At 72.0% G+C, this 57,671-nt stretch carries 51 protein-coding genes and 2 tRNA genes (1 of these 53 only partly in view); 25 read left to right on the top strand and 28 right to left on the bottom strand.

Translation table 11 applies throughout. The annotated features are described in order from the left end of the window. The 5 genes from G8E01_RS07655 to G8E01_RS07635 form a co-directional block, all read left to right on the top strand. A protein-coding gene (locus G8E01_RS07655; protein WP_166318064.1) for a PucR family transcriptional regulator crosses the window boundary here: on the top strand, nt 1-1,227 show its 3' portion. It extends 3 nt beyond the left edge of the window; the window shows 1,227 of its 1,230 coding nt (coding positions 4-1,230); its start codon lies off the left edge, out of view; the stop codon is at nt 1,225-1,227. 90 nt (nt 1,228-1,317) lie between these two features. After that, complete coding sequence (locus G8E01_RS07650; protein ID WP_166318061.1) at nt 1,318-2,241, top strand: acyltransferase domain-containing protein; 924 nt, start codon at nt 1,318-1,320, stop codon at nt 2,239-2,241. Nucleotides 2,242-2,262: 21 nt separating this feature from the next. Further along, entirely contained in the window at nt 2,263-3,264 is a 1,002-nt protein-coding gene (locus G8E01_RS07645) for a beta-ketoacyl-ACP synthase III (RefSeq protein WP_155048484.1), read from the top strand. 81 nt (nt 3,265-3,345) lie between these two features. Then, on the top strand, nt 3,346-3,594 hold the full coding sequence (locus G8E01_RS07640) for an acyl carrier protein (protein ID WP_155048483.1): 249 nt from the start codon (nt 3,346-3,348) through the stop codon (nt 3,592-3,594). 77 nt (nt 3,595-3,671) lie between these two features. Further along, nucleotides 3,672-4,913, top strand: a complete 1,242-nt coding sequence (locus G8E01_RS07635; RefSeq protein WP_166318058.1) for a beta-ketoacyl-[acyl-carrier-protein] synthase family protein — start codon at nt 3,672-3,674, stop codon at nt 4,911-4,913. Nucleotides 4,914-4,988: 75 nt separating this feature from the next. Here G8E01_RS07635 and G8E01_RS07630 read toward each other — a convergent pair whose 3' ends face one another. The 3 genes from G8E01_RS07630 to G8E01_RS07620 form a co-directional block, all read right to left on the bottom strand. Continuing rightward, a complete protein-coding gene (locus G8E01_RS07630) occupies nt 4,989-5,486 on the bottom strand; it encodes a DUF3145 family protein (RefSeq protein WP_166318055.1) in 498 nt (165 codons plus the stop codon). Nucleotides 5,487-5,667: 181 nt separating this feature from the next. After that, nucleotides 5,668-5,742 (bottom strand) — tRNA-Ile (locus tag G8E01_RS07625). A 15-nt stretch (nt 5,743-5,757) separates the two neighbouring features. Then, nucleotides 5,758-6,756: a DMT family transporter gene (locus tag G8E01_RS07620; protein WP_166319794.1), complete on the bottom strand. Its 999-nt coding sequence runs from the start codon at nt 6,754-6,756 to the stop codon at nt 5,758-5,760. A gap of 86 nt (nt 6,757-6,842) precedes the next feature. Here G8E01_RS07620 and def point away from each other — a divergent pair, with 86 nt between their 5' ends. Further along, nucleotides 6,843-7,409: a peptide deformylase gene (gene def / locus G8E01_RS07615; RefSeq protein WP_166318052.1), complete on the top strand. Its 567-nt coding sequence runs from the start codon at nt 6,843-6,845 to the stop codon at nt 7,407-7,409. A gap of 109 nt (nt 7,410-7,518) precedes the next feature. Beyond that, entirely contained in the window at nt 7,519-8,058 is a 540-nt protein-coding gene (locus G8E01_RS07610; RefSeq protein ID WP_166318049.1) for a septum formation family protein, read from the top strand. 86 nt (nt 8,059-8,144) lie between these two features. Here the strand turns inward: G8E01_RS07610 and G8E01_RS07605 are convergent. The 5 genes from G8E01_RS07605 to dusB form a co-directional block, all read right to left on the bottom strand. Next, nucleotides 8,145-8,219, bottom strand: a tRNA-Asn gene (locus G8E01_RS07605). Between the two features lie 74 nt (nt 8,220-8,293). Then, nucleotides 8,294-9,097: an ATP-binding cassette domain-containing protein gene (locus G8E01_RS07600; RefSeq protein ID WP_166318046.1), complete on the bottom strand. Its 804-nt coding sequence runs from the start codon at nt 9,095-9,097 to the stop codon at nt 8,294-8,296. 46 nt (nt 9,098-9,143) lie between these two features. Continuing rightward, entirely contained in the window at nt 9,144-10,994 is a 1,851-nt protein-coding gene (dnaG, locus tag G8E01_RS07595; RefSeq protein ID WP_166318043.1) for a DNA primase, read from the bottom strand. Further along, complete coding sequence (locus G8E01_RS07590; protein WP_166318040.1) at nt 10,994-12,343, bottom strand: deoxyguanosinetriphosphate triphosphohydrolase; 1,350 nt, start codon at nt 12,341-12,343, stop codon at nt 10,994-10,996. The genes dnaG and G8E01_RS07590 overlap by 1 nt, the downstream gene beginning before the upstream one ends. After that, complete coding sequence (dusB, locus tag G8E01_RS07585; RefSeq protein WP_166319792.1) at nt 12,333-13,466, bottom strand: tRNA dihydrouridine synthase DusB; 1,134 nt, start codon at nt 13,464-13,466, stop codon at nt 12,333-12,335. Before dusB ends, G8E01_RS07590 begins: the two co-directional genes overlap by 11 nt. A gap of 107 nt (nt 13,467-13,573) precedes the next feature. Between dusB and G8E01_RS07580 the strand changes: the two genes are divergently transcribed. Next, nucleotides 13,574-14,071: a glutathione peroxidase gene (locus G8E01_RS07580; RefSeq protein ID WP_166318037.1), complete on the top strand. Its 498-nt coding sequence runs from the start codon at nt 13,574-13,576 to the stop codon at nt 14,069-14,071. Nucleotides 14,072-14,078: 7 nt separating this feature from the next. Here the strand turns inward: G8E01_RS07580 and G8E01_RS07575 are convergent, their stop codons facing one another. Further along, nucleotides 14,079-14,879, bottom strand: coding sequence for an isoprenyl transferase (locus G8E01_RS07575; RefSeq protein WP_166318034.1), 801 nt, complete (start codon nt 14,877-14,879; stop codon nt 14,079-14,081). Then, a complete protein-coding gene (gene recO, locus G8E01_RS07570) occupies nt 14,876-15,607 on the bottom strand; it encodes a DNA repair protein RecO (RefSeq protein ID WP_166318031.1) in 732 nt (243 codons plus the stop codon). Before recO ends, G8E01_RS07575 begins: the two co-directional genes overlap by 4 nt. A gap of 66 nt (nt 15,608-15,673) precedes the next feature. Here recO and G8E01_RS07565 point away from each other — a divergent pair, with 66 nt between their 5' ends. Continuing rightward, nucleotides 15,674-16,444, top strand: a complete 771-nt coding sequence (locus tag G8E01_RS07565; RefSeq protein ID WP_205827243.1) for a trimeric intracellular cation channel family protein — start codon at nt 15,674-15,676, stop codon at nt 16,442-16,444. A gap of 30 nt (nt 16,445-16,474) precedes the next feature. Here G8E01_RS07565 and leuA read toward each other — a convergent pair whose 3' ends face one another. The 12 genes from leuA to lepA all read right to left on the bottom strand — a co-directional run bounded on the left by leuA (nt 16,475) and on the right by lepA (nt 29,375). Next, nucleotides 16,475-18,229, bottom strand: a complete 1,755-nt coding sequence (gene leuA, locus G8E01_RS07560) for a 2-isopropylmalate synthase (protein ID WP_166318025.1) — start codon at nt 18,227-18,229, stop codon at nt 16,475-16,477. Nucleotides 18,230-18,409: 180 nt separating this feature from the next. Then, complete coding sequence (gene era / locus G8E01_RS07555) at nt 18,410-19,309, bottom strand: GTPase Era (RefSeq protein ID WP_166318022.1); 900 nt, start codon at nt 19,307-19,309, stop codon at nt 18,410-18,412. Further along, nucleotides 19,306-20,721, bottom strand: a complete 1,416-nt coding sequence (locus G8E01_RS07550; protein ID WP_166318019.1) for a hemolysin family protein — start codon at nt 20,719-20,721, stop codon at nt 19,306-19,308. The genes era and G8E01_RS07550 overlap by 4 nt, the downstream gene beginning before the upstream one ends. Next, a complete protein-coding gene (ybeY, locus tag G8E01_RS07545) occupies nt 20,718-21,185 on the bottom strand; it encodes an rRNA maturation RNase YbeY (RefSeq protein WP_166318016.1) in 468 nt (155 codons plus the stop codon). Before ybeY ends, G8E01_RS07550 begins: the two co-directional genes overlap by 4 nt. Next, complete coding sequence (locus tag G8E01_RS07540; protein ID WP_166319790.1) at nt 21,182-22,198, bottom strand: PhoH family protein; 1,017 nt, start codon at nt 22,196-22,198, stop codon at nt 21,182-21,184. The genes ybeY and G8E01_RS07540 overlap by 4 nt, the downstream gene beginning before the upstream one ends. Nucleotides 22,199-22,244: 46 nt before the next feature. Beyond that, complete coding sequence (locus tag G8E01_RS07535) at nt 22,245-22,592, bottom strand: HIT domain-containing protein (RefSeq protein WP_166318013.1); 348 nt, start codon at nt 22,590-22,592, stop codon at nt 22,245-22,247. A 28-nt stretch (nt 22,593-22,620) separates the two neighbouring features. Further along, nucleotides 22,621-23,352 (bottom strand): 16S rRNA (uracil(1498)-N(3))-methyltransferase, encoded by a 732-nt coding sequence (locus G8E01_RS07530; RefSeq protein ID WP_166318010.1) that lies wholly within the window; start codon nt 23,350-23,352, stop codon nt 22,621-22,623. 5 nt (nt 23,353-23,357) lie between these two features. Continuing rightward, nucleotides 23,358-24,467: a molecular chaperone DnaJ gene (dnaJ, locus tag G8E01_RS07525; protein ID WP_166318007.1), complete on the bottom strand. Its 1,110-nt coding sequence runs from the start codon at nt 24,465-24,467 to the stop codon at nt 23,358-23,360. A 76-nt stretch (nt 24,468-24,543) separates the two neighbouring features. Beyond that, complete coding sequence (gene hrcA, locus G8E01_RS07520) at nt 24,544-25,575, bottom strand: heat-inducible transcriptional repressor HrcA (RefSeq protein WP_166318004.1); 1,032 nt, start codon at nt 25,573-25,575, stop codon at nt 24,544-24,546. 46 nt (nt 25,576-25,621) lie between these two features. Beyond that, entirely contained in the window at nt 25,622-26,845 is a 1,224-nt protein-coding gene (gene hemW, locus G8E01_RS07515; protein WP_166318001.1) for a radical SAM family heme chaperone HemW, read from the bottom strand. Further along, the gene (locus G8E01_RS07510) at nt 26,845-27,486 is read right to left on the bottom strand and encodes a DUF1990 family protein (protein ID WP_166317998.1); all 642 of its coding nucleotides are present in this window, start codon (nt 27,484-27,486) and stop codon (nt 26,845-26,847) included. The genes hemW and G8E01_RS07510 overlap by 1 nt, the downstream gene beginning before the upstream one ends. A 38-nt stretch (nt 27,487-27,524) precedes the next feature. After that, nucleotides 27,525-29,375 carry a translation elongation factor 4 gene (gene lepA / locus G8E01_RS07505; protein ID WP_166317995.1) on the bottom strand — a complete coding sequence of 617 codons (1,851 nt, stop codon included), beginning with the start codon at nt 29,373-29,375 and terminating at the stop codon, nt 27,525-27,527. A gap of 412 nt (nt 29,376-29,787) precedes the next feature. On the opposite strand from lepA, the gene G8E01_RS07500 reads away from it, so the two are divergent. From G8E01_RS07500 to rpsT, 6 genes are all read left to right on the top strand, one after another. Then, entirely contained in the window at nt 29,788-30,759 is a 972-nt protein-coding gene (locus tag G8E01_RS07500) for an ABC transporter permease (protein WP_240921232.1), read from the top strand. A gap of 1 nt (nt 30,760) precedes the next feature. Then, nucleotides 30,761-31,699, top strand: coding sequence for an ABC transporter permease (locus G8E01_RS07495; protein ID WP_166317989.1), 939 nt, complete (start codon nt 30,761-30,763; stop codon nt 31,697-31,699). Further along, nucleotides 31,696-33,747, top strand: coding sequence for an ABC transporter ATP-binding protein (locus G8E01_RS07490; RefSeq protein WP_166317986.1), 2,052 nt, complete (start codon nt 31,696-31,698; stop codon nt 33,745-33,747). The genes G8E01_RS07495 and G8E01_RS07490 overlap by 4 nt, the downstream gene beginning before the upstream one ends. 50 nt (nt 33,748-33,797) lie before the next feature. Further along, on the top strand, nt 33,798-35,507 hold the full coding sequence (locus G8E01_RS07485; protein ID WP_166317983.1) for an ABC transporter family substrate-binding protein: 1,710 nt from the start codon (nt 33,798-33,800) through the stop codon (nt 35,505-35,507). A 71-nt stretch (nt 35,508-35,578) separates the two neighbouring features. Beyond that, complete coding sequence (locus tag G8E01_RS07480) at nt 35,579-36,331, top strand: alpha/beta fold hydrolase (RefSeq protein WP_166317980.1); 753 nt, start codon at nt 35,579-35,581, stop codon at nt 36,329-36,331. Nucleotides 36,332-36,444: 113 nt separating this feature from the next. After that, nucleotides 36,445-36,705, top strand: coding sequence for a 30S ribosomal protein S20 (gene rpsT / locus G8E01_RS07475; protein WP_166317977.1), 261 nt, complete (start codon nt 36,445-36,447; stop codon nt 36,703-36,705). Nucleotides 36,706-36,775: 70 nt separating this feature from the next. Here rpsT and holA read toward each other — a convergent pair whose 3' ends face one another. Then, nucleotides 36,776-37,819: a DNA polymerase III subunit delta gene (gene holA, locus G8E01_RS07470; protein WP_166317974.1), complete on the bottom strand. Its 1,044-nt coding sequence runs from the start codon at nt 37,817-37,819 to the stop codon at nt 36,776-36,778. Between the two features lie 36 nt (nt 37,820-37,855). After that, complete coding sequence (locus G8E01_RS07465; protein ID WP_166317971.1) at nt 37,856-40,129, bottom strand: ComEC/Rec2 family competence protein; 2,274 nt, start codon at nt 40,127-40,129, stop codon at nt 37,856-37,858. A 122-nt stretch (nt 40,130-40,251) separates the two neighbouring features. Here G8E01_RS07465 and G8E01_RS07460 point away from each other — a divergent pair, with 122 nt between their 5' ends. After that, the gene (locus G8E01_RS07460; protein WP_166317968.1) at nt 40,252-40,635 is read left to right on the top strand and encodes a PPOX class F420-dependent oxidoreductase; all 384 of its coding nucleotides are present in this window, start codon (nt 40,252-40,254) and stop codon (nt 40,633-40,635) included. 40 nt (nt 40,636-40,675) lie between these two features. Here the strand turns inward: G8E01_RS07460 and G8E01_RS07455 are convergent, their stop codons facing one another. From G8E01_RS07455 to leuS, 3 genes are all read right to left on the bottom strand, one after another. Continuing rightward, nucleotides 40,676-41,224, bottom strand: coding sequence for a ribonuclease H family protein (locus G8E01_RS07455; RefSeq protein ID WP_166317965.1), 549 nt, complete (start codon nt 41,222-41,224; stop codon nt 40,676-40,678). 80 nt (nt 41,225-41,304) lie between these two features. Then, the gene (locus G8E01_RS07450; RefSeq protein ID WP_166317962.1) at nt 41,305-41,913 is read right to left on the bottom strand and encodes a ComEA family DNA-binding protein; all 609 of its coding nucleotides are present in this window, start codon (nt 41,911-41,913) and stop codon (nt 41,305-41,307) included. 109 nt (nt 41,914-42,022) lie between these two features. Then, nucleotides 42,023-44,590: a leucine--tRNA ligase gene (gene leuS, locus G8E01_RS07445; protein WP_166317959.1), complete on the bottom strand. Its 2,568-nt coding sequence runs from the start codon at nt 44,588-44,590 to the stop codon at nt 42,023-42,025. A gap of 190 nt (nt 44,591-44,780) precedes the next feature. Here leuS and G8E01_RS07440 point away from each other — a divergent pair, with 190 nt between their 5' ends. The 5 genes from G8E01_RS07440 to G8E01_RS07420 all read left to right on the top strand — a co-directional run bounded on the left by G8E01_RS07440 (nt 44,781) and on the right by G8E01_RS07420 (nt 52,229). Further along, nucleotides 44,781-45,359 (top strand): DedA family protein, encoded by a 579-nt coding sequence (locus G8E01_RS07440; protein WP_166319788.1) that lies wholly within the window; start codon nt 44,781-44,783, stop codon nt 45,357-45,359. 6 nt (nt 45,360-45,365) lie between these two features. Further along, nucleotides 45,366-46,400, top strand: coding sequence for an App1 family protein (locus G8E01_RS07435; protein WP_166317956.1), 1,035 nt, complete (start codon nt 45,366-45,368; stop codon nt 46,398-46,400). Nucleotides 46,401-46,529: 129 nt separating this feature from the next. Beyond that, nucleotides 46,530-47,237, top strand: coding sequence for a hypothetical protein (locus G8E01_RS07430; RefSeq protein ID WP_166317953.1), 708 nt, complete (start codon nt 46,530-46,532; stop codon nt 47,235-47,237). Continuing rightward, a complete protein-coding gene (locus G8E01_RS07425; protein ID WP_166317950.1) occupies nt 47,234-48,784 on the top strand; it encodes a Y-family DNA polymerase in 1,551 nt (516 codons plus the stop codon). Before G8E01_RS07430 ends, G8E01_RS07425 begins: the two co-directional genes overlap by 4 nt. A gap of 25 nt (nt 48,785-48,809) precedes the next feature. Beyond that, on the top strand, nt 48,810-52,229 hold the full coding sequence (locus tag G8E01_RS07420) for an error-prone DNA polymerase (RefSeq protein ID WP_166317947.1): 3,420 nt from the start codon (nt 48,810-48,812) through the stop codon (nt 52,227-52,229). Between the two features lie 24 nt (nt 52,230-52,253). Here the strand turns inward: G8E01_RS07420 and G8E01_RS07415 are convergent, their stop codons facing one another. Next, nucleotides 52,254-52,745: a signal peptidase I gene (locus G8E01_RS07415; protein ID WP_166317944.1), complete on the bottom strand. Its 492-nt coding sequence runs from the start codon at nt 52,743-52,745 to the stop codon at nt 52,254-52,256. A gap of 134 nt (nt 52,746-52,879) precedes the next feature. Between G8E01_RS07415 and G8E01_RS07410 the strand changes: the two genes are divergently transcribed. The 4 genes from G8E01_RS07410 (at nt 52,880) to G8E01_RS07395 (ending at nt 57,554) form a co-directional block, all read left to right on the top strand. Further along, nucleotides 52,880-53,590: an SOS response-associated peptidase gene (locus tag G8E01_RS07410; RefSeq protein WP_166317941.1), complete on the top strand. Its 711-nt coding sequence runs from the start codon at nt 52,880-52,882 to the stop codon at nt 53,588-53,590. A 35-nt stretch (nt 53,591-53,625) separates the two neighbouring features. Continuing rightward, nucleotides 53,626-54,912: a M18 family aminopeptidase gene (locus G8E01_RS07405; protein ID WP_166317938.1), complete on the top strand. Its 1,287-nt coding sequence runs from the start codon at nt 53,626-53,628 to the stop codon at nt 54,910-54,912. 4 nt (nt 54,913-54,916) lie between these two features. Then, nucleotides 54,917-55,855 carry a 3-methyladenine DNA glycosylase gene (locus tag G8E01_RS07400; protein WP_166317935.1) on the top strand — a complete coding sequence of 313 codons (939 nt, stop codon included), beginning with the start codon at nt 54,917-54,919 and terminating at the stop codon, nt 55,853-55,855. A 79-nt stretch (nt 55,856-55,934) separates the two neighbouring features. Beyond that, nucleotides 55,935-57,554, top strand: coding sequence for an ABC transporter substrate-binding protein (locus G8E01_RS07395; RefSeq protein WP_166317932.1), 1,620 nt, complete (start codon nt 55,935-55,937; stop codon nt 57,552-57,554). Nucleotides 57,555-57,671: the final 117 nt, after the last annotated feature.

Here is a 57,671-nt window from a genome sequence, read left to right as displayed (position 1 = left end):
ACGGACAGCACGCGCGCAACGATGGACAAGAAGGCGACACTCGCCTGGCTCCGGCGGATTTCGGGGGACATCTCGACGGCCACGCTGCGGCGGCTCGAGGAGTCCCTGCCGTGGTACTCCGACATGCCTCCCGCCCGGCGCTCGGCGGTCGGCCTCGTCGCTCAGGCCGGCATCACGTCGTTCATCGAGTGGTACCAGAACCCGCACGAGACCCCGACGATCGCGGCGGACATCTTCGCCGCGGCGCCGCGCGAGCTCCTGCGCAGCGTGAGCCTCCAGCAGACGCTGCAGCTCGTGCGGATCACGGTGGACGTGACGGAGGAGAAGGTCGCGGGTCGCGGAGATCACCTGCGCGAGGCGATCCTGCTGTACTCCCGTGAGGTCGCCTTCACCGCCGCCGACGTGTACGCCCGCGCCGCCGAGTCCCGCGGGCTCTGGGACGCGCGCCTGGAGGCGCTCGTCGTCGACACGATCCTGACGGGCGAGACCGACGACGAGCTCCCGAGTCGGATCGCGGCGCTCGGCTGGCACGGCCACGGCGAGGTGAGCGTCCTCGTCGGCACGACGCCGCCGGCCTTCGACGTCGACCAGGTCCGACGCAAGGCGCGCAAGATGGGGGTCGACGTGCTCATCGGCGTCCAGGGGTCACGGCTCGTGCTCGTCCTGGGCCGCGCCGTCGCCCCGGGCGCGGAGCCCGGGCCCGAGGAGGACCAGCTCGCCTTCCGGGAGATCGCGACCCAGCTCGAGCCCTATTTCGGCCAGGGCCACCTCGTGCTCGGGCCCACGATGCCGGCGCTCGTCGATGCGAGTCGGAGCGCCCGCGCGGCCCTCGCGGGGTTCGCGGTCGCCGCGTCGTGGCGCAGCGCCCCGCGGCCCGTGGAGGCCGACGATCTCCTCCCCGAGCGGGCGCTCGCGGGGGACGTGGTGGCGAAGAAGACCCTCGTCGAGCGGATCTACCGCCCGCTCGAGGGCCACTCGACGGACCTCGTCACGACCCTGTGGAGCTACCTCGACAACGGCCGCTCGCTCGAGGCCACGGCGCGCGACCTCTTCGTCCACCCGAACACGGTCCGGTATCGCCTGAAGCGCGTGAGCGACGTGATCGGCTGGGACGCGACGGGCCCACGCGAGGCGCTCATCCTGCAGACGGCCCTGATCCTCGGCTCGATCGGATCCTCCGAGGTGTCGCGCCGCCGGCAGGGCGCCCGGCGCACTGAGCGCTCCTGATCGACCTTGGAGGCCATGGACAACGGGCGCCGCGATTCTTGTGAGAGTGGCGCCAGGGTCCGTGCGCCGCGCGGGGGAAGAATGGATCGGGTGATTGTCGCCGCATTCCCCGGACAGGGCTCACAGACCCCCGGCTTCCTCCTCCCCTGGCTCGACCTCGACGGCGTCCGCGAGCGCCTCGCGTCCTACGCGGACGCGGCCGGCGTGGACCTGGTCGCGGCCGGCACCGAGTGGGATGCGGATCAGATCCGCGACACGCGCGTCGCCCAGCCCCTCATCGTCGCCGCGAGCCTCATCGCCTGGCGCCAGCTCACCGACGCCGAGCGCGCCGCGTTCGGCGGCGTCGCGGGCCACTCGGTGGGCGAGATCGCCGCGCTGGCGGCCGCCGACGTCATCGACGACCTCGACGCGATGCGCCTCGTCGGCGCGCGCGGTCGGGCCATGGCGGACGCGGCGGCCGAGGTCGAGACGGGCATGAGCGCCGTCGTGGGCGGCACCGAGGACGCGGTCCTCCAGGCGATCGCGGACGCCGGCCTGTCCCCCGCCAACTACAACGGCGCGGGCCAGATCGTCGCGGCGGGCGAGCTCCCCGGGCTCGCGGCGCTGGCGGAGTCCGCGCCCCGCGGGGCACGCGTGATCTCCCTCCAGGTGGCCGGCGCGTTCCACACCGCATTCATGGCGCCCGCCGCCGGCGCGCTCGCCGACGCCGTGTCGGCGCTCGGCGATCCGCGCGATCCCGCGACCCGCCTGTGGACCAACAGCGACGGCACGGTCGTGGCGTCGGGCGCGCGCGCCCTCGAGCTCATCGTGCATCAGGTGCAGAACCCCGTCCGCTGGGACCTCTGCATGGCCGGGTTCGCCGATGCCGGCGCGGCCGGCCTCGTGGAGTTCGCGCCCGCCGGCGCGCTCGTCGGCCTCGCCAAGCGCGGCATGCGCGGGACGCCCACCGTCGCCCTCAAGACCCCCGACGACCTGGCCGCGGCCCGCGACCTTCTCGCCGCCACCGACCACTGACCCCGGCCGCAGGAAGAAGACATGACCGCTGCCCTCCACGCCGCCCCCGTCCACGCCTACTCGCGAATCCTCGCGATGGGCGCCGCGCGCGGCGAGAACGCCGTGCCGAACGACGACATCGTCGGCCCCATCAACTCGAGCGACGAGTGGATCCGCCAGCGCACCGGGATCGCGACGCGCGCCCGGGCGAACGCCACGACGAGCGCGACGGACCTCGCGATCGCCGCGGCGAAGGAGGCCGTCGAGAAGTCGGGCATCGACCCCGCGCAGATTGACCTCGTCATCTGCGGCACCATCAGCAACGTCCAGCAGACGCCCTCCATGGCCGCGCTCGTGGCCGACGCGATCGGCGCGACGCCGGCCGCCGCCTACGACCAGAACGCCGCGTGCGCTGGCTACTGCTACGGCATTGCGCAGGCGGACGCCCTCATCCGCACGGGCGCCGCGACCTACGCCGTGGTCATCGGGGCCGAGAAGCTCAGCGACATCGTCGACCCGACCGACCGCTCGATCTCGTTCCTCCTGGGCGACGGCGCCGGCGCCGCCGTGCTCGGCCCGAGCGAGACCCCCGGCGTGTCCGTGTCGCAGTGGGGATCCGACGGATCGCGTGGCGACCTCGTCGGGATGAACCACACGCTCGTCGAGTTCCGCAACGGCACCGCCCCCTGGCCCACGCTGCGCCAGGAGGGCCCGAGCGTCTTCCGCTGGGCGGTCTGGGACATGGTGAAGGTCGCCAAGAAGGCGCTCGACGACGCCGGCGTCGCGCCGGAGGACCTCGCCGCCTTCGTCCCGCACCAGGCGAACGGCCGGATCATCGACGAGTTCGCGAAGCAGCTCGGCCTGCCCGACACGGTCAAGATCGGCCGCGACATCGAGACGACCGGCAACACGTCGGCCGCGTCGATCCCGCTCGCCACGCACCGCCTTCTCGAGGAGAACCCCGAGCTGTCGGGGGGCCTCTCGCTGCAGATCGGCTTCGGCGCGGGCCTCGTCTACGCCGCGCAGGTCGTCGTCCTCCCCTGACATCGGCGGCGCCGCCCATAGACTGTGAGGCGGTTTCCGTTGAATCCGAATCCCCCATCGCCACGACAAGGAGACATCCCCATGGCACTCAACACCGACGAGGTCCTCGCGGGCCTGGCCGAGCTCATCACCGACGAGACCGGAATCGACGCCGGCGAGGTCGCGCTCGAGAAGTCCTTCACGGACGACCTCGACATCGACTCGATCTCGATGATGACGATCGTCGTCAACGCCGAGGAGAAGTTCGGCGTGACCATCCCCGACGACGAGGTCAAGAACCTCAAGACGGTGAAGGACGCCGTCGACTTCATCACCTCCCACTCGGAGTGATGCGTGACGGTGCCGCGTCGCCGTGCGCGGCGCGGCACCGTCGTCCCACCTGAACATTCGGAGCAAGGAAACCACCAATGACCAAGCGCATCGTCGTGACGGGCATGGGCGCCACGTCCGCAATCGGCGGAACGGTCGCCGACAACTGGAAGAACCTCCTGGGCGGCGCCTCGGGCGCGCGCGCCCTCGAGCACGAGTGGGTCGAGGAGTACAACCTCCCCGTCACCTTCGCCGCCGAGGCGATCGTGCGGCCGGAAGAGATCCTCGATCGCCCCACGGCGAAGCGCCTCGACATCTCGACGCAGTTCGCGCTCGTCGCCGCGAAGGAGGCCTGGGAGGACGCGGGCGCGCCCGAGGTGGACCCCGAGCGCCTCGGCGTCGACTTCGCGACCGGCATCGGCGGCGTCTGGACGCTGCTGAACGCCTGGGACACGCTGCGCGAGAAGGGACCGCGTCGCGTCATGCCGATGACGGTTCCGATGCTCATGCCGAACTCGGCGGCCGGATTCCTCTCGCTCCACTTCGGCGCAAAGGCGTTCGCGCGCACCGTCGCGTCCGCGTGCGCGTCGAGCGTCGAGTCGCTCGCGAGCGCATACGAGCACCTGCAGGCGGGCGACGCCGACATCATCATCGCGGGCGGCGCCGAGTCGGCGATCCACCCGATCACCATCGCCTCGTTCGCCTCCATGCAGGCCCTGTCGCGCCGCAACGACTCGCCGGAGACGGCCTCGCGCCCCTTCGACAGCGACCGCGACGGGTTCGTGATGGGCGAGGGCGCGGCCGTGCTCGTGCTGGAGACCGAGGAGCACGCGCTCGCGCGCGGTGCGCGGATCCACGCCGTCCTCGCGGGCACCGGCGTCACCGCCGACTCGCACCACATCACGGCGAACGACCCCTCGGGCGCGGGAGCAACCCGCGCGATGCTGAACGCGCTCGCGCAGGCGGGAAAGACGCCCGACGACGTCACGCACATCAACGCCCACGCGACGTCCACCCCGGTGGGCGACCCGGCCGAGTTCGCCGCGATGCGGAACGTCTTCGGCGACCGCGCGACGCAGATCCCCGTGTCCGCGACGAAGGCCTCAACGGGCCACCTCCTCGGCGGGACGGGTGCGATCGAGTCGGTCTTCACGGTCCGCGCGATCCAGGAGCGCGTCGCGCCGCCGACGATCAACCTCGCCAACCAGGACCCGGCCATCCCGGTACGCGCCGCGTCGGAGCCGCAGGAGCTCGCGGACGGGCCGCAGCTGGCGATCAGCAACTCGTTCGGCTTCGGCGGCCACAACGCCGTCGCCGCGTTCGCGACCTACGACGGCTGACGCCGCACGCACGTACAGCGCCCTCCGGGAGTTCTCTCCCGGAGGGCGCTGAGCTGTGTGGGCTGCGTCGGGGTCTCAGCCGACCTTGTGCAGCCAGACCACGGGGGCGTCGTCCCCCGCCGTGCGGAAGATCTCGAGCTCGTCGTCCCAGGCCGTGCCGAGCGCCACGTCGAGCTCGCGGCGCACGTCGAGGGCATCGCGGAGCTCGAGGGCCGCGCGGATCCGCTCCTCCGGGACGACCACGCTGCCGCCGGCGTCCATCTGCGAGAAGTGCACCCCGAGGTCCGGGGTGTGCATCCAGCGACCGCCCGTGGTCCCGGGCGTCGGCTCCTCGGTCACCTCGAAGCGGAGATGCTCCCAGCCGCGGATCGCCGTCGCGATCGCCGCGCCCGTGCCGGCGTAGCCATCCCACACGAACTCGGCGCGGCGCGCGCCGGATAGCGCCGGCTGGTCCTGCCACGCGAAGTTCACGGCACGCCCAATGGAGCGCCCGACCGCCCACTCGAGGTGGGGGCACAGCGCCTTAGGTGCCGAGTGGATGAAGACCACTCCGCGCGCAACCGGTGTCGCCATGATCTCTCCGTTTCTTCAGGTGCGGCTTCCCCTCCGCACCTGCCGGTTCTCGATCAGGCGATGACGTGCGTATTCGGATGTCTTCGTATTGTGTCCCACCCGCGCGAGATACACAACACGCGGTTCGCCGCCGCGCAGGCGATGCGCGCGCGTCACGAGACGTGCGCGCGAGGTCACACGGTGGGGCGGGTGGGACTTGAACCCACGGATCGTCGAGTTATGAGCTCGCTGCCTTGACCATCTTGGCTACCGCCCCGGGATAGGTTCGAGCCTACCGGGACTCGGGCGGCGATTCGGGATCCGTGCCGCTGCCGCGCGTGATCGGGAGCTCCTGGCTCTCGCTGATGACCTGCGGGTGGCTCCGGGCGAGCATGACGACGCCGACGGCGGCGACGCCGCCCGCGACCACCCACACGATCAGCGTCCACACGGGGGTGTTCGCCGCCTCGCCCAGCAGGCTCGCGCCGATGATGACGGCGACGATCGGGTCGATCACGGTGAGCCCCGCGATGACGAGGTCAGGCGGGCCCGCCGAATACGCGGTCTGCACGAAGTAGGCGCCCGCCGCCGCCGCCGCGACGAGCGCGATCAGACACGCGATCGTCGCGAAGTCGATGTCCGCGGCCTGGAAGCGCTTGATGACCACCTTCGCGAGGGTCGCGACGAAGCCGTAGAGGACCCCGGCCGCGCTGATGTAGAACAGCGCGCCCGCGCGCTGGCGGAAGACGAGCCACGCGACGCCCACGACGATGAGGACGACGAGCAGGATGGCGAGCAGCATGAAGAGCTGGCGCTCCTCGAGCGGCGTCTCGACGGCGTACAGGGCGGCGAAGAGCACGAAGACGAAGATGCCCCCGATGCACAGCCCGATGGAGGTCAGCGAGGCGCGCGTCGGCGTGTGGCCCGTGGCCTGCGCGTTCAGCAGCGTCGTGATGACGAGGGAGATCGCGCCCAGGGGCTGCACGACGATGAGCGGCGCAACGGCGAGCGCCGAGAGCTGGCACAGGATCGCGGCGCCGAGCAGCGCGGTCCCGATGAGCCACGACGGTCGGCGGACGAGGGAGAGGACGTGACCGCCGGCCAGGCCGCTCCGCCCCGAGGATCCGGACAGCCGCTCGACCTTGCGCACACCCTGGCTCTGGAACTGCGCCCCGAGCGACATGAAGACCGCCCCCGCGATCGCGAGCGGGATCCCCAAAAGCAGCGCGGGGTTATCGAACAGCCCCACGATCTCGTCGGTCGATACGCCCGCGCTCGCGATCTGCGTCATCACGGGTACGAGCCTACTGGGCGCGGCCCGCCCCGCCATGGAGGTGTCCCGAGGGTTCGCGCGGGTCGGCGGGATACGCTGACCGCATGGCCATCTTGCCCATTCGCATCTGGGGCGACCCCGTCCTCCACGCCCCCGCCGACCCCGTCGAGGCGGTCACGGACGAGATCCGGACCCTCGTCGCCGACATGTACGAGACGATGGACGCGGCCCCGGGCGTCGGTCTCGCGGCCCCGCAGGTGGGTGTGGCCCTGCGGATCTACACGTACACCTACGAGGACGACGACGGCGCCCCGTGGCGCGGCGAGGTCATCAACCCGGAACTGTGGATGGTGCCGACGGAGCCGGGCGAGCCGGACGAGGACGAGGAGTCCGAGGGGTGCCTCTCCTTCCCCGGCGAGAGCTTCCCGCTCCGGCGGTCCGACCGCGTCGTCGTCACCGGCACGGACCTCGCGGGCGCCGCCGTGCGCATCGAGGTCTCGGGCTGGCGCGCCCGCATCATGCAGCACGAGTTCGACCACCTCGACGGCGTGATCTACATCGACCGCGTCTCGGATCGCGACTGGAAGACCGCGCAGAAGATCTCCAAGAAGCGGGGATGGGGCCGCCCGGGGGCGAGCTGGACCCCCGGGTCCGACGACGTCACGCCGTAGGGTCCGTCGTGCCCCGGCGGCCGAGCGGCTATCCTGGCCCGCGGGGACACGCACGACCGGCCCGCAGCCGGCCGCCCTTTCGCATGCACCGCACAGACAGGACGAGACCATGATTACCTCCGCACGACTCCGCCCCCGTCACGCCCTCGCCCTGGCCGGCGCGGGTCTCGTCGTCGCCTCCGCGCTCACGGGGTGCGGCGCCATTAGCGACCTCACAGGCGGCGCCCAGCGCGACGAGGACACGTCGGAGGTGACCGAGTCCGGCACCGAGTCCGTCTTCGACATCCAGGTCGGCGACTGCCTGCTCGGCCCCGGTGAGGAATCCGACGAGGTCCAGAGCGTCGAGGTCGTGCCCTGCGACGAGCCGCACGACTACGAGTTCTACCACGAGTACGCGCTCGACCTCGGGTCGGCGTGGCCCGGCGTCGAGGAGATCCAGGCCGACGCGGACGAGCGGTGCTACAACGCGTTCGAGGACTTTGCCGGCATCGCGTACGAGGACTCCGAGACCCTGTACTTCACGTACTACTCCCCTACCGAGATGTCCTGGGCCGACGGCGACGACAAGATCCAGTGCCTGATCTTCCAGTCCGAGGACGGCGCCTCCATCACGCAGACCGAGGGCACGCTCGAGGGCTTCGGCGCCTGAGCCTGGGGCGGATCCGCGGCGTGCGGATCCGCCCCGGCCTGGCGCGAGAAAACCCCCGAGGCTCTGCGAGCTTCGGGGGTTTTTGCTGGCTCCCCGGGTTGGACTCGAACCAACAACCTATCGGTTAACAGCCGATTGCTCTGCCATTGAGCTACCGAGGAAAACGTGCGACGCGCTACGTGCGCAACTCGAACAGCTTAGCAAACGATGCGCCTCGAACGCGAAACGGGCGCGCTCACCGGGCGCGTCGCGGCTCGCCGGAGAGGAACGCGGCGGCCGACGCCGCACCGGGCGTCGCGAGCGGCTCGGATCCGCTTCGCTGCACCGCCGTCACGTGCCCGCCCTCGAGCACGATGCGATCCGCGGAGAGCTCCTCCGCGAACGCGTCGTCGTTCGAGACCGCGAGGAGGGCCATGCCCCACTGCGCGCGCCGGGCGAGAATCGCGTCGCGCACGACGTGTCGCACCTCGACGTCGATGCCCGCGAGCGGCTCGTCCGCGACCAGCAGGCGCGGATCCAGCACCAGGGCGCGCGCCAGCGCCACGCGCTGGCGCATGCCCGCGCTGAGCTCGTGCGGGTACCGCGCCGCCGCGCCGAGCGGCAGGCGCACCTCGTCGAGCAGGCGCGAGACGCGCTGCTCGAGCCGGCGCCGGTCCACATGCGCGTCCCGCTCCACGATCGGCTCGACGATCGACTCGCCGACCGTCAGATCGCGGTTGAGCGCGGGGCCGCCGTCCTGCGCGAGGTAACCGACGCGATACGTCCACACGCTGCGCGATCGCCCGGGTCGCCGCGCGTTCACGCCGCACACCCGGGCCGCGCCCCCGACGATGCGCGTCACGCGCGTCTCGCGGCCCGCGATCGCGGCGGCCAGCGCCGACTTGCCGGACCCGGTCGCCCCGGACACGACGAGCGCGCCGCCGTACGGGACGCGCCACGAGACGCCGTCGACGGCCCGCACGGCCTGGCCGCCGCGCCCGCGTGCCACGCTGACGTCGTCGAGGTCGAGCGCATGGTCGGTGAGATCGGGCAACGCCATGGTTTCCATCCTGCCCGCGCATCCGCGCCGGTCGCGCGCGGCGCGCCTACTGCTCGTCGACGAGCCGGCGCCGCTCCGTCTCGAGGTCGCGGAGGCGCATCCCGACCGCGCGCCCCTCGTTCGACTGCGGCTCGGCACGCTGCAGCGCGCCCAGGAGCTCCTGCTTCTCCGCGTCGAGCGCCCGCACGATGAGCCGCCGGCACAGCGCGTTCGCCGACACCGCGGCGTGCTCCTCGTCGCGAGCGGGGAAGTCGCGCATCAGCACCTCGCCGCCCAGCTGCGTCAGCGCCTGCGGGAGGGCGTCGATCGCGGCCTGGCCCCAGCCGGGCTGGGTGCGGTCGACGGAGAAGATCGCGGCGCGCACGGCGTCCAGAGCCGGCACGCGGAACGCCACGCCCAGCGCGCGCTGCAGAAGCGTCGGGTCGATGCGGTGTCCGTACTGCAGGATGCCCGTGAGGGCGTCCCGCTCGACGACCGCGTCGGTCGTGCGCGGCAGCGTCTGGAGTGTGACGGCGGGCGAGGCGGTGGCGGGCGCGGCCGCGACAGGCGTCTGCCGTTCGCGCGCGGATCCGCCCCGCGCCGCCTGCTCCACCTCGCGGTGCACGTCGGTCGGATCCATGCCGAGCCGGCGCGCGAGCACGCGCTCGTAGCCGGGGCGAAGGAGCCGATCGCGGATCTCGGCGACCACGGGGGCGGCCTGGCGGAGCGCGCCCACGCGCCCCTCGACGCTCGACAGCGAGAAGCCCGAGATCTTGCGGTCGATGACGAACTCGAACATCGGCGTCTTGTGGTCGAGGAGCGCGCCGACCGCGGCGTCGCCGCGCTGCAGGCGCAGGTCGCACGGGTCCAGCCCGTCGGGGGCGACCGCGACGAAGGTCTGGGCCGCGAACCGGTCCGCCTCCGAAAAGGCCCGGAGCGCGGCCTTCTGCCCGGCCTCGTCGCCGTCGAAGGTGAAGATCACCTCTCCCGTAGCCGAGTCGTCGCCCATGATGCGTCGGAGCGTCCGGATGTGTTCGCTGCCGAACGCGGTGCCGCACGTGGCCACGGCGGTCGTCACGCCCGCCAGATGGCAGGCCATGACGTCGGTGTACCCCTCCACGACGACGACGCGCTTCGGGTCTCCGCGGGCGATGTCGCGCTTGGCCAGGTCCAGCCCGTAAAGCACCTGGTTCTTCTTATAGATCGGGGTCTCGGGGGTGTTGAGGTACTTCGGTCCCTGATCGTCGTCGTAGAGCTTGCGGGCGCCGAAGCCGATCGTCTGGCCGGTGACGTCGCGGATCGGCCACATCACGCGGCCGCGGAATCGGTCGTACACGCCGCCGCGCTGGTTCGTCGAGACGAGGCCCGCCGTGATCAGCTCCTCGCGGCTGAACCCCTGCCCCGTGAGCGCCTTCAGCAGCGCGTCCCACCCCTTCGGCGCGTACCCGACGCCGAAGTGCGACGCCGCGCCGGGATCGAACCCGCGCTGGCCGAGGAAGGCGCGCGCGGCCTCCGCCTCGGGGGATCCGAGCTGCGCGCGGAAGAACTCCACGGCCTGGGTGTGCGCCGCGTAGAGCCGCGCGCGCCCGCTGGTCTCGGGGGCCGGCCCGCCGCCCTCCTCGTAGTGCAGCGTGAACCCGACGCGCTGGGCGACGCGCTCGACGGCCTCCGCGAAGGTCAGGTGATCCATCTCGCGCAGGAACGTGTACACGTCCCCCGAGACCCCGCACCCGAAGCAGTGGTAAAACCCCTGGCTCGGCCGCACATTGAAGCTCGGGCTGCGCTCGTCATGGAACGGGCACAGGCCCTTCAACGACCCCACGCCGGCCGACTTGAGCGCCACGCGTTCGCCGATGATGTCGGCGATGTTCGTGCGCGCCTTGACCTCCTCGACGTCCGCCTGACGGATCCGGGGCATCAGTACGCCCCCGCGTCGGCGGGCTGCGCCGCGCGCATCCAGATGCCCACGGAGGCCGGGTCGATCTCGCCGACGAGCCGCGCGTGCCACGCGACCGCCGTTTGATCGGTCAGGCTCGCGACCTGGTCGACGATCACGCGCTTGCGCTCGGCGTCGCTCGTCGCCGCGAGGAAGTCCGCCGTGAAGGCGGGATCCAGCTGGTCCGCCCCCGAAGACCACAGCGTGTCGGCGGCCCACAGCGCGTCCGCGATCCGCGTGAGCACCCGCCGCTGCTCCTCGTACACGCCGCGACGCGCGTCGCTCGAGACGATCGAGGCGCCCATGATTCCCTTCAGCACCGCGATTTCGAGCTCGACGTCGCGCGGCACGACCACGCTCGCGCCGTAGCGCGTCAGCGACGCGGCGGGGTGGGCGGCGCGCGTGGCCGCGACCGCCTCGCTCGCGAACCTGCCGATCAGGTCGCTCGTGAGGTTCTTCAGCCGCGCGAGGTCGCGTCGCGTGCCGTCGAACGACGTCAGCCACATCGGCTGACGCGTCAGGCGGTACAGCGCCTCGGCGAGCTCGTCCCGACCGTAGTCGTATCCGACCCACGCCTGGATCCGCCCCACGAGCGGGTGGTGCTCGACGGGATCCGCGAGCGCGGCGACGTCGACGTAACCGTTGACCACGGCATCCTCGAAGTCGTGCACGGAGTAGCCGATGTCGTCCGAGAGGTCCATGACCTCCGCCTCGATGCACCGCACGCGGTCGGGCGCACCGGCGCGCATCCAGGCGTAGACCTCCTCGTCCTCCGGATAGACCCCGAACTTCAGCCGCCCGCCGGGGTCGGCCACGGGATCCGCGACCGTCCAGGGATACTTGCACGTCGCGTCGAGCGTCGCGCGCGTGAGGTTCAGGCCGACCGAGCGGTCCCCGTCGAGTACCTTCGCCTCGAGCCGCGAGAGGATCCGGAGCGACTGCGCGTTCCCCTCGAACCCGCCGATGTCTGCGGCCCAGTCGTTGAGCGCGCGCTCCCCGTTGTGCCCGAAGGGCGGATGGCCGAGGTCGTGGCTGAGGCACGCCGTGTCGACGACGTCCTCGTTGAGCCCGAGCGCCGTCGCCAGCTCGCGGCCGACCTGCGCGACCTCGAGCGAGTGCGTCAGGCGGTTGCGCGCGAAGTCCGCGTCGCTCGCGGGGCTCAGCACCTGCGTCTTGGCCGCGAGGCGCCTCAGGCCCGCCGAGTGCAGCACGCGCGCGCGGTCGCGGGCGAAGTGTCCGCGCCTCGACCGGTGGCGCTCCACGACGAATCGCTCGGCGTCGTGATCCGTGTAGCCCGCGGGCAGCGCCCCCTGGCCCGGCTCAGCCGCCACTGGTGTCCAGCTCCGCGTCCTGCAGCTCGGCGGCGGCGTCGTCGTCCAGGGTCCGCGACGCGAGCCAGCCGTCGGGGAGCACGGGGCGCCGCGCGTGCCCCGCGCGGCCGCGCGGCCCCTCCACGGGGGCGCCGGGGTACGGCGCCGAGAGGTCGAGCTCGCCGATCAGCGCCTCGATGTCGGCCAGCGTGTCGACCTGCGTGAACCGTCCACGCAGCTCGCCCCCGACCGGGTAGCCCTTGAAGTACCACGCCGCGTGCTTGCGGATGTCCCGGCAGCCGCGCGACTCGTCCTCGTAGAACTCCGCGAGGAGCTCAGCATGCCGGAGGAACGCGCGCGCGACGAACGCGAGGGACGCGTCGACCACGGGCGCCTCGCCGCCGAAGGCGCGGGCGAGCTCGCCGAAGAGCCACGGGCGCCCCAGGCAGCCGCGGCCGACCACGACGCCGTCGCAACCGGTCTCGTCGACCATGCGCACGGCGTCCTCCGCGCTCCAGATGTCGCCGTTGCCGAGCACGGGGATCGAGGTGATGGCGCTCTTGAGCTCGGCGATCGCGGACCAATCGGCCACGCCCGAGTAGGACTGCTGCAGGGTGCGCGCGTGGAGCGAGACGGCCGCCGCGCCGACGTCCTCGGCGATGCGCCCCGCCTCGAGGAAGGTGAGGTGGTCGTCGTCGATGCCCTTACGCATCTTCACCGTGACGGGAACGTCGCCGGCCGCCTCCACCGCGCCGCGCACGATGTCGCGGAACAGGTCGCGCTTCCAGGGCAGCGCGGATCCGCCCCCCTTGCGCGTGACCTTGGGCACGGGGCACCCGAAGTTAAGGTCAATGTGGTCGGCGTGGTCCTCGGCCGCGATGATGCGCGCGGCCTCGGCCGTGTAGTGCGGATCCACGCCGTACAGCTGGATCGACCGGGGCGTCTCCGACTCGTGGTGCTGGATGAGGCGCATCGTGACCTCGTTGCGCTCGACGAGCGCCCGCGTCGTGATCATCTCCGTGACGTAGAGACCGGCCCCGTACTCGCGGCACAGCCGCCGGAACGCCATGTTCGTCACGCCCGCCATGGGCGCGAGGACGACGGGGACGTCGACCTCGAGCGGGCCGATGCGCAGGGGCGGCATCGCGCGCGCGGGCGCGGGCGGGGTGCTTACGGGGGCGATCGTCACGCTCCCATTGTTTCATCCCTCGGATGGGCGCTCGCCGCGCCCGGGCGGAGTAGCCTGGCCGCATGACCGACGCCCCCGCCCTTCGCGACATCCCATTCACCGATGCGAGCGGAGACGCGCGCACCCTCGCCTCCTACGGCGACGGCGTCGTCCTCGTCGTGAACGTGGCCTCGAAGTGCGGCCTCACGCCGCAATATGGCGCGCTCGAGGAGCTGCAGCGCACGTACGGCGAGCGCGGGCTGACCGTTGTCGGGTTCCCGTGCAACCAGTTCATGGGTCAGGAGCCGGGCGGGATGGACGAGATCCTCGACTACTGCGCCACCACGTGGGGCGTGAGCTTCCCGATCAACGACAAGATCCGGGTGAACGGATCCCACGCGGCGCCGCTCTACAAGGCGCTGAAGAAGAACAAGGACGGCCTGGGCCTGGCGGGCCCCGTCGCGTGGAACTTCGAGAAGTTCGTCGTGCTCCCCGACGGATCCGTCCGCCGCTTCCGCCCGAACGTCACGCCGGACGACCCCGCTATCACGGCGCTCATCGAAGAGCACCTGCCCCGCTGACCCGGGCTCACGCCTTCGGCGCGTCCGTCGCCCCGCCGTACCGACGATCGCGGGCGTGGTAGGACGCGATCGCGCGCCACAGGTTCTCGCGCGTGAAGTCGGGCCACAGGGTCTCGTCGAACACCATCTCGGCGTACGCCGACTCCCACAGCATGAAGTTGCTCGTGCGCTGTTCGCCGCCGGAGCGGATGAAGAGGTCTACGTCCGGCATGTCGGGGACGTAGAGGCTCCGGCTGATGTGGCGCTCCGTGATCGCGGACGGCTTCAGGCGACCCGCCTCGACCTCGCTCGCCAACCGCCGCATCGCGTCGACGACCTCCCAGCGCCCGCCGTAGTTGATGCACATCGACAGCGTCATCGTCGTGTTCTCGCGCGTCAGGCGCTCGGCGGCCTCGAGGTCCTTGATCACGGACCCCCACAGCTTTGGTCGCCGCCCCGCCCATCGCACGCGCACGCCCCACTCGTTGAGCTGATCGCGATGGCGGTGGAGGACCTGCCGGTTAAACCCCATGAGGAAGCGCACCTCCGCGGGGGACCGCTTCCAGTTCTCCGTGGAGAACGCGTACACCGAGAGGTGGCCCACGCCCGCCTGCACGGCCCCGGCGATGACGTCGAGCATCGCGTCGACGCCGACGCGATGGCCGTCCGTGCGCGGTCGCCCCTGCTCGTTCGCCCACCGGCCGTTGCCGTCCATGACGATCGCGACGTGGCGGGGAACGGGCCCCGCGAAACGGGGCGGCGTGAGTCCCGTCCAGTCGAGCGGGCGGTACGCGACGGCGTCGGGGTGGGTGTAGGGCTTCGGCGTCATCGGGCCGCTCCTCTCCGATCGAACGAGCGGATCGCCCGCTCGAGGTGGTGCTGAGCGTAGGCGGCCACGAGCCCGCCCGCCCGGAGCGCGACGCCCTCCGGGGCCGCGTCCACGGTGGCCCACTCCCCCGCGAGGAGCGCCGCGAGGTGCTCGCGCACCTCCCCGTCGACGCGCGCCGTGCCCGCCGGCGCGCAGGCGGCGCACAGCACGCCGCCCACGGGCGCGGCGATGCGCTCGTGCGGTCCCGGCTCGCCGCACCGCGCGCACGCGTCGAGTTGGATCGTCCACCCGGCGAGCCCGAGCGCGCGCAGGAGGTATGAGTCGCGGGTCGCGCCCGCCTCGTGCTCGGAACGCGCGAGCGAGCGCAGCGCGCCGACGAGAAGGAAGAACTGCTCGGGTTGCGCGTCTTGCTCGCCCACGAGCCGCTCCGCCGCCTCGGCCATCGCGCTCGCCGCGGTGTAGCGGTCGTAGTCCGCCGCGATCTTCGCGCCGTACGCCCCGAGCTGATCGACCTGCTGGACGATGTCGAGGGAGCGCCCGAGGTACAGCTGCGCGTCGACGACCATGAAGGGCTCGAGGCGGGCGCCGAACTTGCTCGAGGTGCGGCGCACGCCCTTCGCGACCGCGCGGACCTTGCCGTGCTGGCGCGTCAGCAGCGTGAGGATCCGGTCCGCCTCCCCCAGCTTCTGCGTGCGGAGCACGACGGCGTCGTCACGGTAGGTGGGCACCCGTCCATTATCGCCCGCCGGCGAACGCCCTGGCACGATGGAGGGGTGACCGAGGAACCGTTGTGGATGTTGCCCCTGTGGGCCGACCTCGTCGGCGTGGGGCTCGGCGGGATCCAGGGGGCCATGTTCGCCGCCGCATTCCGCGGCGAGAAGCGCTTGGACTGGCTGGGCGTCGCGATCATCGGCGTCATGATCGGGCTCGGGGGCGGCTTCATCCGCGACCTCCTGCTGGGCGTGGCGCCGGCCACGCTGCAGACGACGTGGCACCTCGTCACGGCGACGGGCGGCGCGCTCGTCGGGATGTGGCTCGCCGGCCTCTTTCAGCGCATCGAGACGATGATCGTCGTGCTCGACGCCTTCGTGATCGGCATGTTCGGCGCCTTCGGCACCGCGAAGGCGCTGGGGTACGGCGTCCCGCCCCTGCCGGCGGTGTTCATCGGGGTGTGCGCGGCGGTCGGCGGCGGCGTCGCGCGCGACGTGCTGCTGGGGCTCCCCGTCGCCATCATGCACGTGGGGTCGTTCTATGCGACCGCCGCGATCGTCGGCTGCACGGGCCTCACCGTCGCCCACCTCGCCGGCCTCGACATCGTGTGGTGCGTCGTGCTGGGCATCGGCCTCACGGCGGCGGGGCGGATCCTCGCGATCGTGTTCGACATCAGCCTGCCCGAGCAACGCGCGATCCAGCGGCGCCGGGTGGCGCTCGAGACCGCCTCGATCCCGGTCATCGAGGCGCAGGACGTGCGCACGATCGACGATCTGCGCGGCCTCGACGAGACCGGCGCGATCATCCTGCCCGAGCCGCCGTCCCCCGGGGACGACGACCCGAAGGCGTCCTGAGGCGGGCGCGCGGCCCGCCTCAGGAACGCCTCACGCGCCGACCAGCGCGCTCTCGCGGATCCGGATCGCCCGGTTCACGCCCGAGATGATCGCCTTGAGCGAGGCCGTGGAGATGTCCCCGTCGATTCCGACGCCCCAGAGGCGCACGTCGCCCACCTGCAGCTCGACGTAGGCGGCCGCCTCGGCGTCGCCGGAGGCGCTCAGCGTGTGCTCCGAGTAGTCGTACAGGGTCACGTCGAGCCCCTGCTCGCGCAGGATCTCGAGGAAGGCCGCGACGGGGCCGTTCGCCGACGCCGTCGCGCCGAACTCGCCGTCGCCATCGCGCATGGTGACCTCGAGCGTGCGCTCGCCGTCGGCCGACCCGCGCGAGCTCGTCCCGATGAGCTCATAGCGCCCCCAGGACGTCTCGCGCGCGCCCGAGGGCAGGTACTCGTCCTGGAAGATCGTCCAGATCTGGTCGCTCGTGACCTCGCCGCCCTCGCTGTCGGTCTTGGCCTGGACGACGTTCGAGAACTCGATCTGCAGCTTGCGCGGCAGATCGAGCTTGTGGTCGGCCTTCAGGAGGTAGGCCACGCCGCCCTTGCCCGACTGCGAGTTCACCCGGATGACCGCCTCGTACGAGCGGCCGAGGTCCTGGGGGTCGATCGGCAGGTACGGCACCGCCCAGGGCAGCTGGTCGGTGTCGACGCCGCGCTCGGCGGCGGTGCGCGACATGGCCTCGAAGCCCTTCTTGATCGCGTCCTGATGCGATCCGCTGAACGCCGTGAAGACGAGGTCGCCCGCCCACGGGCTGCGCTCAGGCACGGGCAGCTGGTTGCAGTACTCGGCCGTGCGCTTGACCTGGTCGATGTCGCTGAAGTCGATCTCGGGGTCGATGCCCTGCGTGAACATGTTGATGCCCAGCGCGACGAGGTCGACGTTGCCCGTGCGCTCGCCGTTGCCGAACAGACACCCCTCGATGCGGTCCGCGCCCGCCATGTAGCCGAGCTCGGCGGCCGCGATACCCGTGCCGCGGTCGTTATGCGGGTGTAGCGAGATGATGACGTTCTCGCGGTTGTTCAGGTGGCGGCCCATCCACTCGATCGAGTCGGCGTACACGTTCGGCGTCGCCATCTCCACCGTCGCCGGCAGGTTCAGGATCAGCTTGCGCTCGGGGGTCGGGACGAGCACCTCCATGACCCGGTTGCAGATCTCCGCGGCGAACTCGAGCTCGGTGCCCGTGTACGACTCCGGCGAGTACTCGTAGTACACGGTCGTCTCGGGGATCGTCGCCTCGTACTTCTTGCACAGGCGCGCGCCCTCGAGCGCGATGTCGATGATCCCCTGCCGGTCGGTGCGGAACACGACCTCGCGCTGCAGCACGCTCGTCGAGTTGTACAGGTGCACGATCGCCTGCTTGGCCCCGCGCAGCGACTCGTAGGTGCGCTCGATAAGGTGCTCGCGGGCCTGCGTGAGCACCTGGATCGTGACGTCCTCGGGGATCGCGTCGTCCTCGATCAGGTGGCGCACGAAGTCGAAATCGGTCTGGCTCGCCGACGGGAACCCGACCTCGATCTCCTTGTACCCCATCTTCACGAGGAGGTCGAACATGATCCGCTTGCGCTCGGGCGTCATGGGGTCGATGAGCGCCTGGTTGCCGTCGCGCAGATCGACGGCGCACCAGCGCGGCGCCTTCTCGATGCGCTTTGTCGGCCATGTGCGGTCCGGCAGGTCGACGGCGATCTGCTCGTGGAACGGCACGTACTTGTGGGTCGGCATGCCGCTGGGCTTCTGGTTGTTCTTCATCTTCTCGTACCTTCGGTTCGTGGTGGGCCCACGCGAGGCTCCGCGACGAGAAGGCCCAGGCTTACGAGGACTCGTCGCGGCAGATAAGGAGAAGGAGACCGAATCGGCGCACACGGTCACGATAGCACGCACTCTGCCCCGTCACGCGGCCCGCGCTCCCCTCCCGGGTGAGCGATGTGCTCAGAACCCGAGGCGCCCGAGGTGCTTCGGATCGCGCTGCCACTCCTTCGCGACGCGCACGTGCAGCGACAGGAACACGCGTGTCCCGACGAGCGGCTCGATCTCGGCGCGCGCCGTCGTGCCGACGTCGCGCAGGCGCTGTCCCTTGCGCCCGATGATGATCGCCTTCTGGCTGTCGCGCTCCACGACGATGTCGGCCCACACGTCCGTCAGCTCGGGGTTGTCCTCGCGCACGGCGATGTCCTGCACGACGACGGCGATCGAGTGGGGCAGCTCGTCGCGGACGCCGTCGAGCGCCGCCTCGCGGATCGCCTCGGCGACGCGATCCTCGATCGCCTCGTCGGTCACGACGCCCTCGGGGTACAGGGCGGGCCCCTCGGGCATGAGCGGCAACAGCTCGTCCGCCAGCACGTCGAGCTGGTCGCCCGTCACGCTGGAGAGGGGGATCACGGCCGCCCAGTCCTCGCGCAGCGCGTCGACCTCCATGAGGCGCTCCATGACCTCGTCGCGGGACGCCTTGTCGGTCTTCGTCACGAGGGCGACCTTCTTCGCGCGGGAGTACCCGTCGAGGGACGCCGCGATGCGGCGGTCGCCCGGCCCGACCTTCTCGTCCGCCGGCGCGCAGAACGCGATGACGTCGACGTCCCCCAGCACGCTCTCGACGAGGTCGTTGAGACGCTGCCCGAGGAGCGTGCGCGGGCGGTGCACGCCGGGGGTGTCGACGACGATGAGCTGGCCGCCCGGCCTATTCAGGATCCCGCGGATCGCGCGCCGCGTGGTCTGCGGCTTGTCGCTCGTGATGGCGACCTTCTCGCCCACGAGCGCGTTCATGAGCGTGGATTTGCCCACGTTCGGACGCCCGACGAATGTGACGAATCCGCTCCGGCTCGGCTCGGTCATCGGTTCCTGCCCTTCTTCCCCGGGGACTCCGGGGCGTCGTTCGCCTGGCGCTGCGGGGAGACGCGCACGCTCCCGGTTCGGGGCGCACGCTCGGATGCCTCGACCGCGGGCACCTCGCCCGTGCGCGGGGTGCGGCCCAGGACCTCGTCGACCGCGAGGAGCGCCGCGCTTCGCTCGACGAACACCGTCGCGATTCCGCGCCCGCGGCCGCGCGACGTCCCGCCCGTGAGCACGAGGCCCTCGACCTCGACCTGCTCGCCCGGCTGCGGCATGCGGCCGAGCGCCTTCGCCATCAGGCCGCCGATCGAGTCGACGTCCTCGTCGTCGATCTCGACGCCGAACAGGTCGCCCACCTCGCCCTGGCCGAGCCCCGCGCTCACGCGGTAGCTGCCGTCGGCGAGCTCGACGATCTCGTTCGAGCGGGGGTCATACTCGTCGGCGATCTCGCCCACGAGCTCCTCGAGGAGGTCCTCCAGCGTCACGAGCCCCGCGATCCCCCCGTACTCGTCGACGACGAGGCACACGTGGACCTTGTCGGCCTTCATCTGCTGCAGCAGCGTCTCGGCGCGCATCTGCTCCGGGACGAAGGCCGCCGGTCGCGCGAACGCGCGCACGGCCGAGCGCCGCCACCCCGGCGTGTCGCGGAACGCGTGCTGCACGAGGTCCTTGAGGTACAGCACCCCGACGACGTTGTCGACGTCTCCGTCGATGACGGGAAGGCGCGAGAGCCCGCTCGACAGGAACGCGTCGATGGCCTCGGACGCCGAGGCGGATCCCTCGACCGTGACCATCTCGGTGCGGGGCACCATCAGCGCGCGCACGATCTGGTCGGTGAAGTCGAACACGGAGTGGATGAGCTCGCGATCGTCGTCCTCGATGAGGGCGTTCGACGCCGCCTCGTCGACGATCGAGAGGAACTGCTCCTCGGACTCGAATCCGCGACGCCGGGCCCCCGGGATCAGCCGCGCGCTGACGCCGGCGAGCGGCCGCGCGATCGGCCCCAGCACGACGCGCGCCGCGTGGATCGTCGGCGCCCCGGCCGTGAGGAGTGGGCGGGCGTAGCGCCGGCCCACCGTCGTCGGCGCGGACGCGACGACGAGGTAGATGATCGCGGCCGAGACGACGACCGTCACGATCGTCCCCCACAGCGCGCTCTCGAACATCAAGGAGAACGACGCGGCCAGCAACACGACCGCCCCGACCTCGCTCAGCACGCGCACGAAGGTGACCGCGTTGTCGTGCGGGTCGCGATCGCGCGCGAGATGCGCGAGCGACCGGGCGCTGCGCCCCTCGGACGCGAGGTCGACGAGGTCCGCCGTCGAGGTGACGGACAGCGCGGAGTCGAGCGCCGCCATGAATCCGGCGACGACCAGGAGCAGGAGCGCCCCGACGAGGAGGAGGATCTCGATCATGCGCGTCGTCGGCGGCGCTCCGCCGTCGCAAAGGAGGCGAGCAGCTCGCGCTGCAGACCGAACATCGCCCGCTCCTCCTCCGGAAGCGCGTGGTCGTAGCCGAGGAGGTGGAGGAGGCCGTGCGTCGTGAGCAGGCAGACCTCGTCCATCAGGCCGTGGCCCGCGGTCTCGGCCTGGGTGATCGCCACCTGCGGGCACACGACGATGTCGCCCAGGAGCCCCGGCGGGGTCGGGAGGTCGGCGGATCCAGGCCGCAGCTCGTCCATCGGGAAGCTCATGACGTCGGTGGGGCCGGGCAGGTCCATCCACTGCACATGCAGCTGCTCCATCGCGGGCTCGTCGACGAACACGATCGCGAGCTCGGCGTCGGGGCTGACGTGGAGCGCGGCGAGGTTGTGCTGCACGAGGCGCAGCACAACCTGCTCGTCGAGCTCGACGTCGGACTCGTTGTTGATGTCGATCACGCGCGTCCTCGCTTCGGGAGACGGTCGCGCGGCGGCATGCCGCGCCTCTTGTCGGCGCGGTTCGCGAACTCCCGCGCCTCGTCCAGCTCGACTCGGCGCGCCTGGCGCCGCTCGTCGTACGCGCCGTAGGCATCCACGATCCGCCCGACGAGGGCGTGGCGCACGACGTCGCTGCTCGTGAGCTCGGCGAAGTGGATGTCCTCCACCTCGCCGAGGATCCGGCGCACCACGCGCAGGCCGCTCGTCCCGACGGGCAGGTCGACCTGCGTCGCGTCGCCCGTGACGACCATCTTCGTGCCGAAGCCGAGGCGCGTAAGGAACATCTTCATCTGCTCGGGCGTGGTGTTCTGCGCCTCGTCGAGCACGACGAAGGAGTCGTTCAGCGTGCGGCCGCGCATGTACGCGAGCGGCGCGACCTCGATCGTGCCGGCGGCCATCAGCTTCGGGACGAGCTCGGGATCCATCATCTCGTTGAGCGCGTCGTACAGCGGCCGCAGGTACGGGTCGATCTTGTCGGTGAGCGACCCGGGCAGGAATCCGAGTCGCTCCCCCGCCTCGACCGCGGGGCGCGTGAGGATGATGCGGCTCACCTCGCGCCGCTGGAGGGCCTGGACGGCCTTCGCCATGGCGAGGTAGGTCTTGCCCGTTCCGGCGGGCCCAATCCCGAACACGATCGTGTTGAGGTCGATCGCGTCGACGTAGTCTCGCTGCCCCACGGTCTTCGGGCGGATCACCTTGCCGCGGGACGCGACGATCGGTTCGCCGAAGATATCGCTCGGCTTTTCCCCGCCCGCCGCGAGCGCGCGCGACGAGGTCGCGACGTCGTCCGGCGCGAGGTCGTGCCCGTTCCGCGTCATCTCCAGGAGCTCCTCGACGAGGCCGCGCGCCGCGCTCACGCGGTCCTCGGGCCCCGTCAGCGTGATCTCGTTGCCGCGCACCAGGACGTCGACGTCCGGGTGCTGGCGCTCGACCATTCGCAGGAGGCGATCCTGCGGGCCGAGCAGGCGCACCATGGCGACGCCGTCGGCGTGGATGGTCCAGGTCGTGTGGTCGGAATCGTCAGCCAACGAGGCTCTTCTCTCCCAGGTCGCCCGCGAGGACGTGTGCGTGAACGTGGAACACGGTCTGCCCCGCGCCGGGCCCCGTGTTGAACAGCAGGCGGAACTCGCCGTCGGCGTGGCGCGTCGCGACCTCGCGCGCGAGGCCGACCATCTCCGCGAGGAGCGTCGGATCCCCCGCGGCCAGCTCCGTGACGTCGCGGAATTCCTCGGTCTTGGGGATCACGAGGACGTGCAGCGGCGCCTGCGGGTGAATGTCCGTCAGGGCAAAGACGCGGTCCGTCTCGGCGACGATGTCGCCCGGGATCTCGCCGCTCAGGATGCGCGTGAAGACGCTCGGCTCGCTCATGGCCCCAGTCTACGTTTCCCGGCGCCCGTCACCACCGGCCGCCGATCGCGGACAGCACCGCGATCGCCGCGGGCCCCGCCGTCGACGTTCGCAAGACGCCGGTTCCCAGGCGCACGCGCTCCGCCCCGGCCGCGCCGAGCGCCTCGAGCTCCTCGGGCGCGATTCCCCCCTCGGGACCGACGACGAGGAGGAGGTCCCGCTCGGCGTCGACGTCCGCCACCGCGAGCCGATCGTCCGCCCACGGATCCAGCACGAGGATCCGCGCGGATGCCGCCCGCGCCGCGAGGGCGGCCGTGGTCGCGACGGGCGCGACCTCGGGGATCCACGCGCGGTGCGCCTGCTTCGCGGCCTCGCGGACGATCGTCTCCCAGCGCGCGCGTCCCTTCTCGGCCTTCGGGCCCTGCCAGCGCGAGACGGACCGGGCGGCCTGCCAGGGCACGATCTCGTCGACACCGAGCTCGGTCGCGGCCTGCACGGCGAGCTCGTCGCGATCGCCCTTCGCGAGGGCCTGCGCCAGCGCGATGCGGGGCGCGTCGCGCGGGACGTCCGCGCGCGCGAGGACGCCCAGCTCCACGCGCTCGCGCGCGGCCGTGCGCACCTCGGCCTCGACCCACGCGCCACGCCCGTCGGTGACCGTGACCCGCTCTCCCGGGCGTACGCGTCGGACGGACGCCGCGTGGTGGGCCTCGGCGCCCTCGAGGTCGAGGGTCCCACCCGGCGCCGCGCCCGCGGCGCCGGGAACCACGAAGTGCAGCGCCACGGCGATCAGGCCCCGCGGAACTTGTCGCGCAGCTTCGAGAACAGGCCCTGCTGGTGCTCGGCGAGGCGCGGATCCGGCGCCTTCGTGCGCTTGGCGAGCTCCTCCACGAGCTGGCGGGTTTTGCCGTCGACGCGCGTGGGCGTGACGACCTGCACCGCGACGCGCAGGTCACCGCGCTTCTTCGTGCGCAGGCCGGTCACGCCGCGCCCGTCGATGCGGAGCACGTCGCCCGACTGCACGCCCGCCCGGATCTCGAGGTCGACGGCCCCGTCGAGGCCGTCGATCGCGGTCGTCGTGCCGAGGATGGCGTCCGTCATGGACACTTCGAGCGTCGCGAGGAGGTCGTCGCCCTCGCGGCTGAAGACGACGTGCGGCTCGACGTGCACCTCGACGTAGAGGTCGCCGTTCGGGCCGCCCGCGGGGCCGACCTCGCCCGAGCCGGGCAGCTGAAGGCGCAGGCCCGTCTCCACGCCCGCCGGGATGTCGAGCGCGACGGTGCGACGGGAGCGGACGCGCCCCTGCCCCTGGCAGGCGGGGCACGGGTGCGGGATGGTCGTGCCGTACCCCTGGCACGCGCCGCACGGCTGCTGCGTGACGACGTTGCCGAGCAGGCTCCGCACCTGGCGCTGGACATGCCCGGATCCGCCGCAGACGTCGCAGCGCTCGGGCTGGGTGCCCGGCTGGCAACACGATCCCTGGCATGTCTCGCAGACGACGGCCGTGTCGATCTCGACGTCGCGATGGGTGCCGAAGACGACATCGCCGAGCTCCAGGTCCACCCGCACGAGCGCGTCCTGGCCGCGTTCGCGCCGTGAGCGGGGGCGCCCGGAGCGCCCGCCGGAGCCGCCGCCGAAGAACGCCTCGAAGACGTCGCCGAAGCCGCCGAAGCCGGCGCCTCCGAACCCCGCCTCGTCGCCGCCCGCATCGTAGCGTCGGCGCTGCTCGGGGTCGCTCAGGACCTCGTATGCGTGCGTCACGCTCTTGAATTCCTCGGCGGCCTCGGGGCTGGGGTTCACGTCGGGGTGCAACCGGCGCGCCAGCTTGCGGTACGCCTTCTTGATCTCGTCGCTGCTCGCCTCGCGCGAGACGCCCAGCACGTCGTAGTGGTCTGCCACAGTCGCCTTTCCGCGGGATGCCCGCGTGCCTATCGTGATGTTCCGGCCCGGGGCCGGACGGGTACACCCGCCGTCGTCAGCGGCGGTCGTCTTCTTCCAGCATGCGGGTGAGGTACCGCGCCACGGCGCGCGCCGCCGAGAGGTTGCGCGGGTAATCCATCCGCGTCGGGCCCATGAGCCCGATGCGCGCGGATCCGACCGCCGCCTCATACTCGCTCGCGACGATGGACGCCTCGCCCAGCCCGAACGCGGCGTTCTCGCGCCCGATGCTCGTGGCGAGCCCGTTGTCGTCGGCCGCCATCTCGCTCATGAGGCGCAGGAGCGTCACCTGCTCCTCGATCGCCTCGAGGAGCGGGTGAATGCTGCCGCGGAAGTCGTCCTCGCGCCGCGCGAGCGTGGCGCTGCCCGCCATGACGAGCCGGTTCTGCCGAAACTCGTCGAGCTCGTCCTCCACGGCGGCGCCGATCGCCGCGAGGGTCCGATCGGCCGGGGCGGCGGGCGCCTCGGCGCGCGCCGTGCGGATGCGATCGGCCGCATCGCCGACCGGCATGCCGATCAGGAGAGGCTTCAGCCGCGCGGACGCGGCCTCGACCGCCGCCTCGTCGGCCGGGGCGGGGAGGATGGCGATGCGCTGCGAGACGCGGCCCGTGTCGGTCACCATGATGACGAGCACGCGGCGCGCGTCGAGGAGGACGAGCTGGACGTGCGTCACGGTCGCGCGCGCGAACGACGGGTACTGCACGAGCGCGACCTGGCCCGTGAGCTGGGTCAGCAGCCGCACCGTCCGCGCGAGGAGGTCATCGAGGTCGTGCGGATCCGCGAGGAAGGTCGAGATCGCCGTGCGCTGCGCCGGGGACAGCGGGCGCACGTCCGACAGGTGGTCGACGAACGCGCGGTAGCCCTTGTCGGTCGGGACGCGGCCCGAGGACGTGTGGGGCTGCGCGATGAGTTCCTCCTCCTCGAGGAGGGCCATGTCGTTGCGGATCGTCGCGGCCGAGACGCCGAACGCGTGGCGCTCGACGATGGACCGGCTGCCGACCGGCTCGCGGGTGTCCACGAAGTCCTGGACGATCGCCCGAAGCACCTGCAAGCCCCTGTCCGTCACCATGGCGCGCCCTCCTCCCACTGGCACTCGTTCGCGTCGAGTGCCAATTCTAGTCGTCGTCGGTGAGTGCGCGCACGACGGCGTCGGCGAGGAGCCGGCCGCGCCGCGTGAGGACGACGCGGCCGCCGATCGCGGCGACGCCGTCCACCAGGCCGTCGGCGACGAGCGATGCCACCCGCAGCCGGGCGCCCGGCGCGAGCGCGGCGACCGGCATGCCCTCGCGGATCCGCGTCTCGAGCAGCACACGCTCCAGCGCGCGCTGGTCGGCGTCGGGGGTCTCGCGGCCCGCGGCGGGCGAGGACCCGAGCGCCAACCGCTGCGCGTACGCGGCGGGGTGCTTGACGTTCCACCACCGCAGGCCGGACACGTGGCTGTGCGCCCCGGGCCCGAAGCCCCACCAGTCGGCGCCGCGCCAGTAGGAGAGGTTGTGGCGCGAGCGATGCGCCGCGTCCGTCGCCCAGTTGGACACCTCGTACCACCCGTAGCCCGCGCCCTGGAGCAGCTCGTCGGCGAGCTCGTACATGTCGGCCTGGAGATCGTCGTCGGGCGCGGGGACCTCGCCACGGGCGATCTGGCGGGCGAGCTTCGTGCCCTCCTCGATGATGAGCGCGTACGCGGAGATGTGGTCCGGGGCGTGCGCGATCGCCGTCTCGAGCGACGCCCGCCAGTCGGCGAGGCTCTCGCCCGGCGCCCCGTAGATGAGGTCGAGGCTCACGTCGAGACCCGCCGCGCGCGCCGCCCGCACCGCCACGCCGACGTTCTCGCGATCGTGCGTCCGGTCGAGCGCCGCGAGGACGTGCGGCTCGGAAGACTGCATGCCGATCGACATCCGCGTGACGCCCGCACGGGCGAGCTCCGCCACGACGTCGTCCGTCACCGTGTCGGGGTTGGCCTCGACCGTGACCTCGGCGCCGTCCGCGAGCCCGAACGCGTCGCGCACGCCGTCGAGCATCCGCGCGAGGTCCCCCGCGGGCAGGAGCGTCGGGGTTCCGCCCCCGAAGAAGACCGTGCGGGCCGGCCGAAGCGGGCCGGCCTCCGCGAGCACCTCGCGGGCCAGCGCAACCTCGCGCAGCAACGTGTCCGCATACTCGTCCTGGCGCGCGCCGCGCAGCTCCGGCGCCGTGTAGGTATTGAAGTCGCAGTATCCGCAACGCACGCGGCAAAACGGCACGTGCAGATAGACGCCGAAATCCGTCTCCGGATCCGGGCGGTGCGCGTCGGGGATCCGCCCGTCCGCGGGTGCCGGATCCCCCAGGGGGAGCGCAGCCCCCATCAGGCGAACAGCGGCGAGATCGCGCGGAGGTAGGCCGTGTTCAGCAGACGCCGCCGGCGCCGCACGCGGCCGCGCCAGGCGCGATAGGACCACGCAACGGGGATGTCGAAGGCCCGCACCTCGAACCACACCTCGTCGTCGTCGCGCCAATCGACCGAGAAGAGCACCTCACCGCTGACGATCGTCGCGTCGACGGTGCCAAGGGCGTAGGCCGTGCGGCGGGGCTCCTCCGCGACAAAGATCACGCGGTAGTCGCCGTTGGCCTTCTTCCCCCGCGCGCGGCCGTGGACGTGGGCGGTCGCGCCCGCGCTGACGTACGCGATGCCGTCGGGCGTGAAGCGCTGGTCCTCGTCGTGGCGCGACGGCGCGACCGGGTGCCCCTCGCCATCGAAGCTGACGCCCGTGTAGCTCGGCCCGGCTGACGGGCGCACGTCCGTCACCGCGAGGCCCGCGCCCGTGAGCACGGACCAGCTCAGCAGCGTGTCGGACGCGGAGCGGAACCGCTCCTCGCCGCTGCCGATCCGCCAGCGCTGCACCGCGGGGATGCTGTTCTCCGGCGGATACTGCAGCAGGTCGGCCGCCTGGGAGGCGCCGACCGCCGCGTAGTCGACCGTCTGATCACGGAAGGTCGCCCTGCGCATGCTGATCACCTCACTGCTCGCGTCGCCCGCGAGCGCCGTTAGCTCTTGCCCTTGGATTCCACGTCGCCCGACAGCGCCGCGATGAACGCGTTCTGGGGGACCTCGACGCGCCCGACCATCTTCATGCGCTTCTTGCCCTCCTTCTGCTTCTCGAGGAGCTTGCGCTTGCGGCTAATGTCGCCGCCGTAGCACTTGGCCAGCACGTCCTTCCGGATCGCGCGGATGTTCTCGCGGGCGATCACGCGCGCGCCGATGGCCGCCTGGATCGGCACCTCGAACTGCTGCCGCGGGATGAGCTTGCGCAGGCGCTCCGTCATCGTCGTGCCGTAGGAGTATGCGGCGTCCCGGTGCACGATCGCGCTGAAGGCGTCGACGCGGTCGCCCTGCAGGAGGATGTCGACTTTCACGAGGTCGGCCTCTTGCGACCCTGCCGGCTCGTAGTCGAAACTCGCGTACCCCTGTGTGCGGCTCTTCAGCTGATCGAAGAAGTCGAACACGATCTCGCCGAGCGGCATGACGTACTTCAGCTCGACGCGCTCCTCGGAGAGGTAGTCCATCCCCTGCAGGGATCCGCGCCGACTCTGGCACAGGTCCATCACCGTGCCGACGTAGTCCTTCGGGGTGAGCACCGACGCCGTCACGATCGGCTCGCTGACGGCGGCGATCTTGCCGTCGGGGTACTCGCTCGGGTTCGTCACGGTGATCGTCTCGCCGGTCTCCGCCTGCACCTCGTAGATCACGCTGGGCGCGGTCGTGATGAGGTCGAGGCCGAACTCGCGGCTCAGCCGCTCCGTGATGATCTCGAGGTGCAGCAGGCCGAGGAACCCGCAGCGAAAGCCGAACCCGAGGGCGACCGATGTCTCCGGCTCGTACGCGAGCGCCGCGTCCGAGAGCTTCAGCTTGTCGAGCGCCTCGCGGAGATCTGGGTAGTCGCTCGCGTCGAGCGGGTACAGGCCCGAGTACACCATCGGCTTCGGGTCGACGTAGCCGGGCAACGCCTCGCTCGCGGGCTTGCGCGAGTCGGTCACGGTGTCGCCGACCTTCGACTGACGCACGTCCTTCACGCCCGTGATGAGGTAGCCGACCTCGCCGACGCCGAGCCCCTTCGACGGGGTCGGTTCGGGGCTCGACACCCCGATCTCGAGCAGCTCGTGGTGCGCGCCCGTCGACATCATCTGGATCCGCTGGCGCGGGGCGAGCGAGCCGTCCATCATGCGGACGTAGGTCACGACGCCGCGGTAGGCGTCGTACACGGAATCGAAGATCATGGCCCGCGCGGCGGCGTCCGGATCACCCACGGGCGCGGGGATCTCGCCGACGAGGCGGTCGAGGAGCTCGTCCACGCCCTGCCCCGTCTTGCCCGAGACCCGCAGCACATCGTCGGGCGACCCGCCAATGAGGTCCGCGAGTTCCTTGGCGAAGCGCTCGGGGTCCGCCGCCGGGAGGTCGATCTTATTGAGCACGGGGATGACCGTGAGGTCGTTCTCGAGCGCGAGGTAAAGGTTCGCGAGCGTCTGGGCCTCGATGCCCTGCGCCGCGTCGACGAGGAGGATTGCCCCCTCGCACGCCGCGAGCGACCGCGAGACCTCGTACGAGAAGTCCACGTGCCCGGGGGTGTCGATCATGTTCAGCGCGTACGTCTCGCCGTCCACCTGCCACGGGATGCGCACGGCCTGGCTCTTGACCGTGATGCCGCGCTCGCGCTCGATGTCCATGCGGTCGAGGTACTGCGCGCGCATGTCGCGGTCGGAGACCACGCCGGTGAGCTGCAGCATGCGGTCGGCCAGGGTGGACTTGCCGTGGTCGATGTGGGCGATGATGCAGAAGTTACGGAGGCGCTCGGGCGGCGTGGCTGCGGGCGCGAGCGGCGAGGAGGCACGGGGCGACATATCCCGCACAGTCTACGTGGCGCGGGCCCGCGACACGACGCGCGCCGGCGCATACCTCATGGACGACCCGGCGAAGATTTCACACGATCGAAACATCGCGCGAATCCGCTGTTTCTTCGCGCACACGCGATCGCGAGCGCACCCGGGAGGGCGGGCGAAGCGTTCACAATCTGCTCACCGCTTGCACGGAACGCCCAGGATTCCCCCGCATGATGGCGGTCGGCGGCAAGGGCGCTCCGAAGCACATTGCACAGGATGCACGTCTGGCCGCGAGCGAAACTCTCGCCCAGACACAGATCGATAACGCTTTCCGACGACACGGCATCCCCTGTCGTGTCGGGCGCGTCCCGGGTTAGAGTCACCTCTCAACCCGTGCTCCTCCGAGAAAGCCACAGAGATCTTGTTCCGATATTTGACGCGCCGCTTCGTCTCGTGGCTGCTCATCATCGTCGTGGCGACCAACCTCATCTACTTCCTGTCGTGGGGATTCCTGGACCCCCGCAGCAACTACGTCGGTCGCCGCCCCCCTGTCTCGTACGACGAAGCGACGGCTCTGCTCGAGCCACGCGGGCTCAGCGAAACCGTCCCGCTCATCGAGCGCTGGTGGAGCTGGCTCATGAACATCGTCCTGCGCTGGGACTGGGGCGTCAGCCCGGTCGGCCAGGACGTCAACGCCCAGATGGCGTACCGCATGTGGATCTCCGCGGAGTTCGTCATCGGCGCGACGGTGATCTCGACCGTGGCCGGCATCGCGCTCGGCGTGTACACCGCCAATCGGCAGTACCAGACCGCCGACCGGATCGGCCAGTTCACCTCCATCGTGACGATGAATATCCCCCCGATCGTCGCGGCCCTCGCCTTCGTGATCATCGCCGTGGCGCTCAACGACTTCTTCGGCACGACGGTGCTGTACGTGACGGGACCCACGGGGGTAGGGATCGACACCTGGTGGGAGGCGACGCTCGACACGCTCCACCGCCTGATCCTGCCCACCATCGCGATGGCGCTCGTCGGATACGCCACGACGCACTTCCTGCAGCGCTCGCTCCTGCTCGACAACATCAAGGCGGACTACGTGCGCACGGCGCGCGCCAAGGGCCTGACGAAGCAGACGGCCGTGCGCCGTCACGCGCTGCGCACCTCCCTCATCCCCGTCGCGACCCAGATCGCCTTCACGATCCCGAACGTGTTCCTCGGCGCGATCCTGTCGGAGTCGATCTTCGACTGGAATGGCCTCGGCCAGTACTTCTCCGAGACGCTGGCGCGCAACGACATCCATGGCACAGTCGCGATCGCCGCGTTCGGAGCCTTCCTGACCGCCGTCGGCGCGATCCTCGCGGATGTCGCCGTCGTGGCCCTCGACCCCCGAGTGCGGGTGAGCTGACATGACCTCTCTTGAGAACGACCTGCGGGATCCGCTCGAGCACGGCGAAGCCGCCGTGGACGAGAAGGAGGCCGTGCGCTCGCGACCGATGTCGAAGTGGCGCCTCTACTCGCGGCGGTACTTCCGCAATGCCCCCGCGGTCGCCGGGCTCGCGATATTCGCGTTCCTCGCGCTCTTCGCGATCGTCGGCCCGCTCTTCCAGCAGTGGGACCACGTCGAGCTGGACTTCCTTGCCCTCGGCGACCCGCCCAGCGCCGAGCACTGGTTCGGCACGAGCCAGTCGGGCAACGACCTCTACGCCATGACGGTCGAGGGCCTGCGCCGCTCGCTCCTCATCGCCCTCAGCGTCGCGACCGGAACCACCGTCATCTCGGCGGTCCTCGGCGCGTCCGCCGCCTACTTCGGCGGCGCGTGGGAGCGCGTCGTGCTCACCGTCATCCACTTCATGCTCGCGATCCCGGCGTTCCTCATCGTCGCGATGATCTCGAACGACCAGGGCGGCAACTGGGTCATCCTCTCGGCGATGCTCGTGCTCGTCGGCTGGATGCTCCTCGCCCGCACCGTGTGGACGCTCTCGCTCTCCATCCGCGAGCGCGAGTTCATCCAGGCCGCGAGGTACATGGGCGTTCCCGGGCACCGCATCGTGCTGCGACACATGCTGCCGAACATCGGATCGCTGCTCATCATCAACTTCACGCTCGGCGTCGTGAGCGCCGTGCAGTCGGAGACGAGCCTGTCCTTCCTCGGGTTCGGCGTGAAGACACCGGACGTCTCGCTCGGATCCCTCATCGGGATCGGATCCGCCGTGATCACCTCGAGCCCCTGGATGTTCTACTTCCCCGCCGCGGCCCTCACGCTGCTCACCGTCTCCATGGCGTTCATCGCCGACGGCCTGCGCGACGCCCTCGACCCGACTTCGGCGGCAGGAGGCCGCGCATGACCGACCCCATCCTCTCCGTCCGAGATCTCACCGTCCGCTTCGCGAGCGAGGCCGGCCGCGTCGACGCCGTCCGCGGCGTCAGCTTTGACCTCTCCCCCGGCGAGACCATCGGCATCGTCGGCGAATCCGGCTCGGGCAAGTCGGTCACGTCGCTCGCGATCATGGGGCTCCTCGACGACAACGCGAAGGTCTCCGGATCCATCGTCTTCGACGGCGAGGAGCTGCTCGGCAAGACGGACAAGCAGATGTCGCGGATCCGCGGCAACGGCCTGTCGATGATCTTCCAGGATCCGCTCACCTCGCTCACGCCGGTGTTCACCGTCGGCGACCAGCTCGTCGAGGCGATCCAGGCCCATGAGCGCGTCGCCAAGGCCGAGGCCTGGGCGCGCGGAATCGAGCTGCTGCGCACCGTCGGGATCCCGAACGCCGAGGCGCGGATGAAGGCGTTCCCCCACGAATTCTCGGGCGGCATGCGCCAGCGCGTCGTGATCGCGATCGCGATCGCGAACCGCCCGAAGCTCATCATCGCGGACGAGCCGACGACGGCGCTCGACGTCACGATCCAGGCGCAGATCCTCGAGGTGATCAAGAAGGGGCAGCGCGAGACCGGCGCCGCCGTGATCATGATCACCCACGACATGGGCGTCGTCGCGAGCGTCGCGGACGACGTGCTCGTGATGTACGCGGGCCGCCCCGTCGAGCACGCGCCCGTCGACGACCTGTTCGCCGACACGCGCATGCCCTACTCGATCGGCCTGCTCGGCGCGATCCCGCGCGTGGACAAGAAGGAGAAGCAGCCGCTGGTCCCCATCACGGGGAACCCGCCGATGCTGATCGACCTGCCGGACGCGTGCCCGTTCGCCGACCGCTGCCCCATTGCGACGGCGGCCTGCCGCGACGGCGAGCCCGAGCTCGCGGTCGTCGCCGGGACGACGTCTCACCGCGCCGCCTGCATCCGGGCCGACGAGATCGCGAACGGCACGCTGGACGGCGCGCCCGTTTTCCCCGCCCCCGCCCCGCGCGAGTCGACGATCGCCGCGGTCCCCCGCGAGGAGCGCCCCGCGACGCTTGAGGTCACGCACCTGACCAAGACGTTCCCGCTCATGAAGGGCGCGCTCGTCAAGCGGCGTGTGGGCGACGTGCACGCCGTGACGGACGTCTCCTTCGACATCCGCCAGGGCGAGACGCTGGCCATCGTCGGCGAGTCGGGGTCCGGAAAGACCACGACGCTGCTCGAGATCATGGAGTTCGCCCGCCAGGAGCACGGCGACATCGTCATCAACGGCACGAGCGTCGCGGACATCCGGTCGGCGCGCCAGGAGCGCGAGATGCGGCGCGACATCCAGATCGTGTTCCAGGATCCGATGGGCGCACTCGATCCGCGCATGACGGTCTTCGACATCATCGCGGAGCCGCTGCAGACGATCGGCACGGATCGCGAGACGACCCATGCCCGCGTCGACGAGCTCATGGGGCTCGTGGGGCTCAACCCGGCGCACAGTGACCGGTTCCCGCAGGCATTCTCGGGCGGGCAGCGCCAGCGCATCGGCATCGCCCGCGCGCTCGCGACCGAGCCGAAGCTGCTCGTCCTGGACGAGCCCGTCTCGGCGCTCGACGTCTCCATCCAGGCGGGCGTCATCAACCTGTTGGACGACCTCAAGGCGCGCCTCGGTCTGTCCTACCTCTTCGTCGCGCACGACCTGTCTGTCGTGCGACACCTGGCCGACCGCGTCGCGGTGATGTACCTGGGCTCGTTCGTCGAGCTCGGTGACGTCGACGCGGTGTTCGACGACCCGCAGCACCCGTACACGCAGGCGCTGCTGTCGGCCATCCCGATCCCGGATCCCCAGGTGGAGCGAACGCGCGAGCGCATCGTTCTCACGGGGGATCTGCCCAGCCCGACTGATCGCATCACGGGCTGTTCCTTCGTGAGCCGCTGCCCCCTGTACCCGACCCTGGGTGCCGAGGACAAGGCTCGCTGCGAGGGCGAGATCCCACAGCTCACGGGACGCGAGGGTGTGCACACCAACGCGTGCCATTTCCGGTAACTCGTCCTCACCATCCCTATCCATAGCGCGTCATGCGCGAAAGGAGCACCATGAAGAACACGAAGAAGTGGCTGGGGGTCGCCGCGGTCGCGGCCGGCTTCTCGCTCGTCCTCACCAGCTGCGCGGGCGGCGACGCCTCCGACGACACGTCGGACGCTCCCGCGGAGAACATCTCGGGCGCGGACTACAACCCGCAGGACCGCGACGCCCTGCAGCAGGGCGGGTCGGTCGTGTGGCCGATCACCGAGATCACGCCGCAGATGAACCCGAACCAGTCCGACGGATCCGTCGACACGGCGACGCTCTGGGCCTGGTACAACCCGCAGATCATCCTCATGACGCCCGAGGGCGAGGCGTACAAGAACGACGCCTACCTCGACGTGTGGGACAACGAGGTCGTCGATGGCAAGCGCGTCGTGACCTTCACGTTCACCGAGGACGCCGTCTGGAACGACGGCACGCCGATGGGCTGGGAGTCGATCCGCAACCTGTGGATGGCCTCCTCCGGTCAGGACGAGGCGTACCAGCCGAACTCGACCGACGGCTACGCGAAGATCGAGTCCGTCGAGATGGGCGACACGGAGAAGACCGCGATCGTCACCTTCGAGGACGAGTACCCCTGGGTCGACGGCCTCTTCTGGCAGATCATGCACCCCGACGTCGACACGGCCGAGGAGTTCAACGAGGGCTACCTCGAGGAGCCGAACCCGGACTGGGGCGCGGGCCCCTACACGATCGGCGACTTCGACCTGAACGGCGGCACCGTCACGTTCGTCCCGAACGACAACTGGTGGGGCGACGAGCCGATGCTCGACGAGTTCACCTTCCGCCAGCTCGACGACACGGCCGAGATCAACGCCTTCCGCAATGGCGAGATCGACGCCGCGCGCACCTCGACGGCCGACCGCCTGGAGCAGGTCGCCGACATGGACGGCGTCGTCACCTACCGCGCGGGCCGCGCCGCCACGAACCTCCTCGAGCTCAACTCGGAGCGCGAGGAGCTGGCGGACCTCGAGGTCCGCCAGGCGATCTTCATGGCGATCGACCGCGAGCAGATCACCGAGGTCATGTGGGACGGCCTCGGGTACACGGAGGAGCCCGTCGGCTCGCTCAACCTCTACACCTTCCAGGAGGGCTACGAGGACGCGCTGTCGAACGCGGGCTGGGAGTTTAACGTCGAGGAGGCCAACGCCATCCTCGACGAGGCCGGCTGGGAGATGGGCGAGGACGGCTTCCGCTCGAAGGACGGCGTCGAGCTCGGCGGCCGCCTGCCGACGTTCGGCGACGACCCGATCACCGAGGCCCGCGCGCGCGTCGTGCAGCAGCAGCTCGCCGCGATCGGCTTCAACATGGAGATCGACGCGCGCCCCGCGTCGGACTTCTCGACGGTGCTCAGCGAGAAGGACTGGGACCTCGTGATGCTCGGATTCTCGTCGAGCGACCCGTACGGCGTGGCGTACATGTGCCAGCTGTACTGCTCGGACTCGGGCCTGAACCTGTCGGCGACCGGCACGGCCGAGATCGATGAGCGCATCGAGAACGAGGTGCAGTCGCTGCCCACGCAGGAGGAGCAGACCGAGGCGGGCCTGGCCCTCGAGGCCGAGATCATGGCCGAGACGTGGGGCATTTTGCCCCTGTACTCGGGCCCGGAGATCTGGACCGTGACCGAGGGCCTGGCGAACCTCACGCCCGAGACCTACACGGGCCTCGACCTCTTCGGCCTCACCCCGGTCGAGAACGTCGGCTGGATGGCCGAGTAACTCTCGCGCGTTTCGAGACGCACGGCGGGCCGGTTCCTTCGGGGGCCGGCCCGCCTTCGTATGCTGGGGGCATGGATCCGCAGGTCGTCTTCGTGCACGGGATCCGCACGTCGGCAACGATGTGGCGCGCGCAGGTCGCGCACCTGCAGGCCCGCGGCGTCGCGGCCTGCGCGATCGACCTGCCCGGGCACGGCTCCCGCATGGCGGAGCCCTGGTCGCTCGAGGAGGCCATCGCGTCGATCGATCGCGCGGTGCGCGCCGCCGCCGAGCGCGGGCCCGTCCTGCTCGTCGGGCACTCCATGGGCGGGCTGCTGTCGACCGCCTACGTCGGGCGCGCGGGCGCGGCTCCCCCTGTCGCGGCGTTCGTCGCGGCCTCCTGCACGGCCTTCCCGCGCGGCGCGGGGCTCGCGGCGTACCGGCTCGTGCTCCGCGGGATGCGCGGGCTCCCGCACCAGGGGCGGTGGGTCATCGACCGCGCGCTGGCGGCGCAGCTGCCCCCGGGCACAAGGGGAGATTTTGGGGCCGGCGGCTACGCGCTCCAGGCGGAGGACGAGGCGCTCGAGAGCCTTCAGTCGCTCGACCTGGCACGGGCGCTCGTACGCATCGAGCGGCGCGACTTCCCCGTCTGGTTCTTCACGGGCGAGTGGGACCAGCTGCGGCTGAACGAGCGCACGTTCACGCGCCTCGTCCCGCGCGCCGAGCTCGTCGTCGTGCCGCGCTCGACCCACCTCGTCACAGCGATGCGCCCCGCCGTCACCAACGCGCTCGTCGACCTGGCGCTCGCGACGGTCGCGGCGCGCGGCGATCGAGGACGCACCTGCTAGACTTGGCCCTTGGCTTGCGTGTGGGACCCACACCCACACACCTGCCGCGAGACAGCCCCTCTACTGTTCTGCGGCGACATCCAACGCACACCTGAACGAAAGCTTCACTCCACGTGGCAAACATCAAGTCGCAGATCAAGCGCAACAAGACCAACGAGAAGGCGCGCGAGCGCAACCGCATCGTCAAGAGCGAGCTGAAGACGCTCGTCCGCGCGACGCGCAAGGCAATCGCGGGCGGCGACAAGTCGGCCGCCGAGACGGCCTACGCGAAGGCGGCCAAGAAGCTCGACAAGGCCGTCAGCAAGGGCGTCATCCACAAGAACCAGGCGGCGAACCGCAAGTCGGGTCTCGCCAGCAAGATCGCCGCTCTCTGAGCGACGTTCCGCGCACGACAGCGGCCCATCCCCTCGCGGGGGTGGGCCGCTGTCGCGTACGGCGGGGGTCCTAGCGGACGCCGAAGGGGGCCCGGGTCGCGACGACCGTGAGCATGCGCTCGAGCGCGAAGACCGGGTCCCGCGACGCGCCCTTGACCTCGCCGTCCGCGCGCGCGACGGCCTGGATCGCGAGGCCGAGCGAGCGCTCGCTCCAGCCGGACTGCAGGTCGCGGCGCGCGCGATCGACCTGCCAGTCGGTCATCTTCAGCTCCTGTGCGATCTGCCGAGACGAACCGCGCTGACCCGCCACCCGCGCCATCGTGCGCAGCTTCATCGCGAAGGCCGCCACGAGCGGCACGGGGTCGGCGCCCGCGTCGAGGGCGTGCCGCAGCGTGATGAGCGCCTCGCCGTGGTGGCCCGCGATCGCGGCATCGGCGACCTCGAACGCGCTCGACTCAACGCGGCCGCCGTAGTAGCGGTCCACGACCTGCTCGGTGATGTCGCCCGCGACGTCCTGGATGAGCTGCTGGCACGCGGCCGCGAGCTCGGTGAGGTCTCCTGAGAACGCCTGCGTCAGCGCGTGGAGCGCGCGCGGGGCGATACGACGCCCCGCGTGCTGGAACTCGCCCGCCGCGAACGCCTCGCGGTCGCGGTCGTACTTGATCGCGGGGCAGGCGATCTCCGCTCCGTCGCCCTGGCCCTGCCGGATCGCGTCGAGCAGCTTCTTGCCGCGCACGCTCGACCCCGTGTGCCGGAGCACGAGGGTCGCGCCGTCCTGGGGAGATGCGACGTACGCGAGCGCCTCCGCGAGAAAGGCGTCCGAGCACTTCTCGACCCCGGTCACGCGCACGAGCCGCGGCTCGCCGAACAGCGACGGCGAGGTGACCGCGAGCAGCGTGCCCGCGGCGTAGTCATCGGCGCGGATGTCGGTGACCTCGAGCGACGGGTCGGCCTCTTTCAACTGGGCGCGGATCGACGCGGTCGCGCGCTCGGCGCAGACCTCTTCGGGCCCCGAGACGAGCACGACGGGCGCCGGTTGCGGCTGGCGCCACGAGAGCTGCGGGATCGCCGTCTTCTTGGTCGCCGAACCGGACCCGCGACGCGCTGCTGCCATGCTCCCAGGGTAGCCGGGGCCGGTGACACCGCGCGGTCAGCGCCCGTCGCGCCACACCCACAGCGCGCCCGGTCCGCCCGCGAGCACGAGGCCGTCCGTGTCGGTGCGGGCGATGGCCGCCCCGGAGGCGCGCAGGAGCGCGAGCGTGTCGGGGTGCGGGTGCCCATAGTCGTTCTCGCCAACGCCCACGAGCGCGAGCTCGGCGCGCGCGGCGGCGTAGAGCGCGGGCAGCTGGTCCCGGCTGCCGTGGTGGGAGACCTTCACGACCTCCACGTCGCCGCCCTCTCCGGCGGCGGCGAGGAGGCGCTGTGCCTGTTCGGACAGGTCCCCGAGCAGCAGGGTGCGCGGCACGGATCCGCCGCCGATGTCGAGCACGAGGCTCGTGTCGTTACCCGGCGCGAAGGCCCGCGTGCCGTCGCGCGGCCAGAGGATCCGCCACTCGGCGCCGCCGATGCGGCCCGCGAGCCCGGCGGATCCCTCCCCCACGCTCCGGGCGCCGAGGCCGGACAGGCGCGCGGCCTCGGCCGGCGACTCGGCCGGGCCGTGCAAGATCCGGTCGACGCGCCCCGCGAGCGCCACGGCCCCGCCCACGTGATCTGAGTCGAAGTGCGTGATGAAGGCGATGTCCACCCGGTCGACGCCGAGGCGGTCGAGGCACGCGGAGAGGGCGCGCGGATCCGGCCCCGTGTCCACGAGCGCGACGGCGCCCGCGTCGCGGAGGAGGATCGCGTCGCCCTGGCCCACGTCGCACAGTGCGATCGACCAGTCGCGCGGGGTCGTCAGGGGTTCGACGACCGTCTGCACCGCGATCGCGCCCGCGCCGGTGCCGAGGATCGCGACGAGCAGCAGCCGGCCCGCCCCGCGGGACGCGCGCGCCCACCGCGTGCGCCCGGTGCGGACGAGCGCGGCCGCGGCGGCCGCGCCGAGGACCGCCAGGGCGAGGGCGCCCCAGAACCCGGCCTGCCACGTCAGGCGCGCGGCCGGGAGCGCCGCGAAGGTGTGCGCGGTCTGCGCGACCCAGGCCGACGGGATCCAGGCGAGGGCGGCGAGCCCGTCTGCGAGGACCGGGATCGGCTGCGCGAGGCACGCCGCCAGGCCGAGTACGGTCGCGGCGGGCGCGGCGGGCCCGGCGATCATGTTCGCCACGACGCCGTACAGCGCGACCTCGGGCGCGAACAGGACGATGATGGGGCCGCACGCGAGCTGGGCGGCCAGGGGCACGGCGATCGCGAGCGCGAGCGGGCGCGGCATGACGCGCGCGAGGCCGTCGGCCAGGGGCCCGGCCAGCAGGAGGAGCGCGGCCGTCGCCGCCGCCGAGAGCGCGAACCCGAAGCTCGCGGCGAGCCAGGGATCCGACAACAGCAGGATCGTCACCGCGACGCCGAGGACGGCGACCCCGGCACCCTGACGCCCCGTCAGGAGCGCGATCATCGCGACCCCGGCCATCGCGGCCGCGCGGATCACGCTGGCCTCGGGTGTCACCAGCACGACAAAGCCCGCGAGAGCGACGGCGCCGGCCGCGACCCGGACGCCGCGGCGCGCCCCGCACAGCGCGCACGCCGCGTACGCGATGCCCACGACGAGGGCGCAGTTGGCCCCCGAGACGGCCGTGAGGTGGCTGAGCGACGAGGCGATCATGTCGGCGTCGAGCTCGGCGCTCACGCCGCTGGTGTCGCCCACGGACAGCCCGGGCAAGAGCCCGGCCCCGGGCTCGGGCAGGCCGCGCACGACGTCCGCGACAAACCCGTGGCGCAGCGCGCTCGCGGCGGCGAGGATCCCGCCGGGTGGCGCCCGCACCTCGACCGCGCTGGCGCGCACGACCGCGACGGCCGCCTCGCCCGGATCCGCCCGCCACGCCTCGCCCGTGAGCGCGACGCGCGCGCCCAGGTCGAGGCCGCCCTGCGCCGCGCCGCCCGGCCACATCACGGACACCGGCGCGGGGCCGTCCGCCGTGAAGCGCACGCCGCCCGCGGAGGGCTCTACCTTGCTCGTCACCGTCACGACGAGGCCGTTCACGCTGCCCTCGAGATCCGCGGCCTGCGCGCGACGCCCCGGCTCGGCCACCGCGACGTGCCCCGCGACGCACGCCCCCACCGCGCACGCGACCACCGCGACCGCCCAGACCGGCGACGACCGCGCGCGGGCGATGACGACCGCCCCTACCGCGGCGACCGCACACGCCCCGGCGATCCACGCCGCGCCGCCCGGCGCGACCACGCACACGAGCGCCGCCGCCCACGCGACCCCGGCCACGGCCAGCATCCGCAGGTCGCGCCGAGGTCGCTCGGCGCCGGGCGGATCGGTCGTCATACGCGCCACGGTAGGGACGCGCCCGCCCGGCCCGCGGCGTAGGGGCCGCCCACCTCGCACAACCCGCGCGTTCCGCGCCCTGTGGACGGGGTTCCCGGACGCCCGCCGGTATCGTGTGCGGGATGCGCACCCTCACCGACGCCGGCGTCTCGTTCGTCCGCGAGCGTCACCTCGCCACGCTGTCGACCCTCGCACCGTGGGGCGGTATCCACGTCGTGCCCGTGGGGTTCACGTTCCACGACGGGATCGTGCGGATCATCACCTCCGGCGGATCCCAGAAGGTGAAGAACGTCCTCCGCGACGGCACGGCGACCGTGAGCCAGGTGGACGGCGCCCGCTGGCTCACGTTCCCGGGGCGCGCCAGCGTCTCCGTCGACCCAGACGAGGTCACCCGCGCGGTCGCGCTCTACGCCGAGCGCTACCGCACGCCGCGGGAGAACCCGACCCGGGTCGTGATCCGGATCGAGCCGACCCGCCTCCTCGGTGGCCGCGGGCTCGTGGACTAAACCTCGCGGCGCGCCAGCACCCGGCGTGCGCCCTGCCGCGTCAGCGGCGCCCGCGCGCCGGCTTGTCCTCGCCCGAGGCGGGCGCGTCGGCCGACACGTCGAGGCGCTCCTGGCCCGCGTCCGTCGTCCAGTCCCGCGCGAGGCCCTGCGCCGCGTGCCGCGACGCGCGCACGGCGCGCTCGTCCGCCCACCCGTTCAGGCGGTGCCCCGCGTGCCCCCGCACGTGCTCGAACACGACGTCGGGCAGCCCCGCGGCGCGGCGCGCGTCACGCGCCTCGATCATCGCCTCCAGGATGTCCTGGTTCTTGACGGGCTTCTTCGCCGAGGTCTTCCAGCCGCGGCGCTTGTGGCCGTCCATCCACTTCGTGTACGTGTCGATCGCATAGGTGCTGTCGGCCTGGATCCGCAGGTGCGCCACGTCGGCGTGGTCCGTCACGGCGCGCAGCACGGCCGTCAGCTCGCCGATGTTGTTCGTGCCCTGCGGGATCGCGCCGGCGGCCCACCGGCCGTCCTCGCCGACCCACGCCCAGCCGCACGGCCCGGGGTTTCCCTTGCACGCGCCGTCGGTCGCGACGATGTACTCCGTCATGTGGGTCCTCTCCTCGGTCGGCGGGGCAGACCTCCCATCCTGCCGCACCCGCCTGGGCGGGCGCGCGACGCGGCCGCGCGTCACACCGTCGCGAGGTCGCGGATCCCCTCCAGCACAGCCGGCCCGATTCCGGAGACGGCCATGAGGTCGTCGACCGCGGCGAAGGATCCGTTCTCCTCGCGCCATGCGAGGATCCGGGCCGCGAGCGCGGGCCCGATGCCGGGCAGCTCCTCGAGCGCCGCGGCGTCTGCCGTGTTGAGGTCGACGAGGCCGCCCGCCGGGCCGTCGGGCGCGGCGGCCGCGGGCGGCGCCTCCCCCTCGACCGGCACGACGAGCTGCTCGCCGTCGGCGACGCCGCGGGCGAGGTTGATGGCCCCGGGCTCGGCGTCCTTCGCGAAGCCGCCCGCCGCGCCCACCGCGTCGACGACGCGCGCGCCCTCGGAGAGGAGATACAGGCCGGGCTCGCGCACCGCGCCCGACACGTGCACGTAGATCTCGGCCGGGGTCGGGGCCGGCGGCGTCGAGATCGCGACGGTCGCCTCGGTCGATACGGGGGCCGGATCCCCCAGGCCGCGCCAGACGCCGACGCCCACGGTGACGGCCAGCGCGCCGAGCGCGACGATGATCGCCGCGCCCACGCCCAGGCGGGCGCGCGGGCGCGCCCGCTCGAAGCCCTCGAGTTCCGCCATGCGGACGAGGCTAGACGGCGCCAGCGGCGGGAGGGATTCCCCTCCCGCCGCCGGCGAACAGGTGCGGCGAAATCGGCCCTGGGGACGCGGTGGCGCCCCGGCCGTCGACCTACTTCACGACGAGGCTGACGATCTTCGGCGCGCGCACGATCGCCTTCACGATCTGCTTGTCGCCGACGGCGCGCACGACGCGCTCGTCCTCGCGGGCGAGCCGCTCAAGCGCGGCCGGGTCGATCTTCGCCGGCACCTGCAGCTGCGCGCGCACCTTGCCGTTGACCTGCACGACCGCCGTGACGTCGTCCTCGACCAGCAGCGTCGGGTCGGCCTCGCGCCACGCCACCTGGCTGACGGACGGCGCGTAGCCGAGGCGCTCCCACATCTCCTCCGCCGTGTGCGGCGCGAACAGGTCGAGCACCATGGCGGTCACCTCGACGGCCTCGCGGACGGCGGGATCCGCGGATCCGGCGCCCGCATCAATCGTCTTGCGCACGGCGTTCACGAGCTCCATGAGGCGCGCGACGACGACGTTGAACTTCGTCTGCTCGACGAGGCCCGGCGCGTCCGCGAGCAGCCGGTGGGTGACGCGGCGCAGGGCCGCGTCGCCGTCGGCCCACTTCACGCCGGTCTCGCTGTCGACGTCGTCAGCCGCGCGCAGGGCGCGGGCGAGGAACTTCGTCGCGCCCGCGGTCTGGACGTCCTTCCAGTCCTTGTCGTCCTCCACGGGCCCCGCGAAGGCGAGGGCGACGCGCAAGGCGTCGGCGCCGTGGGCGTTCAGCTCGTCGCTGAAGAGAACGAGGTTGCCCTTGGACTTCGACATCTTCGAGCCGTCGAGGATCACCATGCCCTGGTTGATCAGGCTCGAGAACGGCTCCGTGAAGTCGACGTGCCCGAGGTCGAAGAGGACCTTGGTGATGAAGCGCGCGTAGAGCAGGTGCAGGATCGCGTGCTCCACGCCGCCGACGTACGTGTCGACGGGCGCCCAGCGCAGCGCCGCCTTCGGGTCGAACGCCTGCGACGCATCGCCCGGCGACAGGAAACGCAGGAAGTACCAGGAGCTGTCGACGAACGTGTCCATCGTGTCGGGGTCGCGCCGCGCGGGCTCGCCCGTGACGGGATCCGTCGTCGTCACCCAGTCGGTGGCGGCGCCGAGCGGGGAGGACCCCTTGGGCTTGAGGTCGAGATCCTTCGCCTCGGGCAGGCGCACCGGCAGCTGGTCGGCGGGCACCTTCTCGATGCGCCCGTCCTCGGTGTGCACCATGGGAATCGGCGTGCCCCAGAAGCGCTGGCGGGAGATGAGCCAGTCGCGCAGGCGGAACTGCTTCGCCGCGCGGCCCGTGCCCCGCTTCTCGAGGATCTCGATGACGCGCGCGATCGCGTTGCGCTTCGACAGCCCGTTCAGCTCGCCCGAGTTCATCAGGCGGCCCTCGCCGACGAGCGCCTCGCCCGTCTCGACGGGGCTCGGCAGCGGATCCGGGTCGACGAGGTTACCGTTCTCGTCCTGCTCGATCACGGGGATCGCACCCGTGATCGGGGCGCTCGTGTCGACGACGACGCGCACCGGCAGGTCGAAGGTGCGCGCGAAGTCGAGGTCGCGCTGGTCGTGCGCGGGGACGGCCATGACGGCGCCGTGGCCGTAGTCAGCCAGGACGTAGTCGGCGGCCCAGATCGGCAGGCGCTCCCCGTTGACGGGGTTGAGCGCGTACCGGTCGAGGAACACGCCCGTCTTCGGGCGATCCGTGGACTGCCGCTCGATGTCGGTCTGCTTCGCCACCTCGTCGCGGTAGGCCTGGTAGGCCATGCGCACCTCGGGCGAGGATCCGCTCGCGAGCTCCGCGGCGAGGTCGCTGTCGGGCGCGACGACCATGAAGGTGGCGCCGTAGAGCGTGTCGGGTCGGGTCGAGAAGACCGTGACCTTCTCGGCGCGGCCGTCGATCTCGAAGTCGATGTCGGCGCCCACCGAGCGGCCGATCCAGTTGCGCTGCATCTGCAGCACCTTGCTCGGCCACGCGCCCTCGAGCTGGTTGAGGTCGTCGAGCAGGCGGTCCGCGTAGTCGGTGATCTTGAAATACCACTGCGTCAGCTTCTTCTTGACGACCTCGGCGCCGCAGCGCTCGCACGCGCCGTCGACGACCTGCTCGTTCGCGAGCACGGTCTGGTCGTTGGGGCACCAGTTGACCGGGCTCTCCTTGCGGTACGCCAGCCCGCGGTCGTGCAGCTGCTGGAACAGCCACTGGTTCCAGCCGTAGTACTCGGGATCCGACGTGTGCAGCACGCGCGACCAGTCGAACGAGACGCCGTACTTCTTCAGGCTCGCGCGCTGCTGCGCGATGTTGTCGTAGGTCCACTCCCGCGGATCCGCGCCGCGCTGGATCGCCGCGTTCTCCGCGGGCAGGCCGAACGAGTCCCACCCGACGGGGTGCAGGACGTTGTAACCGCGGTGGCGCCAGAAGCGGGCGATGATGTCGCTGTAGAGGTAGTTCTCGGCGTGACCCATGTGCAGGTCGCCCGACGGGTACGGGAACATCGGCAGCACGTACTTGCGGGGGCGGTTGTCGCCCCCCTCGCCCGCGAGGAACGTCTCGTCGTTCTCCCAGTACGCCTGCCACTTGGCCTGGATGGCGTGGACGTTCACGGCGTCGGAGGCCGCGGTGACTTCGGGAGCGTTGGACTGTGACACGTCGAGAGGAGCCAATCGGTTCTGCGGGGCCGCGCACACCTCGCGCACGCGGAAGAATCGGGAGATTCCAGGTTACCGCCTCGCCGCGGGCGAATAGCCGCGGGTCCGGCCCGCATAGGATGGCGCCGTGCTCAACGATGTCCTGACGTCGATCCTCGCGTTCGTCGAGAGCGTCGAGCCCTGGCTGCGGATGCTCATCGCGGGGCTCGCGATCATGCTGGAGACGAGCGTGCTCGTGGGGCTCATCGTCCCGGGCGACACGATCGTCATCGTGAGCGCGACGGCCGTCACCTCCGTGCCCGAGGCCCTGCTCCTCGGATCCGTCGTCGTCGCGGGCGCGCTCGCGGGCGAGAGCCTCGGATACGCGATCGGGCGCTGGGCGGGTCCGCACGTGCGCACCTCGCGCCTCGGATCCTGGATCGGGGAACGCAACTGGGTGCGCGCGGAGGTCTACCTGCGCCGCCGCGGCGGGATCGCGATCTTCCTGTCCCGCTTTCTCCCGGTCATGCACTCGCTCGTTCCCCTGACCGTCGGCATGTCCGGCTACCCGTACCGCCGCTTCATCGCCTGGACCCTCCCGGCGTGCGCGCTGTGGACGACGATCTACATCTCGATCGCGGCTGGGGCAGCCGAGACGTATCGCGACCTCGCGGACAGCGCGCACTGGGCGGGCTACGTGTTCTTCGGGATCATCGCGCTCGGGCTCGTCGCGGTCCTCGGGGGCAAGAAGATCCTGCACTGGTTCGAGCACCGACACATGAAAGACTGACCCGCGATGACCTCCCGCGCCGCGCGCCCCCTGGGCGACGCCCCCGAGAAGATCCACTGGGTCGCCCGTTTCGAGCGCCGTTTCCACGCGTGGCGCGAGCGCAGGGCGCGCCGCGCCGGGCGCTCCCCCCAGATCCTTCCGTTCCCCGGGTACGGCGGCGACGGCTGGATCCGCGTCGTCGGGCGCGTGCTGATCCTCCCCGCCCTCACCCGCAAGCGCGACGACGGCGTGCGCGGGTGGCGCGCCTTCGTGGGGATCCCCGTGGCGTATTCGACCGTGTCCGTGCGCGTCGGCGACCAGATGCACGAGGTCGTCGCCGATCGCGGCGGCGTCATCGACACCGTGCTTCCGGCCGACCTGGCGCCCGGGTGGCAGGAGGTCGAGATGACGGTCGAGGGCGGCGAGCCCACGCGCGCCCGCGTGTTCGTCGTCGACCCCGACGTCCGCTTCGGCATCGTCTGTGACGTCGACGACACGGTCATGGTCACGGCGCTCCCGCGCCCCCTGCTCGCGGCCTGGAACTCGTTCGTGCTGAACGAGCACGCGCGCCAGCCGGTGCCGGGCATGGCGGTCCTCCTCGAGCGCCTCATGCGCGCGCACCCGGGCGCGCCCATGGTGTACCTCTCGACGGGGGCATGGAACGTCGCCCCGACGCTCAACCGCTTCCTGCACCGCAACCTGTTTCCCCGGGGATCCATGCTGCTGACCGACTGGGGCCCCACCCACGACCGATGGTTCCGGAGCGGGCGCGCGCACAAGGAGGACAACCTGCGCCGCCTGGCCGAGGAGTTCCCCGCCATCGAGTGGCTGCTCATCGGCGACGACGGCCAGCACGACGACGAGATCTATACGCAGTTCACGGCCGAGCACCCGGCCTCGGTGGCCGGCGTCGCGATCCGCCGCCTGACGGCGGCCGAGGCCGTCCTGGCGGGCGGACGCACGTCGGTGAACGACCACTCCGCGGCGGGCGTCCCCTGGGTCTCCTCCCCCGACGGGGCGGGCCTCGCCAAGCGCCTGGAGCGCGTCGGCCTCCTGCCGTAGCGCTCCTCTTCACCCCGCCCGGAGGCGCCGAGACCTCCGGCCACCCCGCCACGCAGACGAATGTCAGTGGCTCGAAATAGTGTTCGATACGCGCTTGTCGCATTCGAACATAGTTTCTAGAATGGTGGGGTGAAGATGGCCGTCGCAGAGACCGCCGCCCGGGCGGATCACACAGCGGATCTTGTGCGCCTGCGCACGCAGATCAGCCAGATGCAGCGGCGCACGGCCCAGGTCGACGCGCTCCCCGTGGCCGACGCCCTGGCGCCCCTCTTCCCGGAGGGCGGCCTGCGGCCGGGCGCGGCGTACGTGCTACCCGACTCCGCCGCGCTCGTCTTCGCCCTCCTCGGCGCCGCCTCCCGCGAGGGATCCTGGGCCGCCGTGATCGGGATGCCCGACCTCTCGGCGGAGGCCGCCGAGGGCTACGGCGTCGTCCCCGCGCGCCTCGCGCTCATCCCGGATCCGGGCGAGCGCTGGCTGCAGGCGGTCTCGTCCGCCGCCGAGGTGTTCCCCCTCGTCGCCGTTCGGGCCCCGCGGGCCGCGACGCCCGCGGAGACGGCCCGGGCCGCGGCGCGCCTGCGCGACCGCGGCAGCGCCCTCCTCGTCGTCGGCGACTGGCACGGCGCCGACGCCACCCTCACCCTGTCGGCCCCCGAGTGGAGCGGGCTTGAGCGCGGTCACGGGCTCCTCGCGTCCCGCGCCGTGACGCTCACGGCGTCCGCGCGGCGCGCGCCCCGCCCCCGCACCGCCCGCGTGCTCCTGCCCGGCCCGACCGGCGGCGTCGAGCGCCTCACGCCCCCGACCACCGCGCGCGGCCACCTCCGGGCGGTGGCCTCGTGACCGCGCCCGAGCGCGTCATCGTCGTCTGGCTTCCCGACTGGCCGGTCACCGCCCTGCTGCGCACGCAGGCGCGCGAGCTCGCCACGAGCGAGCGGATCGCGCCGGAGGATCCGATCGCCGTGATGCACGACGGCGCGGTCGTGGCCTGCTCGCCCTCCGCGCGCGCGGAGGGCGTCCGGCGCGGGATGAAAAAGCGCGACGCGCAGGCGGCGTGCGCGCGCCTCCGCCTCGCGGCGGCCGACGAGGCGCGCGATTCCCGCGCCTTCCACGACGCCCTCGTCCGCCTCGAGGAGCTCGCCCCGGGGGCTGAGCCGCTGCGCCCCGGCGTCGCGGCCCTCCGCGCCCGGGGCCCCGCGCGCTTCTACCGCGGCGAGCGCCCCGCGGCCGACGCCCTCCTCGCGGCGCTCGCACAGGCGGGCCTCGCCGATGCCCGGGCGGGTGTCGCGGATGGGCTGTTCACTGCGGAGCAGGCGGCGCGCGCGGCGGGCGAGGAGCGGATCCGGATCGTCGCCCCCGGCGAGGCCGCCTCGTTCCTCGCGCCGCTGTCGGTCGGGGCGCTGGGGGACCCGGACCTTGCGCTCCTGCTCGCGCGCCTCGGAATCCGCACCCTGGGCGAGTTCGCGCGCCTCGCGCCGGGTCGGGTGGACGACCGCCTGGGTTCCCGCGGGGCGCGCCTGCACGCGCTCGCCGCGGGGTCCGATTCGCGCACCGTGACCCCGCGGGTCCCGCCGCCCGAGCTGTCCCGCGAACTCGATCTCGACGCCCCCCTGGAGCTCGCGGAGCAGGTGGCGTTCGCCGTCCGCCAGACCGCGGACGCGTTCTGCGACGGCCTCGCGGGCGCGGGCCTCGTGTGCACCGCGGTGCGCATCCTCATCGTCAGCGACGCGGCTGAGCGCAGCGAGCGCGTCTGGCAGCACCCCACGAGCTTCGACGCCGCCAGCGTGACCGACCGGGTCCGCTGGCAGCTCCAGCCCTCCCCCGCCGTGGCCGCCCTGACGGGGGGCGTCGTGCACGTCCGGATCGAACCGGAGGCGGTCGACGACGCGGGCGCCCACCAGCCGGCCCTCCTGGGACAGGGCCCCGACGAACGGGCCCACCACGCGATGACGCGTGTGCAGAGCGCGCTCGGCCACCGCGCCGTGCTCACGCCGTCCCCCGGCGGCGGGCGCTTCCTCGCCGAGCGCGAGGTCCGCGTGCCCTGGGGGGACGGATCGGGGCCGGCCGCCCGCCGCGACCTGCCGTGGCCGGGCTCCCTCCCCGCCCCCCTGCCGACCGAGGTCTTTCGCGAGGCCCGGCCCGCGCAGGTGTGCGCCGCCTCGGGTGAACCGGTCGGCGTCGACGGGCGCGGCTTCGTCACCGCCGACCCCGCGACCCTCGATCGCCGCGCGGTCTCCTCGTGGTCCGGCCCCTGGCCCATCGTCGAGCGCACCTGGGACCCTGCCCGCGCCCGGAGCGCGCACCGCTTCCAGCTGGCCCTGGAGGACGGATCCGCATGGCTGGCCGTACTGGAGGACGGTGCGTGGTGGCTCGAGGGGCGGTACGCGTGAGCGGGCGCGAGCGGGGAGACGACTGATGGGCTTCCGCAACCCCCCGATCTCCTGGAGCGAGCTCGAACGGACCCTGAGCGGGCGTCGCCCCGAGGAGCGCCCCGCCGGCGCCGACGGCGGGGACAGCCCCGCGTGGAGCCGCAAGCGGGGCGCCTACGCGCCGCCCGGGGTCCCGCGCGGATCGAGCGCGACGCGGTACGCCGAGCTGCACGCGCACTCGTCCTTCTCGTTCCTCGACGGGGCCTCCTCGCCCGAGGCGCTCGTCGAGGAGGCCGAGCGGCTCGGGCTCGACGCCCTGGCCCTGACCGACCACGACGGCTTCTACGGGGCGGCGCGGTTCGCGGAGGCCGCGGAGCACACCTCCGTGCGCACGGTTTTCGGCGCCGAGCTCTCGTTCGGGCTGCCCGCACCGCAAAAGGGATCCGCGGATCCCGTCGGGGAGCACCTGCTCGTGCTCGCGCGCGGCGAGGAGGGGTACCACCGCCTGTCCCGGGCCATCACACGCGCGCAGCTCCGGGGGCGCGAGAAGGGGCGGCCGCTCTACGACCTCGACGAGCTCGCCGAGGAGGCGGCGGGGCACTGGGCGATCCTCACGGGATGCCGCAAGGGCGCCGTCGGGCGGGCCCTCGACCTCGGGACCCCGGGCGCACCGCAGAGCGCGGCGGAGCAGGCCCTCGCGGAGCTCGTCGCGCGCTTTGGGCGCGGCAACGTCTTCGTGGAGCTCACCCGCCGGGGCGACCCCCTGGACGACCGGCGCTGCGACGCGCTCGCGGGCCTGGCCTCCGCCGCGGGACTGCCCGTCGTGGCGACGGGCAACGTGCACTATGCCGCGCCCGAGCGCGCGCCGCTGGCGCAGGCGGTCGCCGCGATTCGGGCGACGCGCAGCATGGACGACCTCGACGCCTGGATGCCCGCGCACGCCGCGGCCCATCTGCGCTCGGGGGACGAGATGGCGCGGCTGTTCGCGCGCTGGCCGGGCGCCGTCGAGCGCGCCGCGGATCTCGCCGACGAGCTCGCGTTCCCGCTGCGCCAGGCGCGGCCCGCGCTCCCCCGCCAGGACGTCCCGGCGGGCCATACGCCCATGTCCTACCTCCGCGAGCTCGTCTGGGCGGCCGTGCCGCGGCGCTACCCCCGCCTCGGCGAGGAGGACAGGCGCCGCATCGCGCACGAGCTCGACGTCATCGAGCAGAAGGACTTCCCGGGCTATTTCCTCATCGTGTACGACATCGTCCGCGAGGCGCGCCGCCGCGGCATCCTCTGCCAGGGCCGCGGATCCGCCGCCAACAGCGCCGTGTGCTATTTGCTCGACATCACCGCGGTCGACGCGATCGCGTACCGCCTCCCGTTCGAGCGCTTCCTCTCCGCCATGCGCGACGAGGAGCCCGACATCGACGTCGACTTCGACAGCGACCGGCGCGAGGAGATCATCCAGTGGGTGTACGAGCGCTACGGGCGCGAGCGCGCCGCCCAGGTGGCCAACGTCATCCAGTACCGGCCGAAGAACGCCGTGCGCGACGTCGCGCGGGCCCTCGGCTACTCCCCCGGGCAGCAGGACGCGTGGTCCCGGCAGGTCGAGCGCTGGGGAGCGAGCCTGGAGTCGGGCCCCGCGCACGACATCCCCGATCAGGTGATCGCCTACGCCTCCGAGCTGATGACCGCGCCGCGGCACCTGGGGATCCATTCGGGCGGCATGGTGCTCACCGACCGGCCCGTAGGCGAGGTGGTGCCGATCGAGCACGCGCGCATGCCGGGGCGCACCGTCATCCAGTGGGATAAGGACGACGCCGCCTGGATGGGGCTCGTGAAGTTCGATCTCCTGGGCCTCGGCATCCTCGCCGCGCTGCAGCACTGCTTTGACCTCATCCGCGACGCGACGGGCGAGAGCTTCGGCCTGCGCGACCTCCCCCGCGAGGAGCCGGGCGTCTACGACATGCTGTGCCGGGCCGACTCGATCGGGGTGTTCCAGGTGGAGTCGCGCGCGCAGATGGGCCTCTTGCCGCGCCTCCAGCCGAGGCGGTTCTACGACCTCGTCGTGCAGATCGCGCTCATCCGCCCCGGCCCCATCCAGGGCGGGGCCGTGCACCCGTTCGTCCGCCGCAAGATGGGGCTCGACCCCGTCACCTACACGCACCCGAAGCTCGAGCCCGTCCTCGAGCGCACGAAGGGCGTACCGGTGTTTCAGGAGCAGCTCATGCAGATGGCCATGGCAGTCGGCGACTGCACGGGCGAGGACGCGGACCTGCTGCGCCGGGCGATGGGCTCCAAGCGCGGGCAGGAGCGGATCGAGAAGCTCCGCGAGAAGCTCTTCGCGGGCATGGCGCGCAACGGCATCGTCGGCAAGGAGGCCGACCGCCTCTACGGCCAGATCCAGGCGTTCGCCAACTTCGGGTTCGCCGAGTCACACTCGCTGTCCTTCGGCCTGCTCGTGTACGCCTCGTCCTGGATCAAGCTGCACTACCCGGCGGCCTTTCTCGCGGGCCTGCTGCGCGCACAGCCGATGGGGTTCTACTCCCCCGCGACGCTCACGGCCGACGCGCGGCGGCACGGCGTCGAGGTGCGCCGCCCGGACATCCTGCGCTCGGGGGTCACCGAGACGCTCGAGCCGCTCGACCCCGCGCGCCGGGAGGCGACGGGAGAGGACTCCTGCCTGGAGGATCACTTCCCGCCCGAGGGCGAGGAGCCCCCCGGGTTCGATCCGAGCGCCCCCGACCGCTCCGCCCGGCACCGCCGCGACGGGCGCTTTGCGGTGCGCCTCGGGCTCGCGGGCGTCACGGGGATCGGCGAGCGCACCGCCCGCGCCGTCGTCGAAGAGCGCGACCGGGGCGGCCCGTTCGTCTCTCTCCACGATCTCGTCCGCCGCACCGGCCTGGCGGAGCATCACCTCGAGGCGCTCGCGACCGCCGGGGCGTTCGCGCCGCTCGGCCACAGCACGCGGGAGGCGCTCTGGCTCGCGGGGGCGGCCGCGCAGGACCGCCCCGAGCATCTCGAGGGAACGGTCCTGGCGGTGCAACCGCCGCTGTTCGCGGATCCGACCAGCTACGAGCGCCTCGCCGGCGACCTGTGGGCCACGGGGCTGTCGACGGACGATCACCCCATGACCCATTTCCGCGCCCAGCTCGACGCGCGCGGCGTCCTGACCTCGGCGGGGCTGCGCACGCACGAACCCGGCCGGCGCGTCGAGGTCGCGGGCCTCGTGACGCACCGCCAGCGCCCCGCCACGGCGTCAGGGATCACGTTCCTCAACCTCGAGGACGAGCACGGCCTCGTGAACGTCATCTGCTCGGTCGGGGTGTGGACGCGCTTCCGGCACCTCGTGCGCGACAGCCCCGCGCTGATCGCGCGCGGCATCCTCGAGAGGTCTCCGGAGGGCGTGACGAACATCGTCGCCGACGGCTTCGAGGACCTGCGCATCGGCGTGGGGCACCGGTCACGGGACTTCCAGTGACCGAACCGGCGCCCCGCGCCCGCCTCACGCCGTCAGCGGGTCGATCCCGAGGAGGTCCTGGATCCAGAGCTGCGGCAGGCCGGCGAACGGGACGGCCGCCCGCACGATCCCCACCTCGGTCACCTCGTATGGCTCCCGATCGACCCCCTGGTTGGCGTCGCCCTTCAGCGTGAGGACGACGCGATCGCCCGCCGCCTCCACGCGCACCACCCGGTGCGTCACGGTGCCGGGGCCGTTGAAGCGGTCGGTCGTGACGACATCGCCGACCGCGACGGACGACGCCGGCACGTTCTGCGAGTACACGATGGTGCCCACGGGATACACGGGCGCCATGGATCCGGAGATGATCACGAGCGGAGAGACCCCCAGGGCGGCGAGCGCGAGGCTCAGCGCGAGCCCGGCACCCGCGAGGGCCGCGGCGGCGAACGCCGTCACGCGCACCCACGCGCGCCGCGAGAGCGCGCCCGTCGTGAGCGCGACGCCCGTCACGGCCGTCGCGATGGTGGTCGGCGCCATTGCCGCTCCTCCCCGCGCCGAGCGCGTTACACGCTCGACACAAAACCGACATCTTTCGTTTACCTATTACACGCGACATCGGCCGCCGGCGCACGGGGTTCAGCCGATCGACAGAAACCCTTACGCTCGGAACCATGTGCGGACGCTTCGTCGTGGCCCGGGTCGGAAACGAGCTGGTGGGCGAGCTGCGCGCCGATCACATCGCCGACGATCTCCCCGCGCCGTCCTACAACATCGCCCCGACCGCGCGCGCGGCCATCGTGCTCGATTCCGCGAAGACGGATCCGCCCACGCGCCGCGTCGAGAGCGCCCGGTGGGGACTTGTGCCGGGATGGGCGAAGGACCTCTCGATCGGACAGCGCGCGTTCAACGCCCGGGCGGAGGAGCTCGAGGCGAAGCGCATGTTCGCGCCGGCGCTCGCGCGCCGCCGCGCCGTGGTGCCGGCCACCGGCTACTACGAGTGGAAGGTCACGGACGACAAGAAGGTGCCCCTGTTCATCCACTCGGCCGACGACAGGCCACTCCTGTTCGCCGGGCTCTACGAGTGGTGGAAGAACCCGGAGGCCGCGGACGACGACCCCGCGCGCTGGCTCCTGAGCTTCACGATCCTCACCCGATCCGGCGCCGGGCGTCTCGGATCCGTGCACCACCGGATGCCGGTCTTCCTCGATGCCGACCACGCGGACGCCTGGCTCGACACCTCCGTGACCGCGCCGCGCGACGTCCTGGACGCCGCGATCGACGACGCCGAGCGCGTCGCGGAGTCCTTCGCCTGGCACGAGGTGGGTCGCGCGGTCGGCAACGTGCGCCACAACGGCCCGCACCTTATCGACGCGGTCGCGTAGACCCCGCTCCCATCCGCGCGCGCGAGAATGGGAGCGTGACCTCCTCGATTCCCGCCGACGCCCGCGCCCATATCGACGACCTCGCCGCCTTCGTTCAGGCCTCGCCCTCGTCCTACCACGCCGCCCGCGAGGCGGCCCGGCGGCTCGAGTCCGCGGGATTCGCCGCGCTCGACGAGGCCGACGCGTGGCGCATCGCCCCCGGCGACCGCCGGTACGTCGTGCGCGACGGATCCGTGATCGCCTTCGTGGTGCCCGAGGGCGCGGACGCCGCGACCCCGTTCTCCATCATCGGGGCCCACACCGACTCGCCGAGCTTCAAGCTCAAGCCGCGCCCCACGACCTCGGGCGCGGGCGGCTGGTGGCAGCTCGGATGGGAGGTCTACGGCGGCCCGCTGCTGAACTCCTGGCTCGACCGCGAGCTTGAGCTGGCGGGGCGCCTCGTCACCTCCGACGGCGCCGAGCACATCGTGCGCACGGGCCCGATCGCGCGGATCCCGCAGCTCGCCATCCACCTCGACCGCCAGGCGAACGACGGCCTGACGCTCGACAAGCAGCGGCACACGGCGCCCGTGTGGGGCCTCGGCGACGCCGAGGCCGCCGACATCGTCGCCGTCCTCGCGCGCGAGGCGGGGGTGGCCGCCGCCGACGTCGCCGGCCTCGACATCGTCGCCGCCGACACCCAGCCGCCGCGCACCTTCGGCGCCGACCACGCGCTCTTCGCCAGCGGGCGCCTGGACAACCTCCTCTCGACGCACGCCGGCCTTCAGGCGATCGCCGACGCGCGCCCCGCCCGCCACATCGCGATGTTCGCGGCCTTCGACCACGAGGAGATCGGATCCGCCTCTCGCTCGGGCGCCGCGGGCCCGTTCCACGAGGACGTCCTCACGCGGATCCTCGCGAGCCTCGGCGGCGGCGCGGAGGATCGCGCCCGCTCCTTCGCGCGCTCGCTGCACGTCTCGAGCGACGTCGGCCACGCGGTCCACCCGAACTACGCCGACCGCCACGACCCCGAGAACCGCCCCGTCGCGGGAGGGGGTCCGATCCTCAAGATCAACGCGAACCAGCGCTACGCCACCGACGCGCACGGCGCCGCGGCGTGGGCCTCGGCCTGCCGCGAGGCGGGCGTCCCGACCCAGGAGTTCGTCTCCCACAACGGGGTCCCGTGCGGCTCGACGATCGGGCCGATCGCCGCGACGCGCCTGGGGATCCGCACCGTCGACGTGGGCGTCCCGATCCTGTCGATGCACTCGGCGCGCGAGCTCACGGCCGTCGTCGACCCCTGGTATCTCTCGCGCGCCATGGCGCGCGTGCTGGCCCGCTGAGCCGATGCGCACGTTCTCCGAGGCCGCGTGGCGCCGGGCGGCGCAGAGCCACGAGGAGCGCGCCGACGCCCTGACGGCCGACCACCGCGCCCGCGCCCGGCGCGGCGAGAAGCATCCCGTCTCGGACTTTCTCTTCACCTACTACGGCTATAAGCCGGCCGTCCTCCGGCGCTGGCACCCGGGGGCGGGCGTGGCCCTCGCGGGCGCGGCGGGCGAGCCGCGCGCGGCGTGGCGGTGGTACCGATCGGATCCGGAGACCGGATCCGTGTGGGCGGACGCGGAGGCCTTCCGCGCCGAGAAGCCCCAGCTGCTCCGCCTCGTCGAGATCATGCTGCGCCGCACCGCGGAGCGCCCCGGGCAGTTCGCCTGCTTCGGGCTGCACGAGTGGGCGATGGTGTATCGCGAGGGCGAGCACCGCCACCCGCACCCCCTGCGCCTCGGCCAGGACGGAACGGATCGCGTGGTCGAGACCCACGAGCTCGCCTGCACCCACATCGACGCATTCCGGTTCTTCACCCCCGAGGCCGTGCCGCGCAACCGCCACGCCCCGACGCGGGAGTCGCAGCCCGACCTCGAGCAGCCGGGCTGCCTGCACGCCGGCATGGACGTGTACAAGTGGGCCGTCAAGCTCGGCCCCCTCGTCCCGGGAGACCTCCTCCTCGACGCGTTCGAGCTCGCGCGCGACATCCGCCAACTCGACATGGAGGCGGCGCCGTACGACCTGTCGGGCTTCGGGGTGCGCGCCGTCGCGATCGAAACGCCCGAGGGGAAGGCCGAGTACGTCCGTCGGCAGCGCGCATTCGCCGAGCGCGGAAACGCCCTGCGGCGCGCGATCCTCGCGGCCTGGCTGACACCCAACGACATCGTGCCCGTCTCGCCCGGTCTTCCTGACCATTCTGCTCAAGAAAGTTCGCGAGATATCGGGCAAAAGATTCGATCCTGAAACAAAGCTGTGTGAAGATCGGGAAAACCCTGACGCCCGATCGCGTCGCACACCACGTTTCTTCGAGATGAGAATCGCCATGACACTCCCCTCGCGGGCGCGCACGCGCGCCCTCGCCGTCGCCGTTCCCGCGGCGCTCGCCGTCACCCTCGCGAGCTGCGCGGGCGACCCCGGCGGATCCGCCGGTTCCGGAAACGACATCATCGTCGGCACGACCGACACCGTCACGCACCTCGACCCCGCCGGGTCGTACGACAACGGATCCCTCACGCTCCAGACGCAGGTCTTCCCCTACCTCGTCAACACCGCTCCCAACAGCACCGACGTCGTTCCCGACCTCGCGGAGACGGCGGAGTTCACGGGACCGAGCGAGTACACGGTCACCCTGCCCGAGGGCCTCACCTGGGCGAACGGCAACGACCTCACCTCGAGCGACGTGAAGTTCACGTTCGACCGCCAGCTCGCGATCGCGGACCCGAACGGCCCCTCCTCGCTCCTGTTCAACCTGGAATCGGTCGAGGCGCCCGACGAGCAGACGGTCGTGTTCCATCTGATCAGCGAGAACGACCAGACCTTCCCCTTCGTGCTCACGAGCTTCCCCGGCGCGATCGTGGACGAGGAGTCGTTCTCTGCCGACGCGGTCACGAGCGACGACGACATCGTGGCGGCGAACGCGTTCGGCGGCCCCTACTCCATCAGCGACTACACCTTCAACGAGCTCGTCGAGCTCGTGCCGAACGAGAACTACTCGGGCCTCGTCGCGCCGGCCGCCAACGACAGCGTGCTCCTCAATTACTACGCCGAGTCCTCGAACCTCAAGCTCGCGGTGGAGGACGGCACGGTCGACGTCGCCTACCGCAGCCTGTCCCCGAGCGACGTCGAGGACCTGTCGGGGAACGACGCCCTCACGGTGCACGACGGCCCCGGCGGCGAGATCCGCTACATCGTGTTCAACTTCGATACCCAGCCCTACGGCGCGGCGACAGACGAGGCGGACGCCGACGCGGCCCTCGCCGTGCGCCAGGCCGTCGCGTCGCTTCTCGACCGCGAGGCGCTGAGCTCGCAGGTGTACGACGGCACCTACACGCCGCTGTACTCCTACGTGCCGGAGGGGTTCGCCGGCGCGACCGAGCCGCTGAAGGAGATGTACGGCGACGGCGCGGGCGGTCCGTCGGCCGAGGCCGCCGCGGAGGCGCTCGACGCAGCGGGCGTCGAGACTCCCGTCGAGCTGTCGCTGCAGTACAGCCCGGATCACTACGGCCCGAACTCCGCAGACGAGTATGCCCTCATCGAGCAGCAGCTCGAGGCCGACGGCCTGTTCGACGTGACCCTGGCCGGCACCGAGTGGGTACAGTACTCGGACGACCGCGTGGCGGACGTGTACCCCGCGTACCAGCTCGGATGGTTCCCGGACTACTCGGACGCGGACAACTACCTCACGCCGTTCTTCCTCACGGAGAACTTCCTCGTGAACCACTACGAGGACGCCGAGGTCAACGACCTCATCCTGCAGCAGGCCTCTACGCCCGACGCCGCCGAGCGCGAAGCGCTCATCGGTGAGATTCAGCAGCGGGTCGCCGAGGACCTCTCGACCGTGCCCTACCTGCAGGGCGCGCAGGTCGCGGTCGCCGCCAGCGACGTCTCGGGGGTCGTGCTCGATGCCTCGTTCAAGCTGCGAATGGCCTCGCTGACGCGATAACGCCGCCGCTCACCGCGACGCGAATCGTCGACGGGCCGCCGACCGGGCGGCCCGTCGACGATACCCCCCCGACGCCCCCCACCCCCCAACGGCCGGGGGTGGGAGACGAAGGCCGAG

Source organism: Microbacterium excoecariae (assembly GCF_011326725.1).
GTDB lineage: Bacteria > Actinomycetota > Actinomycetes > Actinomycetales > Microbacteriaceae > Microbacterium > Microbacterium excoecariae.
Note: the sequence above shows the minus strand (reverse complement) of the source record. Positions and strands in the feature narration are given on the sequence as shown.

Coding starts and splice junctions, on each gene's coding strand:
- G8E01_RS07415 (WP_166317944.1), bottom strand. CDS start 52,745: ATGGCGCCGACCACCATCGCGACGGCCGTGACGGGCGTCGCGCTCACG.
- G8E01_RS07550 (WP_166318019.1), bottom strand. CDS start 20,721: ATGATCGAGATCCTCCTCCTCGTCGGGGCGCTCCTGCTCCTGGTCGTC.
- G8E01_RS07490 (WP_166317986.1), top strand. CDS start 31,696: ATGACCGACCCCATCCTCTCCGTCCGAGATCTCACCGTCCGCTTCGCG.
- def (WP_166318052.1), top strand. CDS start 6,843: ATGGCCATCTTGCCCATTCGCATCTGGGGCGACCCCGTCCTCCACGCC.
- G8E01_RS07460 (WP_166317968.1), top strand. CDS start 40,252: ATGCGCACCCTCACCGACGCCGGCGTCTCGTTCGTCCGCGAGCGTCAC.
- G8E01_RS07465 (WP_166317971.1), bottom strand. CDS start 40,129: ATGACGACCGATCCGCCCGGCGCCGAGCGACCTCGGCGCGACCTGCGG.
- G8E01_RS07565 (WP_205827243.1), top strand. CDS start 15,674: ATGTTGCCCCTGTGGGCCGACCTCGTCGGCGTGGGGCTCGGCGGGATC.
- G8E01_RS07440 (WP_166319788.1), top strand. CDS start 44,781: ATGCTCATCGCGGGGCTCGCGATCATGCTGGAGACGAGCGTGCTCGTG.
- G8E01_RS07575 (WP_166318034.1), bottom strand. CDS start 14,879: ATGACGCCGAAGCCCTACACCCACCCCGACGCCGTCGCGTACCGCCCG.
- G8E01_RS07580 (WP_166318037.1), top strand. CDS start 13,574: ATGACCGACGCCCCCGCCCTTCGCGACATCCCATTCACCGATGCGAGC.
- G8E01_RS07645 (WP_155048484.1), top strand. CDS start 2,263: ATGACCGCTGCCCTCCACGCCGCCCCCGTCCACGCCTACTCGCGAATC.
- G8E01_RS07485 (WP_166317983.1), top strand. CDS start 33,798: ATGAAGAACACGAAGAAGTGGCTGGGGGTCGCCGCGGTCGCGGCCGGC.
- G8E01_RS07535 (WP_166318013.1), bottom strand. CDS start 22,592: ATGAGCGAGCCGAGCGTCTTCACGCGCATCCTGAGCGGCGAGATCCCG.
- dnaG (WP_166318043.1), bottom strand. CDS start 10,994: ATGCCCCGGATCCGTCAGGCGGACGTCGAGGAGGTCAAGGCGCGCACG.
- hrcA (WP_166318004.1), bottom strand. CDS start 25,575: ATGGTGACGGACAGGGGCTTGCAGGTGCTTCGGGCGATCGTCCAGGAC.
- G8E01_RS07600 (WP_166318046.1), bottom strand. CDS start 9,097: ATGGCGTTGCCCGATCTCACCGACCATGCGCTCGACCTCGACGACGTC.
- lepA (WP_166317995.1), bottom strand. CDS start 29,375: ATGTCGCCCCGTGCCTCCTCGCCGCTCGCGCCCGCAGCCACGCCGCCC.
- leuA (WP_166318025.1), bottom strand. CDS start 18,229: ATGAAGAACAACCAGAAGCCCAGCGGCATGCCGACCCACAAGTACGTG.
- G8E01_RS07630 (WP_166318055.1), bottom strand. CDS start 5,486: ATGGCGACACCGGTTGCGCGCGGAGTGGTCTTCATCCACTCGGCACCT.
- G8E01_RS07620 (WP_166319794.1), bottom strand. CDS start 6,756: ATGACGCAGATCGCGAGCGCGGGCGTATCGACCGACGAGATCGTGGGG.
- G8E01_RS07510 (WP_166317998.1), bottom strand. CDS start 27,486: ATGCGCAGGGCGACCTTCCGTGATCAGACGGTCGACTACGCGGCGGTC.
- G8E01_RS07610 (WP_166318049.1), top strand. CDS start 7,519: ATGATTACCTCCGCACGACTCCGCCCCCGTCACGCCCTCGCCCTGGCC.
- G8E01_RS07410 (WP_166317941.1), top strand. CDS start 52,880: ATGTGCGGACGCTTCGTCGTGGCCCGGGTCGGAAACGAGCTGGTGGGC.
- G8E01_RS07455 (WP_166317965.1), bottom strand. CDS start 41,224: ATGACGGAGTACATCGTCGCGACCGACGGCGCGTGCAAGGGAAACCCC.
- G8E01_RS07420 (WP_166317947.1), top strand. CDS start 48,810: ATGGGCTTCCGCAACCCCCCGATCTCCTGGAGCGAGCTCGAACGGACC.
- G8E01_RS07495 (WP_166317989.1), top strand. CDS start 30,761: ATGACCTCTCTTGAGAACGACCTGCGGGATCCGCTCGAGCACGGCGAA.
- G8E01_RS07395 (WP_166317932.1), top strand. CDS start 55,935: ATGACACTCCCCTCGCGGGCGCGCACGCGCGCCCTCGCCGTCGCCGTT.
- dusB (WP_166319792.1), bottom strand. CDS start 13,466: ATGCCGCCCCTGCGCATCGGCCCGCTCGAGGTCGACGTCCCCGTCGTC.
- G8E01_RS07450 (WP_166317962.1), bottom strand. CDS start 41,913: ATGGCGGAACTCGAGGGCTTCGAGCGGGCGCGCCCGCGCGCCCGCCTG.
- G8E01_RS07435 (WP_166317956.1), top strand. CDS start 45,366: ATGACCTCCCGCGCCGCGCGCCCCCTGGGCGACGCCCCCGAGAAGATC.
- G8E01_RS07640 (WP_155048483.1), top strand. CDS start 3,346: ATGGCACTCAACACCGACGAGGTCCTCGCGGGCCTGGCCGAGCTCATC.
- G8E01_RS07480 (WP_166317980.1), top strand. CDS start 35,579: ATGGATCCGCAGGTCGTCTTCGTGCACGGGATCCGCACGTCGGCAACG.
- G8E01_RS07400 (WP_166317935.1), top strand. CDS start 54,917: ATGCGCACGTTCTCCGAGGCCGCGTGGCGCCGGGCGGCGCAGAGCCAC.
- hemW (WP_166318001.1), bottom strand. CDS start 26,845: ATGGGGGCTGCGCTCCCCCTGGGGGATCCGGCACCCGCGGACGGGCGG.
- G8E01_RS07635 (WP_166318058.1), top strand. CDS start 3,672: ATGACCAAGCGCATCGTCGTGACGGGCATGGGCGCCACGTCCGCAATC.
- G8E01_RS07540 (WP_166319790.1), bottom strand. CDS start 22,198: ATGGTGCGCCTGCTCGGCCCGCAGGATCGCCTCCTGCGAATGGTCGAG.
- era (WP_166318022.1), bottom strand. CDS start 19,309: ATGACCGAGCCGAGCCGGAGCGGATTCGTCACATTCGTCGGGCGTCCG.
- holA (WP_166317974.1), bottom strand. CDS start 37,819: ATGGCAGCAGCGCGTCGCGGGTCCGGTTCGGCGACCAAGAAGACGGCG.